The organism is Chromobacterium sp. ASV23, from assembly GCF_016428945.1.
Taxonomy (GTDB): domain Bacteria; phylum Pseudomonadota; class Gammaproteobacteria; order Burkholderiales; family Chromobacteriaceae; genus Chromobacterium; species Chromobacterium sinusclupearum.
The window spans coordinates 57,312-112,397 of the sequence record NZ_JAELTR010000001.1 but is presented as its reverse complement, the minus strand read 5'-3'; the positions used below and the strand labels follow the sequence as shown (position 1 = coordinate 112,397).

The 55,086-nt window shown below is 62.5% G+C and carries 59 protein-coding genes, 1 tRNA gene and 1 other RNA gene (2 of these 61 running past the window's edge); 30 read left to right on the top strand and 31 right to left on the bottom strand.

Going from position 1 to position 55,086, the window contains the following annotated elements:
• The 4 genes from JHD59_RS00550 to JHD59_RS00535 form a co-directional block, all read right to left on the bottom strand.
• A protein-coding gene (locus tag JHD59_RS00550) for an ABC transporter permease (RefSeq protein ID WP_103320562.1) crosses the window boundary here: on the bottom strand, positions 1–829 show its 5' portion. Its footprint begins 137 nt before the window's first position; 829 of the gene's 966 nt are visible here — the first part of the coding sequence; it begins with the start codon at positions 827–829; its stop codon lies off the left edge, out of view.
• 1 nt (position 830) lies between these two features.
• Positions 831–1,922, bottom strand: coding sequence for an ABC transporter permease (locus tag JHD59_RS00545; protein WP_233163818.1), 1,092 nt, complete (start codon positions 1,920–1,922; stop codon positions 831–833).
• Positions 1,919–3,448, bottom strand: coding sequence for an ABC transporter ATP-binding protein (locus JHD59_RS00540; RefSeq protein ID WP_103320561.1), 1,530 nt, complete (start codon positions 3,446–3,448; stop codon positions 1,919–1,921). The genes JHD59_RS00545 and JHD59_RS00540 overlap by 4 nt, the downstream gene beginning before the upstream one ends.
• 118 nt (positions 3,449–3,566) lie before the next feature.
• The gene (locus JHD59_RS00535) at positions 3,567–4,571 is read right to left on the bottom strand and encodes a BMP family protein (protein ID WP_199152738.1); all 1,005 of its coding nucleotides are present in this window, start codon (positions 4,569–4,571) and stop codon (positions 3,567–3,569) included.
• Between the two features lie 465 nt (positions 4,572–5,036).
• On the opposite strand from JHD59_RS00535, the gene JHD59_RS00530 reads away from it, so the two are divergent.
• The 3 genes from JHD59_RS00530 (at position 5,037) to JHD59_RS00520 (ending at position 7,602) form a co-directional block, all read left to right on the top strand.
• Positions 5,037–5,786 carry a tRNA pseudouridine(65) synthase TruC gene (locus tag JHD59_RS00530; protein WP_199152737.1) on the top strand — a complete coding sequence of 250 codons (750 nt, stop codon included), beginning with the start codon at positions 5,037–5,039 and terminating at the stop codon, positions 5,784–5,786.
• 13 nt (positions 5,787–5,799) lie between these two features.
• A complete protein-coding gene (locus JHD59_RS00525; RefSeq protein WP_199152736.1) occupies positions 5,800–6,648 on the top strand; it encodes a 23S rRNA (adenine(2030)-N(6))-methyltransferase RlmJ in 849 nt (282 codons plus the stop codon).
• 195 nt (positions 6,649–6,843) lie between these two features.
• On the top strand, positions 6,844–7,602 hold the full coding sequence (locus JHD59_RS00520) for a thymidine kinase (RefSeq protein ID WP_233163817.1): 759 nt from the start codon (positions 6,844–6,846) through the stop codon (positions 7,600–7,602).
• Between the two features lie 48 nt (positions 7,603–7,650).
• Here JHD59_RS00520 and JHD59_RS00515 read toward each other — a convergent pair whose 3' ends face one another.
• Positions 7,651–8,019 (bottom strand): VOC family protein, encoded by a 369-nt coding sequence (locus JHD59_RS00515; protein ID WP_071110557.1) that lies wholly within the window; start codon positions 8,017–8,019, stop codon positions 7,651–7,653.
• Positions 8,020–8,223: 204 nt separating this feature from the next.
• On the opposite strand from JHD59_RS00515, the gene JHD59_RS00510 reads away from it, so the two are divergent.
• Genes JHD59_RS00510 through JHD59_RS00490 form a run of 5 tightly spaced genes read left to right on the top strand, consistent with a single transcriptional unit; the run spans position 8,224 to position 10,877 of the window.
• Positions 8,224–8,655: a GNAT family N-acetyltransferase gene (locus JHD59_RS00510; protein ID WP_199152735.1), complete on the top strand. Its 432-nt coding sequence runs from the start codon at positions 8,224–8,226 to the stop codon at positions 8,653–8,655.
• Positions 8,656–8,696: 41 nt separating this feature from the next.
• Positions 8,697–9,233, top strand: a complete 537-nt coding sequence (locus JHD59_RS00505) for a GNAT family N-acetyltransferase (RefSeq protein ID WP_199152734.1) — start codon at positions 8,697–8,699, stop codon at positions 9,231–9,233.
• Positions 9,234–9,659, top strand: coding sequence for a GNAT family N-acetyltransferase (locus tag JHD59_RS00500; RefSeq protein ID WP_199152733.1), 426 nt, complete (start codon positions 9,234–9,236; stop codon positions 9,657–9,659).
• Positions 9,652–10,203, top strand: a complete 552-nt coding sequence (locus tag JHD59_RS00495; protein ID WP_199152732.1) for a GrpB family protein — start codon at positions 9,652–9,654, stop codon at positions 10,201–10,203. Before JHD59_RS00500 ends, JHD59_RS00495 begins: the two co-directional genes overlap by 8 nt.
• 29 nt (positions 10,204–10,232) lie before the next feature.
• A complete protein-coding gene (locus JHD59_RS00490; protein ID WP_233163816.1) occupies positions 10,233–10,877 on the top strand; it encodes a DJ-1/PfpI family protein in 645 nt (214 codons plus the stop codon).
• 94 nt (positions 10,878–10,971) lie between these two features.
• On the opposite strand, the gene JHD59_RS00485 is transcribed toward JHD59_RS00490, so the two are convergent.
• Genes JHD59_RS00485 through JHD59_RS00475 form a run of 3 tightly spaced genes read right to left on the bottom strand, consistent with a single transcriptional unit; the run spans position 10,972 to position 12,683 of the window.
• A complete protein-coding gene (locus tag JHD59_RS00485; protein WP_106076755.1) occupies positions 10,972–11,664 on the bottom strand; it encodes a YafY family protein in 693 nt (230 codons plus the stop codon).
• Positions 11,665–11,667: 3 nt separating this feature from the next.
• Entirely contained in the window at positions 11,668–12,459 is a 792-nt protein-coding gene (gene map, locus JHD59_RS00480; RefSeq protein WP_103320553.1) for a type I methionyl aminopeptidase, read from the bottom strand.
• Positions 12,456–12,683 (bottom strand): ParD-like family protein, encoded by a 228-nt coding sequence (locus JHD59_RS00475; RefSeq protein ID WP_103320552.1) that lies wholly within the window; start codon positions 12,681–12,683, stop codon positions 12,456–12,458. The genes map and JHD59_RS00475 overlap by 4 nt, the downstream gene beginning before the upstream one ends.
• Before the next feature lie 303 nt (positions 12,684–12,986).
• On the opposite strand from JHD59_RS00475, the gene JHD59_RS00470 reads away from it, so the two are divergent.
• From JHD59_RS00470 to JHD59_RS00430, 9 genes are all read left to right on the top strand, one after another.
• A complete protein-coding gene (locus JHD59_RS00470; RefSeq protein ID WP_199152731.1) occupies positions 12,987–13,913 on the top strand; it encodes an MBL fold metallo-hydrolase in 927 nt (308 codons plus the stop codon).
• A 32-nt stretch (positions 13,914–13,945) separates the two neighbouring features.
• Entirely contained in the window at positions 13,946–14,242 is a 297-nt protein-coding gene (locus tag JHD59_RS00465; RefSeq protein WP_199152730.1) for a hypothetical protein, read from the top strand.
• The gene (locus JHD59_RS00460; RefSeq protein WP_199152729.1) at positions 14,230–15,069 is read left to right on the top strand and encodes a DUF692 domain-containing protein; all 840 of its coding nucleotides are present in this window, start codon (positions 14,230–14,232) and stop codon (positions 15,067–15,069) included. Before JHD59_RS00465 ends, JHD59_RS00460 begins: the two co-directional genes overlap by 13 nt.
• 16 nt (positions 15,070–15,085) lie before the next feature.
• On the top strand, positions 15,086–15,799 hold the full coding sequence (locus JHD59_RS00455; RefSeq protein WP_199152728.1) for a putative DNA-binding domain-containing protein: 714 nt from the start codon (positions 15,086–15,088) through the stop codon (positions 15,797–15,799).
• A 2-nt stretch (positions 15,800–15,801) separates the two neighbouring features.
• Positions 15,802–16,386: a DoxX family protein gene (locus tag JHD59_RS00450; RefSeq protein WP_199152727.1), complete on the top strand. Its 585-nt coding sequence runs from the start codon at positions 15,802–15,804 to the stop codon at positions 16,384–16,386.
• A gap of 130 nt (positions 16,387–16,516) precedes the next feature.
• Complete coding sequence (locus JHD59_RS00445) at positions 16,517–17,869, top strand: cytochrome ubiquinol oxidase subunit I (RefSeq protein ID WP_199152726.1); 1,353 nt, start codon at positions 16,517–16,519, stop codon at positions 17,867–17,869.
• On the top strand, positions 17,860–18,873 hold the full coding sequence (locus JHD59_RS00440; protein WP_199152725.1) for a cytochrome d ubiquinol oxidase subunit II: 1,014 nt from the start codon (positions 17,860–17,862) through the stop codon (positions 18,871–18,873). The genes JHD59_RS00445 and JHD59_RS00440 overlap by 10 nt, the downstream gene beginning before the upstream one ends.
• Positions 18,874–19,014: 141 nt before the next feature.
• Positions 19,015–19,611, top strand: a complete 597-nt coding sequence (locus tag JHD59_RS00435) for a LexA family transcriptional regulator (RefSeq protein WP_103320545.1) — start codon at positions 19,015–19,017, stop codon at positions 19,609–19,611.
• Between the two features lie 217 nt (positions 19,612–19,828).
• Entirely contained in the window at positions 19,829–19,975 is a 147-nt protein-coding gene (locus tag JHD59_RS00430; RefSeq protein ID WP_169829033.1) for a hypothetical protein, read from the top strand.
• A 68-nt stretch (positions 19,976–20,043) separates the two neighbouring features.
• On the opposite strand, the gene JHD59_RS00425 is transcribed toward JHD59_RS00430, so the two are convergent.
• Together JHD59_RS00425 and JHD59_RS00420 are read right to left on the bottom strand one after the other, a co-directional pair.
• Positions 20,044–21,576, bottom strand: a complete 1,533-nt coding sequence (locus JHD59_RS00425; protein ID WP_199152724.1) for a mechanosensitive ion channel family protein — start codon at positions 21,574–21,576, stop codon at positions 20,044–20,046.
• A 206-nt stretch (positions 21,577–21,782) separates the two neighbouring features.
• Positions 21,783–22,730 carry a tRNA-dihydrouridine synthase gene (locus JHD59_RS00420; RefSeq protein ID WP_199152723.1) on the bottom strand — a complete coding sequence of 316 codons (948 nt, stop codon included), beginning with the start codon at positions 22,728–22,730 and terminating at the stop codon, positions 21,783–21,785.
• Positions 22,731–22,800: 70 nt separating this feature from the next.
• Here JHD59_RS00420 and JHD59_RS00415 point away from each other — a divergent pair, with 70 nt between their 5' ends.
• The 9 genes from JHD59_RS00415 (at position 22,801) to JHD59_RS00375 (ending at position 30,810) form a co-directional block, all read left to right on the top strand.
• Positions 22,801–23,256 (top strand): N-acetyltransferase, encoded by a 456-nt coding sequence (locus tag JHD59_RS00415; protein ID WP_103320542.1) that lies wholly within the window; start codon positions 22,801–22,803, stop codon positions 23,254–23,256.
• Positions 23,257–23,314: 58 nt separating this feature from the next.
• Positions 23,315–23,530, top strand: a complete 216-nt coding sequence (locus tag JHD59_RS00410; RefSeq protein ID WP_103320541.1) for a DUF1653 domain-containing protein — start codon at positions 23,315–23,317, stop codon at positions 23,528–23,530.
• A 7-nt stretch (positions 23,531–23,537) separates the two neighbouring features.
• A complete protein-coding gene (locus tag JHD59_RS00405) occupies positions 23,538–24,470 on the top strand; it encodes a histone deacetylase (protein WP_199152722.1) in 933 nt (310 codons plus the stop codon).
• A 10-nt stretch (positions 24,471–24,480) separates the two neighbouring features.
• A complete protein-coding gene (gene msrA, locus JHD59_RS00400; RefSeq protein WP_199152721.1) occupies positions 24,481–25,014 on the top strand; it encodes a peptide-methionine (S)-S-oxide reductase MsrA in 534 nt (177 codons plus the stop codon).
• A gap of 89 nt (positions 25,015–25,103) precedes the next feature.
• On the top strand, positions 25,104–27,374 hold the full coding sequence (locus JHD59_RS00395) for an ATP-binding protein (protein WP_199152720.1): 2,271 nt from the start codon (positions 25,104–25,106) through the stop codon (positions 27,372–27,374).
• Entirely contained in the window at positions 27,374–28,042 is a 669-nt protein-coding gene (locus JHD59_RS00390) for a response regulator transcription factor (RefSeq protein WP_103320537.1), read from the top strand. The genes JHD59_RS00395 and JHD59_RS00390 overlap by 1 nt, the downstream gene beginning before the upstream one ends.
• A gap of 9 nt (positions 28,043–28,051) precedes the next feature.
• Complete coding sequence (locus JHD59_RS00385) at positions 28,052–28,927, top strand: NAD kinase (protein ID WP_103320536.1); 876 nt, start codon at positions 28,052–28,054, stop codon at positions 28,925–28,927.
• A 17-nt stretch (positions 28,928–28,944) separates the two neighbouring features.
• Positions 28,945–30,615, top strand: a complete 1,671-nt coding sequence (recN, locus tag JHD59_RS00380; RefSeq protein WP_199152719.1) for a DNA repair protein RecN — start codon at positions 28,945–28,947, stop codon at positions 30,613–30,615.
• A 107-nt stretch (positions 30,616–30,722) separates the two neighbouring features.
• Positions 30,723–30,810, top strand: a tRNA-Ser gene (locus JHD59_RS00375).
• Positions 30,811–30,955: 145 nt separating this feature from the next.
• Here JHD59_RS00375 and JHD59_RS00370 read toward each other — a convergent pair.
• The 5 genes from JHD59_RS00370 to JHD59_RS00350 form a co-directional block, all read right to left on the bottom strand.
• Positions 30,956–31,249: a type I restriction-modification enzyme R subunit C-terminal domain-containing protein gene (locus tag JHD59_RS00370; RefSeq protein WP_199152718.1), complete on the bottom strand. Its 294-nt coding sequence runs from the start codon at positions 31,247–31,249 to the stop codon at positions 30,956–30,958.
• Positions 31,250–31,349: 100 nt separating this feature from the next.
• Positions 31,350–32,687 carry a DUF6538 domain-containing protein gene (locus JHD59_RS00365; protein ID WP_233163815.1) on the bottom strand — a complete coding sequence of 446 codons (1,338 nt, stop codon included), beginning with the start codon at positions 32,685–32,687 and terminating at the stop codon, positions 31,350–31,352.
• Positions 32,688–32,759: 72 nt separating this feature from the next.
• Positions 32,760–33,124: a transfer-messenger RNA gene (ssrA, locus tag JHD59_RS00360) on the bottom strand.
• Between the two features lie 69 nt (positions 33,125–33,193).
• Positions 33,194–33,811: a GTP cyclohydrolase II gene (gene ribA / locus JHD59_RS00355; RefSeq protein ID WP_199152716.1), complete on the bottom strand. Its 618-nt coding sequence runs from the start codon at positions 33,809–33,811 to the stop codon at positions 33,194–33,196.
• A gap of 60 nt (positions 33,812–33,871) precedes the next feature.
• A complete protein-coding gene (locus JHD59_RS00350) occupies positions 33,872–34,594 on the bottom strand; it encodes a GAF domain-containing protein (RefSeq protein WP_071110535.1) in 723 nt (240 codons plus the stop codon).
• Between the two features lie 107 nt (positions 34,595–34,701).
• Between JHD59_RS00350 and JHD59_RS00345 the strand changes: the two genes are divergently transcribed.
• On the top strand, positions 34,702–35,775 hold the full coding sequence (locus JHD59_RS00345; RefSeq protein WP_199152715.1) for a hypothetical protein: 1,074 nt from the start codon (positions 34,702–34,704) through the stop codon (positions 35,773–35,775).
• A 52-nt stretch (positions 35,776–35,827) separates the two neighbouring features.
• Here JHD59_RS00345 and JHD59_RS00340 read toward each other — a convergent pair whose 3' ends face one another.
• From JHD59_RS00340 to JHD59_RS00330, 3 genes are all read right to left on the bottom strand, one after another.
• Positions 35,828–36,037 (bottom strand): hypothetical protein, encoded by a 210-nt coding sequence (locus tag JHD59_RS00340; RefSeq protein ID WP_199152714.1) that lies wholly within the window; start codon positions 36,035–36,037, stop codon positions 35,828–35,830.
• 130 nt (positions 36,038–36,167) lie between these two features.
• Positions 36,168–38,780 (bottom strand): M9 family metallopeptidase N-terminal domain-containing protein, encoded by a 2,613-nt coding sequence (locus JHD59_RS00335; RefSeq protein ID WP_199152713.1) that lies wholly within the window; start codon positions 38,778–38,780, stop codon positions 36,168–36,170.
• 183 nt (positions 38,781–38,963) lie between these two features.
• Positions 38,964–39,161 carry a hypothetical protein gene (locus JHD59_RS00330; protein ID WP_103320507.1) on the bottom strand — a complete coding sequence of 66 codons (198 nt, stop codon included), beginning with the start codon at positions 39,159–39,161 and terminating at the stop codon, positions 38,964–38,966.
• Here JHD59_RS00330 and JHD59_RS00325 point away from each other — a divergent pair.
• Entirely contained in the window at positions 39,160–40,191 is a 1,032-nt protein-coding gene (locus JHD59_RS00325) for an acyltransferase (RefSeq protein ID WP_103320505.1), read from the top strand. The two genes, JHD59_RS00330 and JHD59_RS00325, sit on opposite strands and share 2 nt — an antisense overlap.
• A 60-nt stretch (positions 40,192–40,251) precedes the next feature.
• On the opposite strand, the gene hslO is transcribed toward JHD59_RS00325, so the two are convergent.
• The 3 genes from hslO to JHD59_RS00310 form a co-directional block, all read right to left on the bottom strand.
• A complete protein-coding gene (gene hslO, locus JHD59_RS00320; RefSeq protein WP_199152712.1) occupies positions 40,252–41,136 on the bottom strand; it encodes an Hsp33 family molecular chaperone HslO in 885 nt (294 codons plus the stop codon).
• Positions 41,133–41,723 carry an MFS transporter gene (locus JHD59_RS00315; protein ID WP_103320638.1) on the bottom strand — a complete coding sequence of 197 codons (591 nt, stop codon included), beginning with the start codon at positions 41,721–41,723 and terminating at the stop codon, positions 41,133–41,135. The genes hslO and JHD59_RS00315 overlap by 4 nt, the downstream gene beginning before the upstream one ends.
• 138 nt (positions 41,724–41,861) lie before the next feature.
• Positions 41,862–42,635 (bottom strand): ABC transporter substrate-binding protein, encoded by a 774-nt coding sequence (locus tag JHD59_RS00310; protein ID WP_103320500.1) that lies wholly within the window; start codon positions 42,633–42,635, stop codon positions 41,862–41,864.
• A 244-nt stretch (positions 42,636–42,879) separates the two neighbouring features.
• Between JHD59_RS00310 and JHD59_RS00305 the strand changes: the two genes are divergently transcribed.
• Positions 42,880–43,146: a hypothetical protein gene (locus JHD59_RS00305; RefSeq protein WP_199152711.1), complete on the top strand. Its 267-nt coding sequence runs from the start codon at positions 42,880–42,882 to the stop codon at positions 43,144–43,146.
• A 112-nt stretch (positions 43,147–43,258) separates the two neighbouring features.
• Here the strand turns inward: JHD59_RS00305 and JHD59_RS00300 are convergent, their stop codons facing one another.
• Positions 43,259–44,632, bottom strand: coding sequence for an MATE family efflux transporter (locus JHD59_RS00300; RefSeq protein ID WP_199152710.1), 1,374 nt, complete (start codon positions 44,630–44,632; stop codon positions 43,259–43,261).
• Positions 44,633–44,739: 107 nt separating this feature from the next.
• Here JHD59_RS00300 and JHD59_RS00295 point away from each other — a divergent pair, with 107 nt between their 5' ends.
• Entirely contained in the window at positions 44,740–45,396 is a 657-nt protein-coding gene (locus JHD59_RS00295) for a TetR family transcriptional regulator (protein ID WP_199152709.1), read from the top strand.
• On the opposite strand, the gene JHD59_RS00290 is transcribed toward JHD59_RS00295, so the two are convergent.
• The 9 genes from JHD59_RS00290 to moaA all read right to left on the bottom strand — a co-directional run.
• On the bottom strand, positions 45,350–46,441 hold the full coding sequence (locus tag JHD59_RS00290) for an ABC transporter permease (protein WP_199152708.1): 1,092 nt from the start codon (positions 46,439–46,441) through the stop codon (positions 45,350–45,352). The two genes, JHD59_RS00295 and JHD59_RS00290, sit on opposite strands and share 47 nt — an antisense overlap.
• A gap of 4 nt (positions 46,442–46,445) precedes the next feature.
• On the bottom strand, positions 46,446–47,558 hold the full coding sequence (locus JHD59_RS00285; protein ID WP_199152707.1) for an ABC transporter permease: 1,113 nt from the start codon (positions 47,556–47,558) through the stop codon (positions 46,446–46,448).
• The gene (locus JHD59_RS00280; RefSeq protein ID WP_233163813.1) at positions 47,555–49,273 is read right to left on the bottom strand and encodes an ATP-binding cassette domain-containing protein; all 1,719 of its coding nucleotides are present in this window, start codon (positions 49,271–49,273) and stop codon (positions 47,555–47,557) included. The genes JHD59_RS00285 and JHD59_RS00280 overlap by 4 nt, the downstream gene beginning before the upstream one ends.
• Positions 49,270–50,253 carry a secretion protein HlyD gene (hlyD, locus tag JHD59_RS00275; protein WP_199152706.1) on the bottom strand — a complete coding sequence of 328 codons (984 nt, stop codon included), beginning with the start codon at positions 50,251–50,253 and terminating at the stop codon, positions 49,270–49,272. The genes JHD59_RS00280 and hlyD overlap by 4 nt, the downstream gene beginning before the upstream one ends.
• Positions 50,254–50,255: 2 nt before the next feature.
• On the bottom strand, positions 50,256–50,900 hold the full coding sequence (locus JHD59_RS00270; protein ID WP_199152705.1) for a TetR/AcrR family transcriptional regulator: 645 nt from the start codon (positions 50,898–50,900) through the stop codon (positions 50,256–50,258).
• A gap of 91 nt (positions 50,901–50,991) precedes the next feature.
• Entirely contained in the window at positions 50,992–51,492 is a 501-nt protein-coding gene (locus tag JHD59_RS00265; RefSeq protein WP_071110524.1) for a metal-dependent hydrolase, read from the bottom strand.
• Positions 51,493–51,806: 314 nt separating this feature from the next.
• Positions 51,807–53,441, bottom strand: a complete 1,635-nt coding sequence (locus JHD59_RS00260; protein WP_103320481.1) for a methyl-accepting chemotaxis protein — start codon at positions 53,439–53,441, stop codon at positions 51,807–51,809.
• 194 nt (positions 53,442–53,635) lie between these two features.
• The gene (locus tag JHD59_RS00255) at positions 53,636–54,223 is read right to left on the bottom strand and encodes a HupE/UreJ family protein (protein ID WP_199152704.1); all 588 of its coding nucleotides are present in this window, start codon (positions 54,221–54,223) and stop codon (positions 53,636–53,638) included.
• Between the two features lie 36 nt (positions 54,224–54,259).
• On the bottom strand, positions 54,260–55,086 hold the 3' portion of the coding sequence (gene moaA, locus JHD59_RS00250) for a GTP 3',8-cyclase MoaA (RefSeq protein WP_199152703.1). It continues 160 nt past the right edge of the window; 827 of the gene's 987 nt are visible here — the last part of the coding sequence; its start codon lies off the right edge, out of view; the stop codon is at positions 54,260–54,262.

Sequence of the window (55,086 nt, the reverse complement as noted above, 5' to 3'; positions counted from 1 at the left end):
GCGCCACGCCTTCCAGACGGATCTGGATCGCGTCGGCGAAGGCGAACAGCAGGCAGCCGATCACCGCCGGCACCGGACGCCACTTGCCGAAAATCAGCGCCGCCAGCGCCAGGAAGCCCTTGCCGGCGGTCATTTCCTTGATGAAGCTGCCAGTCTGGTACACCGACAGATAGGTGCCGGCCATGCCGCACAGCACGCCGCCCCAGAGCAAGGCGGTGTAGCGCACCTTGGCCACAGAGATGCCCGCGGTATCGGCGGCATGGGGGTTCTCGCCCACCGCGCGCAGACGCAGGCCGAAGCGAGTCTTGTACAGCACCCAGGCCACCAGCGGAATCACTATGAACACGGTGATGTAAACCAGGATGGAATGGCCGGACAGCAGCTTGCTGTAGACCAGGCCCAGCACCGGCACGTCGCGCAGGGCATCGGCGAACGGCAGCACAATCTCGTGAAAGCGGGCGTCCTCCGGCAGCTGCGGCGAGTTGCCGCCCTGCTGGAACCAGGCCAGGCCCAGCACCGGCGTGATGCCGGAGGCCACGGTGTTGATGGCCATGCCGGAGATCAGCTGGTTGCCGTTATAGGTGACGGAAACGAAGGCATGCACCATGGCCATCGACACCGCGGCCATGATGCCGGCCAGCAGGCCCAGCCACGGACTATGGGTGAGGTAGGCCGCGGCGGCGGAAGCGAAGGCCGCCACCAGCATCTTGCCTTCCAGGCTGATGTCCACCACACCGGAGCGCTCGGAGAACATGCCGGCCAGCGCGGCCAGCACCAGCGGCGTGGCCACGCGCACGGTGGAATCGAGAAGACTGAAGAACATTTCCATATTACTTGTCCTTGCGCTTGAACAGGCCGGCGATGAACGGCTCGAACAGGTTTTCCAGCGCGCCGCAGAACAGGATGATCAGGCCCTGGATGAACAGGATCATTTCGCGCGTGATCAGCGGCTTTTCAAACGACAGATCGGAACCACCCTGGGTCAGCGCGCCGAACAACAGAGCGGACAGCACGATGCCCACCGGGTGGTTGCGTCCCATCAGCGCCACGGCGATGCCGACGAAGCCGACGCCGTTGGTGAACAGCACGTTCATGCGGTGCGAGGAGCCCAACAGATCATTGACCGAAGCCAGGCCGGACAAAGCGCCGGACACGCACATGGCGATGATGATGACGGCGCTGACGCTGATGCCGGCGTAACGCGCGGCGTGGTCGTTGGTGCCGACCGTGCGCAGCGTGAAGCCCCAGCGGCTGTGCCATACGATCAGGTAGAACAGCACGCAGGCCAGCAAGGCGAACACGAAACTCAGGTTCAGCGGCGAGTTCGGCATGCCCGGAATCAGCAGATGCATCTGCGGAATCCAGCCGGTTTCCGAGAACATGCGGGTAGTCGGGTTTTGCGAGCCGGCTTCGATCAACTGGTGGCTGATCAGGTACAACATCAGCGAGTAGGCGATGAAGTTGAACATGATCGTGGTCACCACGATATGGCTGCCGCGCTTGGCCTGCAGGTAGGCCGGGATATAGGCCCAGGCCGCGCCGAAGCCCATCGCCGCCAATACCGCCAGCGGGATCAGCACATAGGACGGCAGCGTGTGGTCAAACCCCAGCATCACCAGCGTGACGCCGAGGCCGGCCAGATAGGCCTGGCCTTCGCCGCCGATATTGAACAGCCCGGCATGGAAGGCCGTGGCCACCGCCAGGCCGGCGAAGATATAGCTGGTGGTGTAGAACAGCGTGTAGCCTATGCCCTCGCCGTAGCCGAAAGCGCCGTTGACCAGCAGCTTCAGGCATTCCCACGGATTCTCGCCGATCATCCAGGTGACGAAGCCCGTCACCAGCAAGGCCGCCAGCAGGTTCAGCACCGGCAGCACGGTAAGCTGCGCCCAGCGCGGCAAAGTGGAAGGTTGTCCGAATTTCAATGTTTGTGCCCTCCCATCAGCAGGCCGAGGGAAATAGTGTCGGCGTCCTTGGCCGCCACTTCGCCGGTGATCTGGCCGCCGGCCATCACCAGGATGCGGTCTGCCAGCGCCAGGATTTCTTCCAGTTCCACCGACACCAGCAAGATGGCCTTGCCTTCGTCGCGCAGCTCAACCAGCCGCTTATGGATGAATTCGATCGCGCCGATATCGACACCGCGCGTCGGCTGGCCGATCAACAGCAAGTCAGGATTGGCGTGGATCTCGCGCGCCAACACCACCTTCTGCTGATTGCCGCCGGACAAGAGGCCCACCCGCAACAGCGGATTGCCCGGGCGGATATCGAACTGGGAGATGAAGTCGCGCGTGCGCTCCACCAGTTTCTTGCGCGAATACAGGAAACCGCTGCGCAGCGATTTGTCGTTCTGGTAGCCCAGAATGGCGTTTTCAAATGTGGAGAACGCCTTGACCAAGCCTTCGCGCGAACGGTCTTCCGGAATATGGCCGATGCCGCGCTCGCGGTAGACGGCTGCGCGCGGCTTGCGCTTGCACGGCAGCTTCAGCAGGTCCTCGCCCTTGTAGGCGATGCTGCCCGCGGTCGGCGCTTGCATGCCGGCCAGCACTTCCAGCAGTTCGGACTGGCCGTTGCCGGACACGCCGGCGATGCCGACGATCTCGCCGGCCTTGACCTGGAAGTTCAGGTTGTCCAGCAGCTTGACCTGGCGCTCGTCGGTCAGGCACAGGCCCTTGACGTCCAGCACCACGGCGCCGGGCGCGCGCTCGGCCTTGTCCACTTTCAGCGACACCTTGCGGCCCACCATCAGGTCGGCCAGCTTTTCCTTGTCCACATCGCAGGTGCGCACATTACCCACCACCGTGCCGGCGCGCATCACACTGACGTTGTCGGTGCTGTCCATCACTTCGCGCAGCTTGTGGGTGATCAGGATCACCGTCTTGCCCTGCGCTTTCAGCGAACGCAGGATGTGGAACAGATGGTCGGCCTCCTGCGGCGTCAGCACGGCAGTCGGCTCGTCCAGGATCAGTACGTCGGCGCCGCGATACAGCGCCTTGAGGATTTCCACCCGCTGCTGCAGACCAACGCCCAGTTCCCCAACCAGCGCGTCCGGATCCACTTCCAGCGAGTAGTTCTTGTTCAGTTCCTTCAAATGCTCGCGGGCCTGGTCCATCCCGCCCTTGAGCAAGCGGCCGCCTTCAGCGCCCAGCACGATGTTTTCCAGCACAGTGAAGGTATCCACCAGCATGAAGTGCTGATGCACCATGCCTATCCCCAGACGGATCGCTTCCTGGCTGTTACGGATGCGCACATCCTGGCCATTGACGCGGATGGAACCGCTGTCGGCCTGATAATAGCCGTACAGAATGCTCATCAACGTGGACTTGCCGGCGCCGTTCTCGCCGATGATGCCGTGAATGCTGCCCTTGGGCACGCTCATCGTCACATCACGGTTGGCCTGGACGGCGCCAAAGCTCTTGTTGATGCCTGTCAGCTCAATGGCAAACTCGGTCATGCTTTGTTTGTTCCCGATCTTCGTTTATATCCCCATCGCCGGCGCCAACAGCAAACAGCCGCGATGAACGAGTCACCGCGGCTGCGCCCCCGACCGGTCGGGGAGAGGGCTGCTCCGCTTATTGCACCGGGCAGCTATTGTTGGCGCGGTAATCCACTACCTTGATCTTGCCGCTGATGATTTCAGCCTTGGCCTCAGCGATCTTCTTTTCCATCTCAGGCGTGACTTGCGGGCGGTTGTACTTGTCCAGCGCCCAATCCACTGCCTGGTCCTTCAGGCCCAGCACCTTCACGCCGGACTTCCAGGAGCCATCCTTGGCTTCCTTGAAAGTGTTGTAGACGGCTACGTCCACTTTTTTCACCATCGAAGTCAGGACCGAGCCCGGGAACAGATAGTTCTGGTTGCTATCCACGCCGATGGAGTACTTGCCGGCGTTCTTGGCGGCCTGCAGCACGCCCATGCCGGTGCCGCCGGCGGCGACGAAGATCACGTCGGCGCCGCGGTCAAACTGGCTCTTGGCCAGCTCGGTGCCGCGAGCCGGATCGTTGAAGGCTTGCGGCGTGGTGCCGGTCATGTTCTGCAGCACGGTGACGTTCTTGTTGGCGTACTTGGCGCCCTGGGCATAGCCGCAACCGAAGGCGCGGATCATCGGGATGTCCATGCCGCCGATGTAACCCACCTTGCCGGTCTTGGACTTCAGCGCGGCGGCCATGCCCACCAGGAAGGAACCTTCCTGCTCCTTGAACACGATGCTCTGCACGTTCGGGCCCTTGGCCACGGCGTCGATCAGGGTGAACTTGACCTTGGGGAATTCCTTGGCCACGGTTTCCACGGCCTGGGCGAAGTTGAAGCCCACGGCGACGACGATGTCGGTATCGCGGCTGGCCATCTTGCGCAGCAGCTGTTCCTTCTGCGCGTCGGAAGAAATCTGACCGTCGCGGTAGTTGACCTTGAAGTCCTTCTTGAAACGCTCGGCGCCGTTGTAAGCGGCTTCGCTGAAGCTCTTGTCAAACTTGCCGGCCTGATCGTAGATCACGGCGGGGGTGAAGTCCTTGGCGCAAGCGGCGGCGGACAGAACCGCGGCAGCCACTGCGAAGCTGATTCGTTTCAGTTGGATGGTCATCTCTATAACTCTTGGCTTGAGTTGGTCAACGCGCGCATGGCCCCATGCAGGCGCGGCGAGTGCAACAGTGACTGGACTTGAATGGTGACAGCTGAAATTGCAGACGGCATGTAACCTGCCAACTACAACCTCAGCTGTGCCGAAGCGGCCTGAACCGCTCCTTGCGCAATGCAAAAACCGGCTGCAGACACCACTTTGTCGTTCTTCTGAGCGCGGCGAATTGTAATGACCGTTAACCGGGCTGTAAACATTTTCCTCTCGACTTTGAAATACCGTGTCGCAAACATTTCTCTACGTAAAGAATCCTGATTTGGCGCAAGCCGCGTCAAATCAGGATTTATTCCAAAGTCATGGCTTCTCATATTGATTTTTCATGCTCAAATTGATTCAACACAAAGCAATTCGTCTATATCCAAAGCACCGTGCAAGCCCTAAAATCGCCGCCTGGACAAAACCGTCATTTCCATGCTGCCAATACTGTATCGAGACGATCTGCTGATCGCCATCCACAAGCCGGCCAATCTGCTGGTGCATCGCACCGTGCTGGACCGCCACGAAACCCGCTTCGCCGTTCAACTGCTGCGCGACCAGATAGGCCAGCGCGTCTATCCGGTGCACCGGCTGGACAAGGGCACCTCCGGCGTCCTGCTGTTCGCGCTGGACAAGGACGCCGGCCGCGAGCTGTCGTGGCAGTTCGAGCGCCAGCAGGTGCAGAAGCGCTATCTCGCCGTGGTGCGCGGCCACCCCGACGCCGAAGGGCTGATCGACTACCCATTGAGCCGCCGGCCGGACGATCTGGAATGGATAGGCGAAAAGGTGGAAACCGCGCCGCAAGCGGCGCAAACCCGCTACCGCACGCTAGCCACAGTGGAACTGCCCATCATGGTGGAACGCTACCCCAGCAGCCGCTACGCCTTGCTGGAGCTGGAGCCGCTGACCGGCCGCCGCCATCAGCTGCGCCGCCATCTGAAGCATATCGCCCACCCCATCATCGGCGACTCCACCTACGGCAAAGGCCGCCACAACCGCATGTTCGCCGACGAGCTGGATTGCCGCCGCATGCTGCTGGCCTGCCTGGAAATGGAGCTGGCCCACCCCGTCAGCGGCGCGCCGCTGCGCATCGCCTGCCCGCTGGAGTCAGCCTTCTCCGCGCTGATCGAGCGCCTGGGCTGGAGCGCCGCCGCCCAGGCCGCCGGCATTGAATTAACCATCTGAAAGAACAAGACAAATGCTCAGCTACCGCCACGCCTTCCACGCCGGCAACCACGCCGACGTGCTCAAGCACCTGATCGAGATCGAACTGCTGAATTACCTGGGCCAGAAGGACAAGCCCTACTGGTATATCGACACCCACGCCGGCGCCGGCGCCTACTCTCTGACCGAGGGTTACGCCACCAAGAACGCCGAGTTCGAAACCGGCATCGCCCGCCTGTGGCAGCGCGACGACCTGCCCGAAGCCGTGCGCAACTACGTGGAAGTGGTCAAGCGGATGAACCCCGACGGCGAGCTGAAGTTCTACCCCGGCTCGCCTTGGTGCGCGGCCGACGTGATGCCGGAGAGCGACAAGCTGCGCCTGTTCGAGCTGCACCCCAGCGACGCCCAGATCCTGCAGGAGAACTTCGCCGGCAGCGGCCGCCGGGTGCAGATCCAGCAAGCCAACGGCTTTGACGGCATCAAGGCCGTCCTGCCGCCGCCGCCGCGCCGCGCGCTGGTGCTGATCGACCCGCCGTACGAAGACAAACGCGATTATCAAAATGTGGAAACCGCGCTCAAGGAAGGGCTGAAACGCTTCGCCACCGGCGTCTACGCCGTGTGGTATCCCTGCCTGCAGCGCGTGGAAATGAAGGAAATGCTGCCGGCGCTGAAAAAGCTGCCGGCCAAGAACTGGCTGCGCGCCGAATTGCATGTGCAAGCCCCGTCGGCCGACGGCTTCGGCATGCACGGCAGCGGCATGTTCATCCTCAACGCGCCGTGGACGCTGCCGCAAACCTTGAACGAAGTGCTGCCTTACCTGGTGCAACACCTGGGCCAGGACGCCAAGGCTAAATTTGTGCTGGAAACCGGCGGCGATCTATAAAAACCGCTAGCCAACCCCAAACGCGCCAAGGGCGCGTTTTTTCATGAGCAGAATCTTCAGTTAAAGTTTCTTTAAATGAAACAAAACTACATGACAAAAAGCTACGCATATGCATAATGCCGTTTGCATTGCAATGAAAATCCCTACCGCCCTATTCGCAAAATTACGTCAAATCGGTCGACTCATGACCTGGTCATGACACTATCTGCCAGCGCCAGCCCACTTCGCTTCTCTCACCCCTACGAATCGTTTCATCATTCGCCAGCCCCGCACTCCAATACCGCGCCCAATATCGGCATGAACACGCCCGCTCAGATCGCCAGCATCGTCTCGGACCTCACAAGCACGGCGCGTCATGGTATGCTGCGCGCCCCGGCACTCGCACTCCCGACCATCAGCATGGCCAAACTGTTTTTTCGATACGCCGCGATGAATAGCGGCAAAAGCACGCAGCTGCTGCAGATCGCCAACAACTACGAAACCATGGGCAAAGCGGTGACGCTGTACACTAGCGCCATCGATGACCGCTACGGCGTGGGCATGGTTACCTCGCGGCTGAATATCCAGCGCGAGGCCAACACCTTCGACGCCGGATTCGACTTCCTGGCGCAGGACTATGGCGACACGGCCTGCATCCTGGTGGACGAAGCGCAGTTCATGACGCCTGAGCAGGCGCAGCAACTGCACCGCTTGGCCCACACCCGCCACATTCCGGTGATCTGCTTTGGACTGCGCACCGACTTCCGCGGCCACCCTTTCCCCGGCTCCGCCTGGCTGTTGTCGCTGGCGGAAGACGTGGAAGAGATCAAGACCATCTGCCAATGCGGCCGCAAGGCGACGATGCACATCCGTATCGATGGCCAAGGCCATCGGGTAAAAGAAGGCCCGCAAGTGGAAATCGGCGATGAGGCGCGCTACCGCGCCGTATGCGGCCAATGCTTCCATCGCGATTGACCCGCCCGCGCGGCAGCCTCGCCTCGGGCCGGCCATGCCGGCCCGTTTTCACTCCGCCACGACGTAAGCCCGCAGCCGATGCCCATCCGGGTCCAAGGCCACAAAAGTGCGGCCGAAGTCCATATCGGTCATAGGCTGCAAAATGGGCAAACCCAAGGCTTGCCAACGCGCCAGCCCCGCATCCAGCGCGGCGACATCCTCGAACTGAACAATCAATTCCCCGCCGCCGCCCAAGACCTCGGCGCCCGGCTCCACCGTATGGCGCGACCACAAGCCCAAACGCATGCCGGATGCAAACTTGAACATCGCAAAGGTGGGCGACTCCTCAATCGGCTGCAGATCAAACAACTGCGAATAGAAACGGGCGCTGCGCGCCGGCTGGTCCACATACAGGATCACAAAATTGGGGTGTTGCATGGCGATTCTCCTTGGCTGAGCACCGGTCTCGTCCCGGCATGGCTTCATGCTAAGCCATGGCACTGTCAAATTTTGTCAGTAGTGCGTACAATTTAAATATGACAATATACTTTCACTTCTGACACTTTCCGCAGCTCACCAACCATGCCAAACCTATCTGTTGATTTCCTTCCGTCCAGCCCATGCGACTCACCGCCAACCCAATTGGCATCCGGAACAGCGCCAGATATCACCATCCGCCACGCAGATGAAAGCGACCAGGCCCACATCGCTGGCTTTGACGAAATGGGCGGCAACCGCCAACAAGAAATCGCCAGTGGCTGCTGCCTGGTGGCGGAACAACATGATCAAGTCGTGGCCTATGCCAGCTATCAGCCCGCCGGACTGCTGGGCCAGCCGCTGCTGACCTATCTTTGCGTCGCGCCCGCCATGCGCGGACAAGGCATAGCCAAGCAACTGGTGGAAACGATACAGGGGCAGGCCAGAGGGCGCATGCTGCTTTCCTCCACCGAAGACTGGTGCCTCGCCAGCCAGAAAATCTTCACGGGCTTGGGCTGGCGCAAGATCGGCGAGCTGGCCGGCGTCAACAAGGACGGTTCGACTGAATACTTCTACGCCGTCGATTTAAACCACTAGGGAGAATGGCGTGTCCGCACCAATCAACAGGAGAAACCATCATGTTATTTGCTGAAATGCCGGTTCTCGACCACTCACAAGCCATCCTCCGCCCGCTGCGTCAGGACGATATCGAACCCTGGTTCGACTATCTGACGCAGGAAGCTGTCTACCAGCACACCAGCTGGAATGTGCAGTCGCCTGCCGAGCTGGAGCACTACGCCAGGCAAACAGAGCATTTCACCGATAGCAGCGCCCTGCGGTTCGCCATCGCCGACCGTGACAGCGACCGCCTGCTCGGCACCGCCGGCTTCCATACCGTCACGCCCGTCAATGCCAGCGCGGAATTGGCGTATGATCTCTCCCCCGCCGCCTGGGGACGGGGCCTGGCCGCTGCAGCCTGCGCCAGTTTGCTGCGATGGGGACACCGCCACGTCGGCCTCGTCCGCATCCAGGCCACGGTATTGCCAGCCAACCAACGCTCCATCCAGGTGCTGGAGCGCAATGGCTTCGAGCGCGAAGGGCTGCTGCGCAGCTATCGCAAGGTGCGCGGCCTATCGCGCGACTTCTGGATGTACAGCCATATACAGGAGAAATAGATGATCCAACTGGCCGCGAAAGACCAGGAAATAGAACGCTGCTTCGCCGTGATGCGCCAGTTGCGGCCGCATCTGCAGGCGGAAGACTTTGTCGCTGTCGTGCGCGCGCAGATGGCGGAGGGCTACCAGCTGGCTTATCTGCTGAATGGCGATGCCGTAGCCTGTGTGGCGGGCTTCCGCATCCAGCGTACGCTGGTGGCCGGCAAAAGCCTGTACGTTGACGACCTGGCCACCGACGACGGCGCGCGCTCCCATGGCCACGGCGCGGCGATGATGGTCTGGCTGCGCCAGCTGGCCAAGGATCAGGGCTGCAGCGAAATCCATCTGGACTCCGGCGTGCAGCGCCACCGCGCCCATCGTTTCTATCTGAACCGCAGGATGGACATAGTGGCCTTCCACTTCTCGGAAAGCCTGCGACATGATTGAGATCGTGCCGCATCAACCCCGCTGGGCCGCGGAGTTCCAAACCATCGCCAGCCAACTTCGCGCCGCGCTGGGCGAGCTGGCGCTGCGCATCGACCATATCGGCTCCACTGCCGTGCCCGGCCTGGCGGCAAAAGACGTGATCGACGCGCAGATCACGGTGGCGGAATTGGACGAAAACATGGCCAACCGCCTGAGCGCAGCCGGCTTTGAGCGCAAGCCGTTCAACCGCGACCATCTGCCGCCAGGCAGCGACGACGCGCCGGAGCAATGGTCAAAATTCTTTTTCCGCGAACCCGCGGGCCAACGCCGCGCCCATATCCATGTGCGCCGCGCCGGCAGCGCCAACCAGCGCTACGCCCTGCTGTTCCGCGACTACCTGCGCGCGCAGCCGGCCATGGCGGCCGCCTATGGGGAACTGAAGCGCAGGCTGGCAAACAGCCTGGCGGACTGGGAAACCTATCCCGACGTCAAGGATCCCGCGGTGGACTTGATCTACCTGGCGGCGGAACAATGGGCAGAGCGAAGCGGCTGGCGGCAGGGCTAACACGGCTACTGACAGAAACTGACCGCGCCATGGATTACATTCCGGACACCCGCAAGGCCAGCACAGCCCCGGGCCATCCAAAACTTGACAAGGACAATTCTGTGACGCGCGCCATCACCATCCTCACCGAGCACTTTTCCGACTGGGAAACAGCCCTGATCAACTCCTCGCTGCGCTTTTATTATGGCTGCGAGGTGCGCTTTGCCACACCCGGCGGCACGCCCGTCACCTCCTCCGGCGGGCTGATGGTAACCCCGCATCTGGCCATTGAGTCCATTCAACTCGATGAGCTAGACCTGCTCATCGTATGCGGCGGCACCATCTGGCAAACCGATCAAGCGCCGGACCTGACTGCCTTGCTTGCCGCCGCCCATGCCCAAAACATTGTGGTTGCCGGCATTTGCGACGGCACCCGCGTGCTTGCGCAAGCCGGCGTGTTGGACAAGGTCCGCCACACTTCGAACTCCGCGGACAACTTGTCTGCGCTTGCGTACGCGGGCGCCGCTTACTATCAGGATGTGCCTTACGCAGTTGCCGACCAAGGCGTGGTCACGGCTCCCGGCACCGCGCCGGTGAGTTTCATGGCTGAAATTCTCAATACGCTGGGCTTCGGCGGCGCCGACCTGGATGCCTACCTGGCCATGCACGCCGCCGAGCATCGCAAGCCGGCTTAAAAGCCGCCAACCGCCCCCTGATCCTAGGTTGCGCCTCCTTGTCGCGCGCCTTGGCTCAGGGTCTCTGCGTGGGCCGCGCTAGGTTGACATGTCGTCAAACCGCATCGGCGGCTATTCCCAAGCGCTGCCGCCATTCTCTTAACAAGGCCTGGCGGCGGCGCGGGTAGCGTTCATTCAGGCTTTCGCACTGTTGAATCCGGTCGCAGCGGAAATGGCGGAAGTCCTGCCGCAGCTCGCACCATGCCGCCAGCACCTGCACTTTTTCAAAGAAGCCGACGGCGAATGGCCACACGATCCGTTGGCTATCGTCTCCCTTGATGTCGCGATAACACAAAGCCAGCTTGCGCTGCTGGCGAATGGCGTCGCGCAACGCGGCCATGTCCACGGCCATCAGCGGCCCCTCCACCGGCACGACCAGCAAGGTCTCATCCTCCAGCCGCCGCCGCAGATCGTCCGGCAGCACCGCCGCCACCTTGGCCAGCGCATTGCCGGCGGCGTTGGCCAGACGCGGATCGCCCCGCTTTTCCACCCAGCGCATGCCCAGCACCAGCGCCTCGATCTCTTCCTCGGCAAACATCAGCGGCGGCAGCAGGAAGCCCGGCCGCAACTGGTAGCCCATGCCCGGCTCGCCGGCGATATCCGCACCCTGCAGCTGCAGGCTGGCGATATCGCGATAGACGGTACGCACGCTGACGCCGAGCTGGTCGGCCAGCGCCTGCGCGGTTACCGGCAGGCGATAGCGCCGCAGCAGCTGCAGCAAGTCCAACAGTCGTTCGGAACGCGCCATGGCTCAGCTTATCGCAGGGTAACCGTTGGTTCCGTCCGGCCATGGCGTCAACACCTCATAGCCATGATCGGTAACCGCCACCATATGCTCCCACTGGGCGGACCACGAGCCATCCTGCGTCACCACCGTCCAGCCGTCGCCCAGCTGGCGAGTGGACGCCTGGCCGGCGTTGATCATCGGCTCGATGGTGAACACCATGCCTGGCTTCAGTTTCATGCCGATGCCCGGACGGCCGTAATGCAGCACCTCCGGTTCCTCGTGATACACCTTGCCGATGCCGTGGCCGCAATATTCGCGCACCACGCTGAAGCCGGCGCCCTCGGTCAGGGTCTGGATGGCGTGTCCGATGTCGCCGAGCGAAGCGCCCGGGCGCACCGCGCGGATGCCGGCGCGCATCGCGTCATAGCAGGTCTCCACCAGACGCTTCGCTTCCGGACTGGGCGTGCCGACATAGAACATCCGGCTGCTGTCGCCATGCCAGCCGTTCTTGATCACCGCCACGTCGATATTGATGATGTCGCCGTCGCGCAAAATCTGCTTGGGCGATGGAATGCCATGGCACACCACCTGGTTGACCGAGGCGCAGATGGTCTTGGGATAGCCGTAGTAGCCCACATTGGCCGGTTTGGCGCGCTGCACCTTAACGATGTGCTCATGGCAACGCGCATCCAGCTCCTCAGTGCTGACGCCGGGCTTCACATGCTCGCCTATCATGGCCAACAGCTCCGCCACCAGCTTGCCCGCCTCGCGCGCCTTGGCCACCTCGGCTGGGGACTTGATCACCACACGGCTCATCGCGCCACCTCCTCGCCCTGCCGCGGCAGGTCCAGCCCGGCGCCGCCTTGGCTGGCGCGCAGCAACAGCTGGCAGATCTCGCTGTAGCGCAAATCCGGATGCAGCTCCGCCAGCATGCCGATGCGCAGCCAGTGCTCGGCCTGGGAATTGATGGAGCGGCTCAGCGCCTCGCTGGCGGTACGCAGATTGTCATGCATCTGCTCGGAAATTTTGACGATGCCCATGGCTCGCCTCCAGTAAGCAAACAATATATGAAACGTATATTAATAATCGCATGACGCCCTGACAAGCGCGGATACCGATGGGCTATGGGTCAAAATATTAGAAATACTACTTATTTATATTAAATATATAAATTATATCAATACATGATCAATGATAAGCTTTGACCATCATCAAGGCGCAATCGTCAGCATCATCGGCAAAAGTGCAGCAAATTCAGCTTAAATCAAGGAAAAATGTACTTTGAAGCGTACTTGCTACCTCACGCCCCATTCTGACGCCGCGCCCAGCCAAGGAGTACGAAAATGAAAATCCGCATGCTCGTTGCGTCGCTCAGCCTGGCCTGCGCGGCCGCCGCGGCGGCCGCCAGCCCAACCCAATGTGAAAACAAGCGTTACACGCTACAGCTGTTGGGGTCTGGCGGCCCCATTTCCGACGATGACAGAGCCTCATCCGCCTCGCTGATCTGGTGGAAGAACAAGCCGGTGGCGCTGATCGATGCCGGCGGCGGAGCCTACCTCCGCTTTGGCCAATCCGGCGCCCGGCTTGAGGATGTCAGCTTCATCGGCCTGACCCATTTCCACACCGACCATGTCACCGACCTGCCGGCCTTGCTGAAGGGCAGCTATTTTTTCCGCGCGCCGCACCAGATTGATATCGCGGGCCCAACCGGCGGCGCGGGCTTCCCCAGTCTGAGCGGTTTCATGCATGCCCAGTTCAATGCCAAAAACGGCGCCTACGCCTACCTGTCCGGAATCTATTCCGGCAACGGAGACATTCCGCTGAAAGTGAAACTCGCCGATGTGGATTACCACAAGGCAATGCCCACCAAGGTATACGACAAAGACGGCATCACCATCAGCGCGCTTGGCATTCCTCACGGCAAGGTGCCGGCGCTCGCGTATCGCATCGATACGCCCGACGGCCGCATCGTGATCTCCGCCGATCAGAACGGCAGCAATCCCAACTTCCTCGAATTCGCCAAAAACGCTGACATCCTGGTGATGCCGCTGGCCATCGATGAACAGGCCGATCCGGCCTCGGCTTTCCTGCACGCCAAACCGTCCGCCATCGGCCGCATCGCCGCAGCGGTAAAACCCAAACAGCTGGTGCTGAACCACTTCATGGGCAAGAGCCTGCGGGTGAAGGATCAATCCATCCGGATCATTCGGAAACTCTACTCCGGCCCGATATACGCCAGCCGCGACCTGTCGTGCTTCCCAGTGCGCTGACTTCCAAAAACCTGAATTCCGTGAGGCCCAATATGAAAAACCAGATCATTCTTTCCATTACCATGACATCGCTGATCGGCCTGAACGCCGAGCCTGTGCTGGCCGAGCCTTCTCAGCCCGCAAAAACGGTGCAAAGCGAAAGCGGCAACGGCGGCAAATGCGCCAGCGGCAAATGCGGCACGGTGAAAATGTACGAGAAGGCCGACATCCAGCACGACCCGCAAGACCAGCTGGTACGCGCCCGCGATGGCAAATGCGGCAAGACCGGACAAGGCATACAACCTGTTCCGCCCCGCTGCAAGATGGTGGAGGGGGTATGCGGTCAATAAGCCCCACAGCCATCGGCGTCGGGCTGCGCGCAGAGCACGCGCAATGGCTGGCCGATCAAGATCCGCAGCCTGGCATCGACTTTCTGGAACTGACGGTGGAAAACTGGCTGGACGTCGGCGGCCGCAAACGCGAGCAGCTTGAGCGGCTATCGGGGAAGTACCCGCTGGTCGCCCATGGCCTCAGCCTGTCGATAGGCGACACGCTGCCGCTGGATACGGACTTCCTGGCGCGGGTGAAGCGCTTTCTCGATCGTTACCGGATAGACATCTACAGCGACCACCTGAGCTACTCCCGCGACCGGCAGGGCTATTTGTACGATCTGCTGCCCATACCGCGCTGCGAGGACATGGCGGACCGCATCGCGGCCAAGATCAAACAGGCGCAGGACATTCTGCAGCGGCCGCTGGTGCTGGAAAACATCAGCTACTACCACTGCCATGCCGGGCAAATGGACGAGGCCGGCTTCATCCAACGCGTCCTCGAGCAAAGCGGCTGCCAGATGCTGCTGGACATCAATAATGTCTACGTCAACGCCGCCAATCATGGCTACGACCCGCAAGGCTTTATCGCCAGCCTGCCGTCGCCGGCCATCCGCTACTTCCATATCGCCGGCCACTGGCGCAGCAACGATGGCGTGCTGATCGATACCCACGGCGCAGCGGTATGCGGCGAGGTGCTTGAACTGGCGCGACAGACCGTAGCCCTGCACGGCCCGCGGCCACTGGTGCTGGAACGGGACAACCACATTCCCGGCTGGCCTGAGCTGCGAGACGAAGCGATCGGGCTGCGCAAACGGATAGGCCAGCCGGCGCCCCAGGCCGCCTGAGCAGAAAGGATATGTCATGAACGCCCATTCAACGCTGGAGGCGGGCCGGCGCTTCAACCGACTGCTGCGCGCTCCCCAAACCGATGCCGGCGAGCTCACGCCGGCCATCAAGCTGTACCGGGATTTCCTGCGCAGCAATATCGAGGAGGTGGTGAAGCACGTATTTCCGCTGTACGTCAGCCAAGTCGACTCCTCCACCCTGCGCCGGCAGGTAGATGGCTTTCTGGCTCACCACTCGGCCAGCGCGCCGGAATTCCACCACATCGCCACCGAGTTTCTGGTTTTCATGCAACCCACTGCGCCCGCCGCGCTGCGGCAGTGCCTGGAGTACGAGTGGGTGCTGCTGAAAACGGAGATCGACCCAGCCGTGGTCGAGCCGCCAAGCGGGGAGCCGCTCGACGATGCCGTCCTGTCGCTCAATCCCACGCTGACCTGCATCGAGCTGGATCTGAAGGCGGCGGGCCTGTCAGGCGCATTCGCCATTTTCCGCGACGCCCGCCACCAGGTGCGCCAAAAACCTTTGAACCGTTTCGACCGCCATGTGCTAGCCGGGCTGGAGACGCCGCGCGGCTACGCGTCGCTGAAAGCCGCCTGCGCGATGGCGGACGCGGCGCCGCTGCGCCAATGGCTGCTTGACACCATCGCGACCGGACTGGTCCAGACACGCCAGCCGAGCATGGCATCCATGAACGGAAGCCCGCGCCGCCCGGCCACGACACAAGGAGTATGAAAATGATTGCCAAAATAATGAACGGATTCGACCGGGCGGTTGCCGCCTGCCAACGATATGACTTCATCGCCCTGCTGGGCATCCGCCTCTACCTGCTGCCGGTGATCTATGTCGGCGCCCATTCGAAGGTTGTCGGGTTCAGCGCGGCGGTCGCCTGGTTCGGCGCGCCGGCCAGCGAGGGCGGCCTTGGCCTGCCGTTTCCGGTGGCGTTTGCCTTCCTGGCGGCGGCTACCGAGGTATTGGGGCTGCTGTGCATCGCGCTAGGCTTGTTCACCCGCGTCATGGCCATCCCGATGATGGTACTGATGAGCGCCGCCAGTGCCATGGTGCACTTGCCGCGCGGCTGGCTGGCCATCGCCGACAAAAGCATGGAATCCAGCCAGCGCTTGGCCGGATTTCTGTCCTGGCTGGCCGAGAACTTCCCAGGCCGATACAACTACATCACCGAACTGGGCGACCCGGTGATCCTGAATAACGGCATCGAGTTCGCCGCCACCTACTTCATCATGCTGCTGGTGCTGTTCTTCTACGGCGGCGGGCGCTACATCAGCGCCGACTACTGGCTGCGCAGGCGCTTCGCCAAGTAAGCGCCCCGGCGCCTCCAACCATAAATCGCAACACGATGGCCGGAACCGCTCACCGCGGCGGGTCCGGCCATTTTTGCGTCCGCGCGCATGGGACTTCACCTCATGACGCCGACGCGCCCCGGGAGAACCCATGAACGGATTCGATGCGCTGACACTGGCGCGCCTGCAATTCGGCGCCAATATCAGCTTCCATATTCTCTTTCCCAGCATCAATGTCGCGCTGGGCTGGCTGCTGCTGTTCTTCAAGCTGCGCTATACCCAAACCGGCCGTCAGGGCTGGATGGACGCCTACGCCTTCTGGATCAAGGTATTCGCGCTGTCGTTCGCGCTGGGCGTGGTGAGCGGCGCCACCATGAGCTTCCAGTTTGGCACCAACTGGCCTGGTTTCATGCGCGTGGTCGGCAATGTCGCCGGACCCTTGCTGTCCTACGAGATCCTCACCGCCTTCTTTCTGGAAGCCACGTTTCTCGGTGTGATGCTGTTCGGACGCTCGCGGCTGTCCGAACGAGCCCATACCCTAGCCACCCTGTTGGTGGCGTTCGGCAATACGCTGTCCACGTTCTGGATTCTGACGCTGAACTCCTGGATGCAGACGCCGGCGGGTTTCAAGATGGTCAATGGCCATGCCGTGGTGACCAGCTGGTTCGATGTGATCTTCAACCCCTCTGCGCCATACCGCTTCGCGCACATGCTCATCGCGTCCGGCCTCACCGCAGCGTTCCTGCTGGCTGGCCTGTCGGCCTATCGCCGGCTGAACGGCGACGCCAGCGAAGGCAACCGGCTGGCGCTGAAAACCGGCGTCTACGCCGCCGCCCTGCTGATTCCGCTGCAGTTTGTGGCGGGAGACTTGCACGGCCTGAAAACCCGCGAAGTGCAACCGGCCAAACTGGCGGCGATGGAGGGCGTCTGGCGCACCGAGCGATCCGCCCCGCTGCTGGTCTTCGCCCTGCCTAACGAAGACACGCACAGCAACGACCATGCGCTGGGCATTCCCGGCCTGGCCAGCTTGATCCTCACCCACGAGACCACAGGCGAAATCAAGGGGATTAACGAGTTTGCCCGGCATCCGCCGGTGGCAAAAGTGTTCTGGAGCTTCCGCGCCATGGTGGGCGTCGGCGCACTGATGCTGCTCACGTCCTGGCTGGCCGCCTGGCAGTTGAGAAAGCGCGGCACGCTGTCGAGTGTAACGCTTCGCATATTGACTCTGATGACCTTCTCCGGCTGGATCGCCACCCTGGCCGGCTGGTATGTCTCCGAAATCGGCCGCCAACCCTGGCTGGTCAATGGGGTGCTCACCACAGCAGAAGCCGCCGGCGGCGCCACGCCGGCCATGCTGACATCCAGCCTGACCATGTATCTGGCGCTGTATGCCGCGCTGGTGGCTGCCTACGTGGCAGCCTTGTTTCACATGGCCAAGAAGGCGGCCTGTCCGGCAGGCTCGCCGCGGCTCCAAGAAAAACAGGAGAAGTTCGCATGCCGCTAGATTACTGGCTTCCCATCACCTTCGCCGGCCTGCTGGCCCTGGTGATGATCATTTACGTCATCCTGGACGGCTACGACCTGGGCATAGGCTTGCTCCTGCCCAGCGTGGAGCGCGCCGACAAAAACCGCATGATCGCCACCATCGGCCCCTTCTGGGATGCCAACGAAACGTGGCTTGTACTGGGCATCGGCCTGCTGCTATCGGCCTTCCCCGCGGCGAACTCATTGGTGTCTTACGAGCTGTATCAGCCGCTGGCCCTGATGCTGGGCGGGCTGATCGTTCGCGGCGTCGCCTTCGACTTCCGGGCCAAGGCGCCCGATGGACATAAAGCCTGGTGGGATGCCGCCTTCTTCGCCGGCTCCTTGATGGCATCAGCCATGCAGGGCCTGATGCTGGGCCGCTACTTGACCGGCTTCGCCAACGGCTGGGCCGCCTGGGCCTTTGCCTGGCTCTGCGCCGCCGGCTTATGCGCCGGATACGCCCTGCTGGGCGCCTGCTGGCTGATACTGAAAACAAGCGGCCCATTGCAGGCGCGCGCCTACGGCTGGGCCAGACGCGCGCTGCTGGCAACCAGTCTGGCGGCCGCGCTGGTATCGATTGCCACCCCGTTAACCAGCCCGTCCATCGCCGCCAAATGGTTTGTCCTGCCGCATTTCCTGCTGCTGATTCCGCTGCCGCTGGCGGCCAGCCTGTTATCCGCCCTGCTGTGGTGGCTGCTGCCGAAACTGGCCAAGCGCCAAGCACGCGACGACGACCGCTATTGCTGGACGCCGTTTGCGTTATGCGTAGCCATCGTGCTGCTAGCGTCCTGGGGCTTGGCCTACAGCATCTTCCCCGACATCGTGATTGAACATCTATCGATCTGGCAGGCCGCGAGCGATGCCGAAACGCTATGGGCGATACTGGTGGTCGCCATCGTCGTGCTGCCGGCGATAGCCGCCTACACCGCCTTCGTCTACCGCATCTTCCATGGCAAGGCGACGGACGAACTGAGCTACCATTAGCCCAAACCCAGTCACCCAACATGCGGACTGTGGCCTGAACCCCACAGCCGCATGCCTGATTTTCCAGGCTTTCCCTTCCTGCAAGCCAGCATGTCGGACGCGATCCTTGCAATTCCATTTGATATTGTACAAAATCAAATCATGGAAACCGACAAACCCAATCAGCACGGGGGCAAACGCTCAGGCGCCGGCCGCAAGTCCGCCTTCGGCGGCGACAAAACCGTCGCCGTCCGCGTGCCGGAGCCGCTGCGCGGCATTCTGCAGCAATGGCTGGAAGATTATCGCAGCTGGCGCACCGTCAACAGCGAACAAGCCTTCGACTTCCGCACCCTGGGCGCGCAGTTGAGCGAGCTGTCGCTGCCGCTGTTCGCCGGCAGCGTGCCGGCCGGCTCGCCGGTGGCGGCGGACGACATGAAGGAAGCCGACATCGACCTGAACACGCATCTGGTGAGCCGCCCGGGCGACACCTTCATGGTGCGAGTCAAGGGCGATTCGATGCAGGGCGCCGGCATCCATGATGGCGACCTGCTGCTGGTGGAGCGCGTCAGCGAACCGCGCAACGGCAAAGTGGTGGTGGCCGCGCTCAATGGCGAACTCACTGTAAAGCGGCTGGAGCGCAGCCCGAATGGCCTGCGGCTGCTGCCGGAAAATCCGGCCTATCAGCCGATAACCGTGCCGGAAGACGCATCGTTTCATATCTGGGGCGTGGTGACCAATGTCATCCACAAAGTCGACTAATCGTCGCCAATCACGCCTCGCAGCGCATGCCAGCCAAGAATGCGCAACCCAGGATCAGGGCGTGCGAAGAGCGGCTAACAAAAATCAGTTTCACAGCTGAGGCAAGTCGGCGCAACTCAGCATCAGGATTTTTGTTAGCGGCTCGAAGCCGCGCCAAGCAGCAAGCATATGTACAGCTCGTTGTTTTGTCAGCTCAAGCAAAAACAGGAGATCTTCCATGGGAAAGCACAGCGATCACATCAAGATGAAGTTCAACGACTGGAAGCGTCTGCCGCGCCCTTATCGCGCCATGATAGAAGGCCAACCCCAGGTGCTGACCAGCCGCACCGGCCGCCATGTGTTTGTGCCGGTGCAGTTTGTCTGAACATCGCCAGGCCGGAAGTCCTGGCGAATGACAAGGCGCGGCTCAGGAATGGCAGGCGGAAGGACGAGTCAATGCTTGTTCAGCCCGAAGAAATTGCGGATGCGCTCCACCAGTTCGCCGCCATGCGGCACCCCCTCGGTCTCGTCCAATAGGGCTTCCGGCATTTTCCTGCGTCGCTCCTCCAGCCGTTCCGCCAGAATCGACGAAATCGTCTCGGCCAATTCCTTGCGCGAGACCAGGATGGCCTGAAACGCCTCCTTGTCCAGCCTCAGGCACTCTACATTGGAACGGGCGATCACCGTGCCGCTGCGCGACTCGCCGGTCATCAAGCCCATCTCGCCAAAGAAGCTGCCGGCTTTCAACACATCCACCAGCTTGCGCCGGCCATCGGGCAACGTCACCCACACCTCCACCTCGCCGGACAGCATGATGTACAGCCAGTGCGCCACCGCCCCCTGATGCATGATGATATCGCCGGTGACAAACGGCGTGAATTTCAAGCGGTCGGCCAGGATCACCATCTCTTCATCGTTCAGGCCCGACAGCAACTCCACCTTGCGCAGCGCCAGCACCCGCTCCTCCAGGTGGCGCTTCATCCGCGCTTCGATGTACTTCTCGTTTTCCTTGATCGTCAGCACGTTATAGAACGGCGAGGCCATTCGCAGATTATGCCGGCGCAGGGCCGCGTCGATGTGGGTGCGCACGATGGAGTCGGTATAGTCGTCCGCCGACAGATCGGTCAGCCAATAGCGCACCGCATAGCGGCTGAAGCCGTTTTCAAAGCCCATCAGGATGCAATTCGGCTCCGGCGACTCCGCCACGCCCGGCAGCTGGGCCTCGCGCAAGGAATGCTCCACCACGCTGATGATCTGCGTCGGCAGCGTCTCCCAATTGATATTGAACCAGACCCAGCGCCGCCACTGCCTGGCGGCGCCATGGCGCTTGCCGAGGATGGAAAAGTGGTTCTTCACCAGCACGCTGTTGGGAATCACCACGGTTTCCCAGTTGCGCGTTTCCAGAATGGTGGCGCGCCAATTGATTTCGACCACCCGCCCGATCAGATCGCCAGCCTTGACCCAATCGCCGATATCGACGGAGTTGTCAAACTGCAAGGTCAGTCCGGCCAGGAGATTGCCCAGCGTATCCTGCATGGAAAAGGCCAGCACCGCGGTGATGACGGCCGACGTGGTGACGATGTGGCTTAGATCCAGCCCGGCCAGGCGCAATAACACCAAGCCCCAACCGACATAGCCTATGGTCACGACGATGTCTTCGAGAATCCGCGACGGATGCAATCTGAGGATAGGAATCAGCAGGCGGAACAGCAGCATGGCCCATACGCGGATCAGCGCCAGCCCCACCACCACGACCGCCGTCTGGCGCAGCACTTGGCCGACGACGCCTGCTGGATTGAAGTTGATCAGCAACAGGCAAAACAGCGCGATTCCCATGGAGCGCGCGACGCGTGTGCGGCTATCGTGGCGCAAGGCATAGAGCAGCGCGGCGAACAAGGCCGTCACGCCGACAAACAAGGCCAGCGATCCATGCCAGGCAATGGACATCAGGCTTTCCAGCCAGCCGACCGCAGGGAGGGATTCCATGTATTTTCCGTCACGACTTTTCTTTTATTAATAGTTCATGACAGAGTACAAAAAAAATCCCTCCCGTTTTAAGGGAGGGTGCAAGGTATCGGGGAAGTGTAAGTTCCGCAGCCAGGCGGCCAGCAGAATTTACAACGTTGCGCTTATACCAAAGCACAACGCCATTTGATGTTATCAACAACATCCCGCTGGCGATATGAGTATATCTACTTACCCAATTTTGCCTTTAGAATATCCTCAATCTTTTCAGCCTCTTGCTCGCGCCGCACGTGCTCAAACAGCTCCGCCGCCTCCGGCCAGCTGCGCTTAAGCAAGCCGAGCCACTGCTTCAGCCGCGCCGCCGGATAACGGTTCTCTGCGGACTTCTGCCAACATTGGCAGAAAAAGTCCTCCACCCATGGCAGCATATCCGCCCAGGCCATAGGCTGCGCCGGCCCGCCGGCGATGATGCGCGCCGCCAGATCCGGACAGGCCACCAGGCCACGGCCTATCATCACCGTGCCGCAGCCGCTTTCCGCGCGGATCGCCCGATAGTCGTCCAAGGTCCAGACCTCGCCATTGGCGATCACCGGAATCGTCAGCGCCTCGCGGATGCGGGCAATCCAATCCCAATGCGCCGGCGGCTTGTAGCCCTCCACCTTGGTGCGGCCATGCACCGTCAATTCGTCGGCGCCGGCGCTGGCAATAGCCTGCGCGCACTCCAGCGCCCGGCTCTTGTCCTCGTAGCCCAGCCGCATCTTGGCGGTGACGGGGATGTCGGCCGGCACCGCGCGCCGGGTGGCGGCGACGATCTGATGCAGCAGTTCCGGCTCATTCAGCAACACCGCGCCGCCACGGTGACGGTTGACAGTCGGCGCGGGACAGCCGAAATTCAAATCAACCCCCGGCGCGCCCAGCGCGGCGGCCTTGGCGCCGTTTTCAGCCAGACAGGCAGGATCGGACCCCAGCAGTTGCACGCGAACCGGCACGCCGGCACGGGTCTTGCCGCCATGGGCCAGCTCCGGCGCCAGCCGCATGAAAGTGCGTGTGGGCAGCAGCACGGAAGTGACGCGGACGAATTCTGTGACGCACAAATCGATGCCGCCAATGCGGGTCAGCACATCGCGCATCACATCGTCGACCAGACCCTCCATGGGGGCGAGGACCAGCTTCATTGTCTAACCTGCTGAGAAAAAGGGCGTTATTGTAACCCAACACCAACACAAACATCAGGGAGATTGACCGATGCCCGCCTCCATCGCCATTGCCACTCCGGAATCCGTCTCGGACTGGTTGCCGCTGTTCACGGCCTATCTGGGCTTTTACCGCGTCAGCCACCCGGCTGAAGCCTGCCAGGACTATCTAAGCGAAAGACTGCGCCGCCGCCAGGCCGTGGCCTTCATCGCCAGCGAAAACGAACGGCCGCAGGGCTTTGCCTTGTTGTACACCGGCTTTTCCTCGCTGACGCTGAAACCCTGCTGGGTGCTGCACGACCTTTACGTCGCGCAAGAGGCGCGCGGCAGCGGCATCGGCGAGCTGCTGATCCAGCGCTGTCAACAGTACGCCCGTGACCTGGGCGGCGGCGAGATCATGCTGCAGACCGCGCACGACAATCAAACGGCGCAACAACTGTACGAACGCACCGGCTTTACCCTGGACCGGGATTTCCGGGTCTACTACTGGAACAGCGAGCATCCTTGACGCTGCCGCCCGGCTTGCGGCATCCTCGGCCCCCGTTCTACCCAACCAGGAGGCCAGCATGCCCGCTCCCGGCATCTATCAACATTTCCGCAATCGCCAGCTCTATCAGGTACTGGACGTCGCCATGCACACGGAAACCAATGAACCTATCGTGATGTACCGCGCGCTGTACGGCGAATACGGCCTGTGGGCGCGGCCGGCTGCGATGTTCACCGAAACGGTGGAGCACGAAGGCCGCGTTGTGCCGCGCTTTGCCTTGATCCAGCCTCTCTGAGCGCACGATGCGCCTCTACCGCACCGACCAGTTTCCGCTGCCGCTGCCGGCAGGCCACCGCTTCCCGGCGGAAAAATACCGGCTGCTGGCCGACAAGGTGGCGGCCTTCGCCGCGCCATGGATGGAGCCGGCGCCGGCCGCCACGCGGCAGGAACTGGCCCAAGCCCATGATCCGCACTACATAGAGGCCATGCTGAGCGGCACGCTCGATCCCAGGCTGCAACGTGAGATCGGCCTGCCGTGGTCGCCGGAGCTGGTCGAGCGCAGTCTGCGCTCGGTCGGCGCCACCATCGCCGCCAGCCGCTGCGCCCTGCTTGAGGGATGCGGCGTCAACTTGGCGGGCGGCACCCACCACGCCTCCCGCGCCAAGGGCAGCGGCTTCTGCGTATTCAACGACGTCGCCGTCGCCGCCATGCTGATGCTGAGCGAGGCGCGCGCGCGCCGCGTGCTGGTAGTGGATCTCGATGTGCATCAGGGCAACGGCACCGCGGCCATGACCGCGGACGAACCCCGCATCTACACCTTTTCCATGCACGGCGCGCGCAATTTCCCGTTCCGCCGCGAGGCCAGCACGCTGGACATCGACCTGCCGGACAATACGGACGACGCCGCCTATCTGGCCGCGCTGGCACAGGCCCTGCCGCAGGTGTTCGAGGCCTCCCGGCCCGATCTGGTGTTCTACCTGGCCGGCGCCGACCCCTACCACGGCGACCGGTTAGGCCGACTGGGCTTATCAAAGCAGGGCTTGGCGGAACGCGACCGCATGGTGCTGGATGCCTGCCGCCGCCATGATGCCGCGCTGGCCCTGACCATGGCCGGCGGCTACGCGGTTCCGATAGAAGACACCGTGACAATCCAGACGGAAACCGTCAGACTGGCCTGTGCCGCCTTTGGCGACGCAGAACTGCGCGGCGCGGCATCTCGAATCAATGGAAGCTGAAGGAGAAAACATGGAAAAAGCGGTTTTGGGCGGCGGCTGCTTCTGGTGCCTGGAAGCGGCTTTCGCGCCGCTGCGCGGCGTCGCCAACGTGGTATCCGGCTATTGCGGCGGCCAGGGTGCGAACCCCAGCTACAAACAGGTTTGCGGCGGCGCCACCGGTCATGTGGAAGTAGTGAGCGTCACCTTCGACCCGGCGGTCATCGATTACGCCACCCTGTTGCAAGTATTCTTCGCCGTGCATGACCCAACCACGCTGAACCGCCAGGGACACGACGTCGGCAGCCAGTACGCCTCGGTGATTTTCTGCCAGAACGACGCGCAGCGCGCCGTCGCAGTGGAAACCATGCGCCAGCTGGAGCAGGACGGCGTATTCGACGCGCCCATCGTCACCCGGCTGGAAGGCTCGGCCATATTCTACCCCGCAGAAGACTATCATCAGAATTACTATGCGCAAAACCAGCAGCAAAACTATTGCCAGCTGGTGATTTCGCCAAAACTGAGCAAGATTCGGCGAAAATTCTCGCATTTATTGCAAAACAGCTAGGCGCGATACCGGGCGGGGCCGGTATAATGGCGCGCGCTCAACCGCATTGACATTCCGCCCACATACTTGCCCCCACCGAAGCCAGAAGCATGCCAGACGTTGAAGTGCCCCGCTCCTCTGCCCTCTGCGCGCTGTCTACTCATCTGCAACTGCTGCGAGACGCCTCAGGCCGCAGCAAATGGCTGAGCGCCCTATGCTGGCTGCTGGCCTTCGGCATGCTGTTTGGCCACACCCTGCTGCAGGATATCCGGCAACAGCGCCAGGCATTCCACGAGACCGCCAGCCTGCTGCGGCAAAGCGCCGATCGCGCCTTGCGCGACAGCCTGCGCCTGCAGAACCAAGCGCAGGAGATCGCCGCCGCCGCGCCGCAGAATAGCCAGTCCCAAATCCGCGAACTGGCCCAGGCGGCTGCGCCAAACCAGCCGCAACTGTACTTCATCGGCTATCAGCCGCTGATCAGCCAGCCAGAACGCAAGCGCTTCGAACAACAACAGGCCCGCGCGCTGGGCAAGCCTTATCGCATACAGGACTACCTGCACGACCAGAACAACAGCTGGCGCAACCCGGCAGCCTGGCGCGAGGCGCCCGCCCGCCCCCGCTACCTGCCGCTGAGCATGGCGGAACCGGGGCTGGCCTCCCCGGACTGGCGCGAAATGGGCTTGGACCTGCTGGACGACAGCGTGCTGAGCGCCTCGATCCACCAAGCGCTGGGCCACATGCAAGCCATCTCCCCCACGCTGCGGCTCTACAATGGCGAACCCGGCGTTGCGCTATTTCAAACCGTATACCGCGTCGAGCCGCCCTCGCCGGTGCCCATGGTGCGGATAGAGCAGTCGGCCGGCGTGGTCATGCAGATTATTTATTTGAAACCGCTGCTGGCCTTGCCGGACGCCGCCGCCCAACGCTACACCGTGCAATTGCTGCGGCGCGATGGCGAAACGTCCGCTGCGCTGCCCTTGGCGCGGGAACGCCTGGCAAACGGCCTGGCCGAATGGCTCCCCACGCTGCAACGCCAGGACAGCCTGCCCGGCCTGCCATATGACCTGCTGCTGAGCCGGCAGCTGTGCTTTGAGCGCGCCACATTAGGCGAAGCCGCGCTATGCGGCTTGTTCGCCCTGCTGCCGGCCTATCTGCTGTGGCTGGCGCTGGCGCTGCTGGAACAGCAACGCCGCGCCCGCGAACGCAGCCAGGACGATATCTACCGCGAACGCGAATACGCCAGCGTCGCCTTGCGCAGCATCGGCGACGCCGTCATCAGCATCGACACCCAGCAAATCATCCAGTACCTGAACCCGGCGGCGGAAATGCTGCTGGGCCTGCCCGCCGCCCAGGCGCTGCAGCGGCGTCTGCAGCAGGTTGCGCCGCTGCATTACGAGTTCTCGCGCCAGCCGGTGCGCGACCCCGTGGAACAAGCCGTAGCCACGCTGCAAGTGGTATACCTGGCGCAAAACTGCTACCTGAAGCGGCGCGGCGGCGAAAAGCTGCTGGTAGAAGGTTCAGTGTCGCCGCTGCTCGGCCGCAACGGCCAGTTGATCGGCACCGTGCTGACCTTCCGCGACACGGCGCCGATCCGGCGCCGCATGCTGGCCGCGCTCGAGGCAAGCGAGACCCGCCTGCGCCAGCATGAGATGGAACTCGCCCGCGTTGCGCGCATCAACACCATGGGCGAAATGGCCTCGGGCATCGCCCACGAGATCAACCAACCGCTGTCGGCCATCATGAGCTATTGCCAGGCCGCGCTGAGCCTGCTGGATGACGACGAAACCGATATGGCCATGCTGCGCCGCGCCCTTACCTCGTCGGTCAACCAGGCCGACCGCGCCGGCCGCATCATCCACCGCCTGCGCGAATTCGTCACCCGCAAAAACCAGCAGCTGGTGCCGTTGCAGCTCAATCAGGCCGTGCACAATGCGCTATCGCTGCTGGATTACGAACTGCATGATCACGACATCCATATCGAGCAAAACTTCGCACATGAGTTGCCGTTGGTATACGCTGACACTATCCAGCTTGAACAAGTGGTGCTGAATTTGGCCCGCAATGCGGTAGAAGCCATGGAGCAGACCCGCCCCTGGGGACGGTTGAGCATCACCACCCGCAAACAGGGAGACCGGGTGCAGCTGATCATAGGCGACAATGGCTGCGGCATTCCCCCGGACACGCTGGACCGGATCTTCGACCCGTTTTTCAGCACCAAGCCAAACGGCATGGGCCTGGGTCTGGCCATCTGCCAGACAGCGATCGAAGCCTTTGGCGGCAAGCTGATCGCCGGCAACAAACCCGGCTCGGGAGCGGAGTTCATCATCGACCTGCCATGCGCCGCAAGCTGCGTGGCGGCACCATCCGGAGTAGAAGCCTGATGCAAAATACCACCCCTACCGTTTTCATCGTCGACGACGATCCCGCCGTGCTGGATTCGCTCGCCATGCTGATCACCGCGCAGGGCATGCGCACTGTCAGCTATCCCAATGCGATGGAATTCCTCGATGCGTACCAAGGCAACCAGATTTGCTGCCTGGTGCTGGACATCCGCATGCCGCAGATCACCGGCCTGGCGCTGCAGGAACAGTTGATCGAGCGCGACATCAACATCCCCATCGTCTTCATCACCGGCCATGGCGACATCGAACAATGCCGGCGCGCCTTCCAGACCGGCGCCATCGACTTCCTGACCAAGCCGATAGACCAGAACCGGCTGATCTCCAGCCTGCGCCGCGGCATCCGCATCAGCATCCAGCAGCACCAGCAGGAAGAGGAAACCCAGGAGGTCATGAGCCAGCTGGCCCGCATCAGCGGCCGCGAGCGCGAAGTGCTGGAGCTGGTGGCGGATGGCCTGTCCAGCAAGGAAATCGCGCGCGAACTGGACCTGTCGCCGCGCACCATCGAGGTTCACCGCGCCAACCTGTTCAGCAAGCTTGGCGTCGATTCCCTGGCCGACTTGGTGCGTTTCTACCTCAAGGCGCTGGAGGCCACCGGCAAAAAACGCAGCGACGACGTTTTTTTCAACGAACCGCCGCCAAACCAGTAAAATCGTCGCATGCAAAGACTGTTCAAACACATTTGTCTAGTAGCGCGCCACAGCAAGCCCGGCATCACGCCCGCATTGCTGCAGCTGGCTGATCACTTGGCTGCCGGCGGCGCCACGGTGCTGATCGACAAGGACAGCATCGCCGCGGACGAGGCCGGCGGCCACGCGCTGATCGACCGCAACGACATGGGCAAGCTGGCCGATCTGTGCATCGTGCTGGGCGGCGACGGCACCATGCTGTCCATCGCCCGCCTATTGGCGCCGTACCGCGTGCCGCTGGTCGGCATCAACCAGGGCCGGCTGGGCTTCATGACCGACATCCCGCTGCACGAGATGCTGGATTCGATAGACGCCATCCTGCTCGGCAAATTCGTGCCGGAAGACCGCATCCTGCTGCAAGCCGCAGTCATCCGCGAGGACGCCGAGGTCGCCAGCGCGCTGGCTTTCAACGACGTGGTGTTCAGCCGCGGCGCGGTGGGGTCGATGATCGAATTCGAAGTGTTCATCGACAACCAATTCGTCTACAGCCAGCGTTCGGACGGCCTGATCGTATCCACCCCCACCGGCTCCACCGCCTACTCGCTGGCGTCCGGCGGCCCCATCCTGCACCCCACGCTGCAGGCCATCGCCCTGGTGCCGATCTGCCCGCAATCGCTGTCCAATCGGCCGATTGCCGTCAACGACTCCTGCGAGGTGGAATTCATGCTCACCCGCGGGCTGGACGCGCGCGTGCACTTCGACGGCCAGCTGCACTGCGACCTGATGGAAATGGACCGAGTGCTGATCCGCCGCTACCGCAATCCGCTGCGCATCCTGCACCCCGAGGGCTACAACTACTACGACATGCTGCGCCACAAGCTGCACTGGGGCGAACGGCTGATCTAACCGGCACACCACACACCATGCTTCTCTCGCTGACCGTAAAAGACTTCGTCATCGTCGACAGCATCGCGCTGGACTTCACCCCCGGCTTCACCGTGCTCACCGGCGAAACCGGGGCCGGCAAGTCCATCATGCTGGATGCGCTGGGCCTGTTGCTGGGCGACCGCGCCGAAGGCGCCCAAGTGCGCGAAGGCGCCGAGCGCGCCGAAATCACCGCTGAATTCTCCATCGCCCAACGGCCGGAAGTGGACGCCTGGCTGGCGGAAAACGAGCTGGCCGGCGACGAAGGCATACTGCTGCTGCGCCGGCTGATCGACCGCAACGGCCGCTCCAAGAGCTTCGTCAACGGCCAGGCCGCCACCCTGGCCCAGTTGAAACAGCTGGGCGAATTCCTGGTGGACATCCACGGCCAGCACGCGCATCAGTCGCTGATGAAGAGCGAAACCCAGCGCCAGCTGCTGGACGCCTACGCCGGCTCCACCGCCTTGGCGCGCGATGTGCACAAGGCCTGGCAAGAATGGCAGGCCGCGCGCCAGGCCCGGCAGGACGCCGAACGGCTGTCGCGCGAATCGGAAGTGGAGCGCGAACGCCTGACCTGGCAGATCGGCGAGCTGAGCGAACTCAATCTGCAACCGGACGAGTGGGTGGTGCTGAGCCAAAGCCACACCCGGCTCGCCAACTCTGCCGAACTGGTGCAAAGCGCCCTGCAGGCGGTGGACGTTCTGTCTGAGAACGACGATAGCTGCCTGAGCCAACTGGCGCATGTGCAGAACCGCCTGTCCAAGCTGTCGAATCTGGACCCTAGGCTGGCCGACACGCTGTCCCTGCTGGATTCGGTAGACGCCGAACTGCGCGAAGTGGTGTACAGCCTGCGCGACTACGCCAGCGACATCGATCAGGACCCAAGCCAGCTGGTTGAAATGGAACGCCGACTGGACCTGTTGATGAGCACCGCCCGCAAGTACCGCGTGCAGCCGGCCGACTTGGCCGACAAACTGGCGGACTGGCAGCAGCAACTGGCCGCGCTGGAAGCCAGCGTGGACGTGGAAGCGCTGAGCGTGGCCGAATCCGCCAGCCTGGCGCGCTATCGCACGCTGGCCGAGGCGCTGTCCGGCAAGCGCCGCCAAGCCGCCAGCGAGCTGTCCGAACGCATCTCCGGCGAAATGCAAAAGCTGGCCATGGGCGGCGCCCGCTTCGCCATCGAACTGTCCGCCCTGGCCGAGCCCGGCGCGCACGGCATGGAGTCCATCGAATACCTGGTGGCGGCCAATGCCGGCACCAGCCTGCGCCCCCTGGCTAAGGTGGCCTCCGGCGGCGAGCTGTCTCGGATCAGCCTGGCGATGCAGGTGGTGATCAGCCAGGTGGCCAGCGTGCCCACGCTGATCTTCGACGAAGTGGACGTCGGCATCGGCGGCCGCGTGGCGGAGGTCATCGGCCACATGCTGCGCGATCTGGGCCAACGCTACCAAGTGCTGTGCATCACCCACCTGCCCCAGGTGGCCTCCTGCGGCAAGAACCATTGGCAGGTCAGCAAGCGCGAGCACAAAGGCCAGGTGCTCAGCCGCATCGCGCCGCTGGACGCCGAGCAGCGCGTGCTGGAAATCGCCCGCATGCTGGGCGGCGCCGAACTGACCCAAACCACGCGCGAACACGCGGCGGAAATGCTGGCAGCCAACGCGGCTGCCCTCTAGCCAAGCGCGGCGATTCCAGTTAGAATTGCCGCCTCTTACCGATTCCGCAACTAGGCAAAGCGAGTTTCATGCCATGGTTTTGGACAAATCGGCGGATTTGATATTTTGGAGGTTTGGGTGAGTGGTTTAAACCAGCAGTCTTGAAAACTGCCGACGGGCAACCGTCCGTGGGTTCGAATCCCACAGCCTCCGCCAATACAAAAGGCCCGGACATCTCGTCCGGGCCTTTGCCATTCCCTCTACGACGGCAAGCACGCCACCATCCAATTAACTACACACAAAAATTTCCCCTGCAATCTTGCTTGTGTGTGTATACATTCAGGCGGATTGACTGCGACATCTACCCCGCCGCCTTCTGCTTGATGTCGCCCAGCACGGCGATGGTGCGCTGGACCGTCGCTGCCGGGAAAATCGCCATTGGCCCGGTCGCGCTCACGTTGGTAAACGGTGACTCGAACAAACGGCTCGGCTCCATCACGCCGTTTTCGGTCAGCTCGCGGACTATCAGTTGGATGAACTCAATCTGGCTGGCCGTGGCGGTGGAAGAAGATGCCTTGAGAAACTCGTCAAAGGCCTGGTTGCGGCGCAGCCGCAGCAAGGACAAATACTGTCGATTTGACTGGCTTTGTTGCATAACTAATTTTTGTGCCACTGCACGGCAAAAAAGTTAGAGAAAATTGCTGACTTATGTGTGAAATTTTCCACCAAAAATCTCTCGCATTTTGGCATGATTTTTAGTTATGCAACAAAGCCCCATCCACCTGAACAATATCTTTATATCGAAGCGATGCCAGCTCATTGACACGCGCACCTGTGTAATAAGCCAGCACGGGCATCCAGTACATGAACGGCTTTGGCGTTTGATCACGCTTTCTAGGATCAACACACTTATGGTCGGAAATCGCCTTAAACAAGCGCTGCACATCCTCTAGCGTGAAAGGCTGCCTTGCACTGCTCGCCAACCCCTTTTCTTCACGCCCCAACCCCTCTGCGAGATTTCGCAGTATCAAACCATTCTGAGCCGCCCATTTGCAGACTGTGGAAAGCCTGTCAGTGTGTTTGTTTCTGGTCCTGATACTCAGCACATCCTTGCTGTCCAGCTTCTTGCCTTCAACGGCCATTTCAAGCGGCGTATAGCCCGGATATCGCTTTGTGCCATTGCTTGGGTAGGTATCTAGTAGTTCAGCCACCTTCAAGAAATCCTGCCGCGTCAGCGCACTTGCAGGGACATTCTCAGGCAACCATCCCGTTAATGTCCTATAGATTGCTGCATTCTCCAACTCGGTCTTGTCCGTCCATTTCCCTTTGAGCTTCTGTTCTTTGCTGTACATCTCGACCAGTTCAGCGAATGTCGGACCATCAGCAGCTACAGCATCAACATGCCCTTTTACAGCCCCTCCAAGCCCCTTTGACGGTCCGCTTGCACCCTCGGCAGACACAAGACTAGCTATACCCGAAAGCCCCTCAGACAGCCTTAAAAGCGGCTTGCTGTCATGCTTATCAATCTTTGCGGCAGCAGCATCAAGCAGCTCTAAACCGGCTTCCAGCTTCATGAAATCCCCTGGCGTCCCTGAGCCTTCTGATATCAGGGTTTTCAAGTCCTGTTTGCGCAGCATGATCAGCTCAGAAACATCGCCTGACGACAGCCCCAAATCTTCCCGCAAGACTTCCTTTGCTTCATTTCGAAGCCATTGGATGATTTCTTGAGGCGTGGAAGGTATCTCATCCAATACCGCCTTCAGGTCCACAAGCTCAAGCTGCGCCCGGCTCTCTCCTGCTTCAAAGACCAACTGGCTGAACTGCTCATCGCTCATACGCATCCGTACAGAAACTCCTGTCATCTTAGGTAGTAATCGGTAGCTTATTTTACGTGATAGCCCCTTGGCTGTCCGTTTGTCGCCTGTGCGCAGGCTGAAATTGATCTCTCCCAAGCCGGGAACAACTTGCCGGAAATAGTAGGTGGAGCGTCGAAGGTAGATATGAGAGGCGAACTCATCAGGCCCATATCGATAGTTGGAACCAATGAATTCTGAATTTTGGATAGAAAAAGCCCCTACAGGTCTTTGGTGCACTTTGGTACACTCTGGACATGTAAGGGCTTGATTCACTGAGGAAATGCTATCACTCAATGAGTTATGACATGTTGGTGGAGGCGGCGGGAATCGAACCCGCGTCCGGAAATCCTCTACAGTGAGTTCTACATACTTAGTCGTGTCATTTGGATTTAACCGCTGCCACGCCGACGGACAGGCTGGACTTTGGCGAGTTACCTATTGTTTCGCACTGTGCCAAGTAACCCGGCACAGCACTAGCAGATGTAGAGTGACACTACAGGGTTTTGACGCCCCCGGCCCATCTGCGAACCGTTGTAGTGTCTAGCCGGCCGTTAGGCTGCTAGAGCGTAAGTTTCGTCGTTTGCGACTATATAAATTCAGCGTTTTACGGGGTGACTGAAATCCCGGTATGCCCTCATCTGCTTCGCAACCCCCGTCGAAACCAGGTCGCCCCCAGATAGGAATGCTTATTATATTACAACTATCATCGCTTGGCGAGCCTTCGCATGGCTCGCCCATCCACCTTACTTGAACAGCATATGCCCCAACTTGGCGGCCTTGGTGTCCAGGTAACGGTCGTTATACGGATTGCGCCCCACCTGCAAGGGCACGTGCTCCACCACGCTGATGCCGGCCGCCTGCAAGGTGGCCAGCTTGCGCGGATTGTTGGTCATCACCCTGACGCTGCCTATGCCCAGATGTTCCAGCATATGGCGGGCGATGCGGAAGTCGCGCATGTCGGCCGGGAAACCCAGCTGTTCGTTGGCTTCCACAGTATCCGCGCCGCCGTCCTGCAGCTTGTAGGCGCGGATCTTGTTGATCAGGCCGATGCCGCGGCCTTCCTGGCGCAGGTACAGCAACGCGCCGCGCCCGGCCTTGCTGATGGCCTCCATCGCCGCTTCGAGCTGGAAGCCGCAATCGCAGCGCAGGGAGAACAGCGCGTCGCCGGTCAGGCATTCGGAATGCAGCCGCGCCAGCACCGGCTGGCCATCCGCCACCTCGCCCAGCGTCAACGCCACATGCTCCTGGCCGCTTTCCTCCTCGAAACCATGCATGGTGAACTCGCCCCATGGCGTGGGCAGCTGGCAGCTGGCGATATAACGGATGACTGGCTCAGGAACGGACTGCTGATGCGACGACATGACTTCTCCAACACTGAGGGGCGCAACGGAAAAAGGCCGGCAAGGCGGCCTGAATGGACTTTAGTTGGGGAGCGATTCCTCATTTTCAAGCGGCGGCAGCTTGACCAGCAGCTGCGGCAGCACCACGGCCAGCGCGGCCAGCCATACCAAGCGCTCCGGCGTGAAGTGGCCGGTCTGGAAGGATTCGGCGTCGATGATGCCCAGCACATTGTCGTCGCTGCCCAGCACCGGCAGGCAGACTTCGCTCTTCACCTTGGGGTCGCACTCGTAGTAGCCGCCGCCTTCGGCGCGCCACTGCGCCACATCGTCCACCAATACAGCCCAGCCGGTCAGGCCGACGCGGCTGTTGTTGCTGTGCTCGGCAAATGCTTCGGTCAGCGGAAATTCCGCCCGGCTTTCCAGCCCTTGATAAGCCAGCTTGACCAGCACGGCGTTGTTGCCGGCGCCAATCTTGCGGTAGATGCCCAGCCAGTCGGCGCCTATCTTGTTGTTGACCGAATCCAGCAGCGCATGCAGATTGACCAGCGCGGCGGTCGTGTCGGCGGTTTCCGCGCCCAAGATCACGCGCAGGTCGTAAGGCGTTTCATCCAACTCGTCGATCAGCGAGCAGCTGCCGCCCTCGCCCAGCTTGGGCACCTGATAGCGATACAGATCGCGGCGCGGCGCCGGCTTGTTAACGGCAATCACCGCCTGCAACGTCATCACCGCGATCTGCAGTTCCGTGACATCGAGTTTCAGGGCTTGTTCGCGCAGATAGTCGGTCAACTGGCTTGCGGGTATCATCAAGGGCGCTCCTGTGCTGCGGCGCGTCGTGCAACGCGCTTGAATTGCGAAACGCAACAGGATAACAAACCCGACCACGCTTCGCCATTTCGCCACTTTATATCGTAATGACCGCCATTCATACCCGCCAACCCGCGCTCATCATCAAAGCCGGCCGCTGCGCCCGGCAATTACTGCAAGACGGCCTGCGGCCGGATCAAGTTGCCATCCTGCCCGGCGCGGCCGGCGGCCCCAAAGCGGTGGGCATGACCGGGCTGGATCAGGCGGTGTTCCGCTGGCTGGAACAGGCGCCGCGCGAGCGCGATCTGGTGGGCGCATCGATCGGCGGCTGGCGCTTTGCCTGCGCCATGCAGCCAGACCCGGCAGCCGCGCTGGCTCGGCTGGCACAGCGCTACACCGAGGAAAGCTACCATCCAGGCGTCACCACAGCCCAGATCACCGCGCAAACCCGGCAGATGCTGCGGGATATCCTGGGCGAGGGCGGAATGGAGAACATCCTGAGCCATCCCCGCTACCGGCTCAGCCTGCTGCTGGTGCAATCGCACGGGCTGGCCAATCGCGAGGACAAGGCCGCGCTGTTGGCCGGGCTGGCCATGGCGGCGGCGTTGAACGCGCTGTCCCGCCCATTGATCCGTCACAGTTTCCACCGGGTGATCTGTCATGACGCGCGCAGCAGCCTGCGCTTCCAGCCGCAAGACGCCATCCCCACCCGCCTGCATGCCTTGCATGCGGACAATCTGGAAGCGGCTCTGATGGGCACGGTAGCCATCCCCGGCATCCTGCATGGCGTCCAGCTGCCGGACGCGCCGCAAGCCATCTACCGCGACGGCGGGCTGACCGATTACCACATCGACTTCCCCTTCGCCCACGGCGACGAGATCGCGCTGTATCCGCACTTCACCGACCGCATCGTGCCGGGCTGGTTCGACAAGACCTTGCCTTGGCGCAAACCCAGCGCGGCCAACCACGCCAACACCGTGCTGCTGGCGCCATCGCGGCAATACCTGGCTGCCCTGCCCGGCCGCAGGCTGCCGGATCGCAAGGATTTTCGCCGCTATTTGGGCCGGGACGAGTTGCGTCGCCAACACTGGCGCGCCGCCACCGCGGAGAGCCAACGCCTGGGCGACGCGTTTCTGGAGTGGCTGGAGAAGCCGGCCACCATTACGGTTCAACCTTTGTAAACAAGGAACAGCCGGGCATGCCCGGCTGCTCTGACCAAACCGCCTACGTCCTTCATTTCCGCCGCGTTTGCCGCCAGTCGCGCCACCGATGGCCAACCATGCCGCTTAGCCATTGCAGCGTATAAGCCAAGATAGCGCCCACGCCAATGGCGCGCACACACAAATGTCTATCATGCTCGGTCTGCACCTCTCCGCTCAGTGCATATATCCACAAGACCAGCACCACAATGTCAACCCCGCGCAGGCGGCTCCAGAATTTCATTCCCATTTCTCCTTGCTGTTCTCATCTCCGCATAACGCATATGCGCGCTCTGGGAGTGACAAAAGATTATGGTAGGCGGCAAAAAAGCCGGGCGAACCCGGCTTTGACTGATCTCAGGAACGAGCCGGCGTCAGCCCGCTTGCGCCCAGCACTGATCCTCCGGCACATTGCGCGGCGTGGCATTCAGCTCCACCACCACATCGCGGGACTGCGCGCCCTTGCTGACACGCACCGTCATCTTGTCGCCCACGCCGGGTTGATCGGCATCGCGGCGGTAGTTGAAGGCGCCCCACTCCGCCACCTGGGCGCGGCCCAATTGCGGGCCTTGCACCATCTGATAGCGCTCTACCCCGCCCACGCCCTGCAGCTGGCCGCGCAGGCAGCGCACCGGGCTGCCATAACTGGTCTTGGCCAATCCCAGCTCCCCCGGCTGCGGCTTGACGTCGCCCGCCGGACCCAGCGGCCCTTCGCAACGCAAAGCGGCGGTCTTGCGCTTGAAGTCGTAGTCGGTGGCGGCGCAATTGGCGGCAAGCAGATTATTCAGGCCGCCGGTTTTCACCAGGCTCTGCAAGGCGCCGTCCAGCACGCGGTCCAGCTCCTGCCGCGCCTGGGTGGTATTGGCCGCGCTAAGCGGCAGCGACCCCGTGCACTCGAAACGGCGCAGCGCGCTATCCTTGCCGTCCGCCCATACCTGGCAGCCTACCGGCAGCGAGCGGCGCATCGCCGCCTCTACGGCGGCGGCGTCGCCGGTTTGCCATTTATCGGCAGCCAACCAGTCAACGCCTTCCGTGGTGGAGGTATTGCCCAGTGGCCCGGCCTGAGCCAACTTCACTTGCTGGTCGACATAGCTGCGGAAACCGGACACCAAGGCGGCATCGCCGCCCATGTCGCGCACCAGCGCGTCGAAGCGCTTGACGTCGTCCGCGCGCAAGGCCGACAGGATGTCGGCGATTTTGCCCGGCTGCTGCTGGTTCAGATAATAAAACCACAGCGCGGAATGGCTGTAGAAATCCCAGCCGTCGCTGTAGCTGGAGCGCATGATGCGGGACGGCTCCAGGAAGCTGCCCGGCCAACCGCCCGCCACCACATCCACCACATGGCCGCGCACCTTGATGCCGTCGCGCGAGGTGCTCCAGGCCATGAACTCGGCAAAGCCTTCGTCGTACCACGGCATGCGGCGATCGTCGCGGTAGAACTCTGACGTGCCCCACATGCCGGGCTGGATGAAGCGGCCGGACAGATAATGCACATACTCGTGGCGCACCAGCTCCTCCAACGTCAGATAGCTTTCCTTCGGCACTTCGCGCTGGAAGGTGTAGAAGGTGCCGTCTTTTTCGATGTAGATGCCGCCGTTATCGGTGGACAGATCGTTCAGCAGACCCTGGAAGCGCTGGTAGTCGGTCTTGGTGCCGTAGATCACCATGCGCAGCTTGGCGTTGCCGTCATCTGGGACCGGATTGCTGGTGCCGGCCACGCGGAACAGCTGGGTCTGCACCTGTTTCATGGCGTAATACAGCGGCTCGACATCAGCCAGACTCAGCGGCGTTTCGAATACCAGATTGCCGTTATCGAAGCTCCAGCGATTGGGGAACAGATGCGCGCGCAGCTCCTGCTCGGCCTGGCAGATGCCATAGCGCTCGCAAGGCGTCTTGCCCATCTTCTTCAAGGCATACACGGCCTCGGCCCAGGCCGCGCCGTACTTCTCCCCCTTCAGATGCTGCGCCACCGCCGTCTCCGCTTGCGGCGCGGTGCGCGGATACTGCATGAAGCGGCCGGTTTCGCGCAGCGTGTTCAGGAACATCTGCTCGTCGGCAAAGGCCGATTGGCCGGCGCGGGTCAGCCCTGCCAGGCTGGCCACCAGGCCATCCAGCTGCCCCTGCTCCACCTTCTGCGCAAAGTCCGGCTGGTAGTGCATATTGAACAGCAGGGTCTGCATCGGGTGCAGCGCGAAACGGGCCCAATTGTCCTTGACTGCTGCGTTGTAACGGCCGAAGAAACGGCCCAGCAACGGCAGCGCATAATCGGCCTTGCGCACCGAGTCGGCCAGGATCATGGTTTCCGCCACGCTCTGCCGCGCGTCCCGCTCGCGATACCAGCTATCGGCATCGCCGCTGCCATCCAGCGCCTTGACATTCCACAGCGCGGCATTGGCCGCCATCGCTTCCACCACCTGCATTACCGGCTGATCCACCGCCGGGCCGTAATCGCCCACCTCCTGGGCATGGCTGTATTGCAGGAAATAGCCGGCCTTCAGGAACACCGCCAGCGGCCACAAACCATTGGCGTTTTGGCCGCCCCAATTGGCCGCGCGCGTTCGCGCTTCGGCCGCCGCCAGCTTCATATTGGCCGGCGATACCGCGCGGTAGCTCAGCGCGTCCGCCTGGAACAAGCGGTTGACGCAAGTGCCGTCCACGCTGGCCACATAGCGCACCAAGTCCTGGCCGGACAGCTGGCCGAACTTGGCTTCATCGCAGTTGGCATACTGCGGCGCAAGCAGCTTGCCGCGGGCCGCCGCCCGCGCCGACTGGCCTTGCGGACCTTGAACCCGTGCGGGCGGCTGGGCGCTGCCCTCCGCCGGCGCTGCCGGCGGCAAGCCATGCGGATAGTCCGGCTTTTCCGACAAGGCGGGAGAGTGCGAGGAGTAGCGCGCAGCGGGCTGATTGGCCTGCGGCGCCGGCTGACTGGAAGACCGCTGCTGGCCGCCGTCGGTGGCCACGCAAGCGGATAAGGCGATTGCGATCACGGAAAGCCCCCAGGCCCGATACCGGCGGGGAGATAGATTTGTTTTCATTGACTCATCCATTTTGATGAAATGACGAAAGGCTATTGCAATTCGCCGGACGAATCATAATGGATGAGATCGATATTGAATATTGTGTTTAAGGCCAGGTATTAATCTTAAACAATTAAATAAAAGCGGTAATTTTCACGAATGGCGGATTTTCCGCAATAATCCGCTCATCCGCCGGGTCTTTTCTCTGGAGTTGATATTGCGCAAGCTTGCCGGCGCTGACTGCTCAATGGTGGAACTCCGGATTCTTTCAATCAGTCCATTTGGGATGCTGTCGCCTTGCGCGACTGCCTTGAGCCGCCTTCGCCAACCCATTTCAGCCATCGCCTCCATGAGAATATCCAGCCTCGATTGCACCCGCGTCATCGCCATCGCCGCCATCATGGCCTTGCATGTCGCGCCGTTCGCCAGTCCGTTCAATCCCGCCCCCTGGGCCGCCGCGCCCTATGCCTGGATTGCCGATTTCATCAATCAGGCCGGCCGTTTCGCGGTGCCGTTCTTCTTTCTGTGCGCCGGCTATTTCGTGCAACCCAAGCTTTCGGCCGAAACCCTGGCGCCGGCCTTGCGTTATTGCCGCCCCATTTTGCTGCTGTGGGTGCTATGGAGCCTGATCTACGCCTTTTTGCCGATGGATCTGCCCGCCGTTCTGGACAAGGGTTACGTCCAGGGCATGCAAGGCCAATGGGGCATGCTGCTGGCTCATCCTCTGGATCTGCTGCTGGTGGGCGGCATGCTGCATCTGTGGTTTCTGCCAGCCTTGATGCTGGCGGTGCTGATGATTGCCGGCGCGCATCGGCTGCGATGGGAAAACGGACTCCTGCCGCTGGCTATCGCGCTGTACCTGATCGGCCTGGCCGGCGGCTCCTACGCCAAGCTGCTGGACATCCAGTGGGATTTCAACACCCGCAACGGTCCATTCTTCGCGCTGCCGCTTGTGCTGGCTGGCGTCCTGCTCCGGCAAACCGGCCGCCGGCTGGGCGACAAGGCGGCAATCGGCCTGATGCTGGGCGGCATGCTGTTGTACCTTGTCGAGCTGTGGGGGCTGAACCGCTACGCGCAGAGCGGCTTCCGCGGCCACGATTTCCTGCTGGGTTCTCTGCCTTGGGCGCTGGGCCTGTTCTGGTTGCTGTTGAACCACCCGCAATGGGGGCGCGATTCCTGGCTGGAAAAACAGGCGCCCAATGTCCTGGGCATCTACTGCCTGCACATGTATTTCGTGGCGGTGATGCTGATCGGCACTCCGGGCGTGGTTTCCATCGCCTGGGAAGCCGCCAAGCTGCCGCTGCTATTGATCCTGGTGGCGGTCAGCATGTGGACGCTGTCCCGCGCACCAGCGCTCAAGGTGCTGGTCCGCAAAGCCTGACGCGGACAAAGAATGCAAAAAAAGCCGCTTTACGCGGCTTTTTGCGGTGGACGGCTGAGATCAGTGACGCGCTTCGCGCACTGCCGCCACCACGTCGTAATCAAACAGCTGGTTGATGTCGTCTTCGTCGAACACGTAATGCTGGTTGCAGTAATCGCAGACGATTTCCACGCTGCCCTGCTCCACCATCACTTCGCCGACTTCCTGGCCGCCCAGCATGGTCAGCATATTGCTGACGCGCTCGCGCGAGCAATTGCAGCTGAAACTGACGCCTTCCTGCTCGAACACGCGCACCTCTTCCTCATGGAACAGGCGGTGCAGGATGTCCTCGGCGCCCAGGCCGAGCAGTTCATCCGCCTTCAACGTGCGGCCCAGCGTCTGGATGCGGTTCCAGCCTTCGGCTTCGCCGTGGCCTTCCGGCAGGCGCTGCAACAGCATGCCGGCGGCGGTGCTGTCGTTGCTGGCCAATACCAGGGCGGTGTCCAGCTGCTCGGAACGCAGCATGTAGTTTTCCAGCATCTGGCCGACGGAGTCGCCCTCCAGCGCCACAATGCCTTGCCAGGTCTGGTTCTTGTCCAGGCGCGGCTCCAGCGTCAGCACAAATTTGCCGCCCTCGCCCAGGAGTTCGCTCAGCGGCTTATTCGCGAGCTCGCCGTCCCATTTGGCCGTGGCGCGCACGGTGCGATCGTTGTTGCACTCCACCACCGCCAGCTTCAGCGCGCCGGTGCCGTGGATTTGCAGAATCAGCGTGCCATCGAATTTCAGATTGGCGGCCATCAGCACCGAGGCGGCCATCATCTCGCCCAGCACGGTTTTCAAAACCGGCGGATAGGCGCGGCGGCTCAGCACCTGCTGCCAGGCGCCGTCCAGCCTCACCAGCGCGCCGCGGACCGGCGCGCCGTCAAACAGGAATCGTTGCAGTTTGTCGTGTTGGTTCATGCTCATGCTTCCTTGGCCGCGGCGGCGGCCAGTTCAACGGTATAGACGGTCATCGGCAGCGAGGAGCTGACGTCGAATTCGCAGCCGGCGCGCACGCCGATCTCGGCGATTTCCTTGGCCGTCAGGTCCTGGTCGTACACCGCGTACATCGCCCCCATGGCGAACTTGCGGCCGGAGCCTATCGCCCAGACGCGGGAGAACTCATAGATCTCGCGCATCGGATAGACGCCGAAAATGCCGTGCCGATTGGCGATCACCACCATCATCTGGCTGGATTCGTACGGATCTTCCTCGTCCTCTTCCGGCCGCAGATAGAAGGCGTCCTTCAATTTGGGATGCAGCTTGCGGAAGGTTTCAAAAATGCCTTGGCGGCTGCTCAGATCCTTCTTTTTCAGATCGGCCAGCGCGCCTTTCAGCACCAGATCGTGCGCGGCGGAACCGGACACCGCCAGATAGCTGTCGCCATGCTGGAAGATCTTGTCATGGAAACAATCGTACGGCGCCAGCAGTTTCTGGTCGTCGCCGAAAGTCGTCTGGCTGTCTGCGGCAATAGCGATCTGATTGCCCTTGCGTACGGCCACGATGGTTGTCATGCGGCTTACCTTGCTCTTGTTGCGGGCCATTCGGCCCCATCCGCTGACAGATAGGGGCGATTTGCGGTTTTTCCAGCCCGTGGCGAGCGCCAAAACCGCCAAATATACCACAGCGCCGCCTCCCGCTCCATGCCGCGCTCAGGGCTCTACGCCAACGCGCTCCACCTGCATTGGCGCGGCCGCGCCTGGCAGCCAGCGCTGATAAAGCTTGCGGAAGCTGCCGTCGCGCTTGAGATCGCGCAGCGTCTGCTCCCAAGCCAGAATGGTGGCGCGGTCGGTGCCGCGGGAAAAAGCCAGGTAGAGATCAATCTTCTCCAAAGGCTGCAGCAGCTCGATTTCCTGCACCGGCAGCCCGGCCTTGCGCATTACGTTGTCAACCACGCTGTCGCCCTCCGACCACATCGACACGCGACTGGCGTGCAACAGCAACGCGGACTGCACCGGGTCGGTGCTCTCCACGATATTCTTGAATCCATGCTGCTTGGCCACCGCCAGGAAAATGCTGCTGCGAAAAGCCGTCACCGGCTGCACCTGCAGCTTGTCTCCCAGGCGTCGCAGCGCCTCCGCCTCTCCCTTGCGACAATAGAGATTGATCTCCGACGCCGCCACCGGGCCAACCATGGTCATCAATTTTTCCCGCTCGGCCGTGCGGCCCAGCACAAACAGCAGCACATTGGGGCGATTCAGCAGAAAATTGTAGGCGCGCGCCCACGGCAGCAATTTCACCGGCTGGTCCTGATGCAGGCGATGCTGAATCTGGTTGACCAGATCCACCGCCATCCCCTTCACCTCGCCGCCGTCTTCAAAACTGATGGGCGGCCACTCATCGGTATAAATGGACAAAGGCTCCAAGGCGAGGGCGGGCGCCATCGCCCACAACAGGGCCAGGCCTGACAAGAGACGAATCAGCATGAAACGCTCATCCTTAATACGGGTTTTTCTCAGCATAATCGCCAGACACCCGTTCCGCCTCCTTCGAACTAACACGAATCAAAACTCCCGGCTAAGCCGCTGTTAAATCAGCACTTTTGTACAGGAATAGCGGTTCTTACTTATAAACAAGCGGCCTACAGACGGATATCATGCAATGGCAAAGTTCAGCCCGCCAATGCCTACAGGGCCAGGCGGAGACCCCCTTTTCGTAAAGGTGAGTGCCATGCTTGACAGCAAACTGGAACTGGATGAACCACTGGAATGCATTCTGCAACGTCCCTTGACCGGCTTTGAGAAACAACAACTCAAAGCCAAGCAGCAAATGCCCAGCAATGAGGCTTTTGAGGGCGATGAGGATGCCGCTGAAACCCACCCCATGCGCCGACGCCTGAAGGACATGGCGATAATGCAGGTGGTGCATGTTGACTATCCGCCGCATGAGAGCCGCAAAACGCTGATTGAGATTCCAATCGGCGCCAAAACCGCCTGAATCCGAAGCGCCAATCGAAAAGGCCCCATCTAGTAGATGGGGCCTTTGGTTTGCTGCCATATGCGGCAAGTCCATCAAGCCGCACAGGATTGCCGCCGATAAGCCAGCAGGCTTACGCTCCGGCCGGCATCCGCTGGCCTGCGGGCAGCAAACGGCGCAACTCGCGCCACATGATCGCCATGACCAGCACGCCCAACAGCAGGTTGACCAAGGGCATCGCCAGCCAGACGCCGTCCAGGCCCATCAGCAAGGGCAGCAGGCCCAGCGACGGCAGCAACAGAATGGTCTTGCTTATCGTGATGCCCAAGGCCAGCCGCGTCATCGCCATCGCCTGCAGGGCGGTGCATCCCACCACCACCAGACCATCCAGCGGCATGGCCAGCAGATGCAATTGCAGCGCGCGGCTGCCCGCTTCGATCAGTTCGGCGCTGCCATCGCTATACCAGCCGGCGATGGCGGCCGGAAAAGCCTGCACCGCGGCCAGCGCAGCCAGGCCAATCGCCATGCACACTTTCAAACCATGCAGCAAGGCGGCGCGAACGCGCTCCGGCTGCCCGGCGCCTGTGGCATGGCCAAGCAAAGGCTGCATGCCCACCGCCAGGCCGTGAATCACCAGCACAAACAGGGACTCGGTATAACCCGCCACCGCATAGGCCGCCACGCTAAGATCATTGCCCCATTGCAGCAGCTGATAATTATGCGCGTACAGCAGCACGGCCAGATTCAGCTCCATCAACAGGCTAGGCGCGCCCAGCGCAATCACGGGCCATAACGCCTGCCAGTCCGGAACCAACGCGCTCAGGCGCAGGCGCAATCCCGCATGGCGGGTGAAGAAATAGCCCAAGCCCAGGGCCAGCACCACGCCTTCGGCGATCAAGGTGCCGATAGCCGCGCCTGCCAGCCCCATCGCCATCAGGCCGACAAACACGTAATCCAGCAAAATGTTCAGCAAGGCGCCCAGCGTGGTCAATACCGTGGCCAGGCCAGGCCGGCCATCATTGCGCACCAGATAGGTGACGAGCATCTGCCCCATGGTCAGCACTGCGCCGCTGAGCATCCACCACAGATACGGATAAGCCTGCTCTCTCACATCTGCCTGCCCATCCGCGCGCAGCCATCCCAACAGCACATCGATATTGGGTAGGCCAAATAGCGGAATCAGCGCGCCAAACAGCGCCAGCAGCAGCAAGGCGGCCAGCAGCGCGCCGCGCGCGCCTGCCATATCGCCCGCCCCTTGGCGGATCGCGATGCGCGTGGCCACGCCCATGCTGATCATCGCGCCCAGACCCACCTGCAGCATCACCATCGGATAGACCAGATTGATCGCGGCCAGGCCATGGCTGCCGACATAGTGTCCGACAAACACGCCATCGATCACGGCGTACAGTCCGGTCACCAGCATGCCGGCAACGGAGGGGATGGCATAGCGCCAGAACAGTTTGGAGACGGGCAGCGTATCTAGATCGCGGGTATGCACGTTCGACATAACAGACAAAAAAGGTTGAGAAAACGCGATTTTATCATTTAATCAATCATGCGTGATTAATTATTTTCCGGCACAATGTCCTGCACAAAGAAAACAATGGAAACGATATGGCGCGCAAAACCAAGGAAGACTCTCAAAAAACCCGGGACGCGATCCTGGACGGCGCGGAGCGGGTGTTTCTGGCCAAAGGCATCGCCAATGCCACGATGGCGGAAATCGCAGACGCCGCCGGCGTATCGCGCGGCGCGGTGTACGGCCATTACGACAACAAGCTGCAGGTATGCCAGGCCATGATAGACCGCGCCTTCGCGCTGGACGCGCTGCGCTTTCCCGCCCAGCGCGACTCCGCCTGCGACACGCTGCTGGCCGCCGGCTGCTACTACCTGGCGCAGTTTCTGGAGCCGGGCTCGCCGCAGCGAGTCAGCCAGATTCTCTACCTGAAGTGCGAGCAAATTGAAGAGAACCGCAGCGTGCTGCGGCGGCGCGAGATGGCGGACCGGCTCACCATGCACTACACGCGGCGGCAACTGCGCCGCGCCATCGCCCAGGGCGAACTGCCCGCGGCGCTGGATGTGGGACTGACCGCGGAGTATCTGGTTTATCTGTTCACCGGCTTATATGAGTTGCTGGAAAACGGCCCGACCACGCTGCCGCGCTGCGAACGCATCCTGCGCGGCGCGCTGGAAGGACTGCCGCACGCCGCCAGCCTCAGAGCGCCTATTCCACATGACGGCGGAAGCACCACAACGCCAGGCTCAGTGTGACCAGCGCGATCAGCCATAGCGGCAGCAGCCAAGGCCAGGCGTCGGCAAAGCCGTACCCCTTCAAGAATGCCCCTTTGAGAATGGGAATGAAGTAGCTGAGGGGGTTGATCCGCGCCAGCCATTGCAGCGCTTCGGGCATGTTTTCGATCGGCGAGACATAGCCGGACAGGATGACCGCCGGCACCATGAACGAGAACACGCCCAGAAAAGCCTGCTGCTGGGTGCGGGACAGGGAAGAGATGAACAGGCCGACGCCGGCCAGCGCCAGGCCATAGCTTGCCATGCTGAGCAGCAGCAAGGCCACCGAGCCGTCGAACGGCACGCGGTACACCCATACCGCCGCCAGCGCGATCAAACCGCCTTGCAGCAGCGCCACCAGAATGCCGGGCACCGCCTTGCCAGCCATGATGTAGGCCGGCGTCAGCGGCGATACCAATAGCTGGTCGAAGGTGCCCTCCTCGCGCTCGCGCGCCACCGACAGGGCGGTCACGATCAAGCAGCCTATGGTGGTGATGATGGCCACCAGACTGGGCAGCACATGCCATTGATATTCCAGATTGGGATTGTAGAGATTGCGCACCGCCACCTGCGGCATGGGACCGTCGCGCTCGGCCTGATAGGCTGCCACGACTTGGCCAATATAAGCGCTGGCGATCTGCCCGCTGTTGGAGCGCCGTCCATCGACGATCACCTGCAGCGGCGCGCTCCGCCCAGACGCCAGGGCACGAGAGAAATCCTGCGGAAACACCACCGCCAGCAGCGCGCACTGCCGGTCTATGCAATCGCGCAGCTCAGGCAGGCTATGCACCGGCACCACATGATCGAAGGTGGCGCTGACGGCCAGCCGCTTCACCAACTCCTGCGATGCCGCGCCGGCATCCTGGTTGTATACCGCCAGGCTGGCATGCTTGACCTCCAGCGTGGCGGCAAACGGAAACACCACCAGCTGCAATAGCACCGGCACCACCAGCAACAGCCGTCCCTGGCGATTGCCCATGATGGTCTGCAATTCCTTGACGATCAGCCACAGCAAGCGTTGCCACATGGTATCAATCCAGAGTTCGTCTAGTCTTGCGCACGGTCTGCCCCAGCCAGAACGCGCCCAGCGCGATCAGGCTGGCGGCGTTGAACCACAGCAGCGACGGGATCACGCCGGCCTGGAACAGCGTCTGCAACGTGCTGGCGAAATAGCGCGCGGGCAGGATGCGGGTCAGCCACTGCAAGGGCAGCGGCATGCTGGAAATCTCGAACACAAAGCCGGACAACATCAGCGCCGGCAAATAGCCGGCGGTCAGCGCCGCCTGCGCCGCGTCAAACTGGGTGCGCATCACCGTGGACAGGAACAATCCCATCCCCAGCGCATTGGCCAGGAACAAGGAGGACATCAGCCACAGCAGCCACAGCGGCCCGCGGAACGGCACCTGCATGACAAACACCGCCACCAACAGGCACAACAGCATGGCGGCGATGCCCAGCACGTAATACGGCAAGATCTTGGACAATAACAGCTCGGCCCGGCTGACCGGCGTGGACAGCAGCGCCTCCATGGTGCCGCGTTCCCATTCGCGCGCCACCACCAGCGACGACAACAGCGCGCCGACAATGGTCATGACGATGGCGATGGTGCCGGGCACCAGAAAGTTGGGACTCTCCGCGCTGGGGTTGAACCAGACGCGCTGCTCAACCTCGATGGCCGGCGGCGGCGCCTGCCCATGCTCGTCCGCTTCCGCCTGCTGCCACTGCAGCCAGGCGCCCTGCGCATAAGCGGCGACGAAATTGGCGGTATTGGGCTCGGCGCCGTCCGTCAGCAGCTGTATCGTGCCGCTGCGCCGCTGCCAATTGCGCGAAAAATCGTTGGCGATGATCACCGCGCCGCGTATCTTGCCGTGGGCCAGCATTTCATCGAGCTCCGCGCGCGACTTGACCGGCTTCACCTCGAACGACGGCGTGGCATGGAAAGTAGCCGCCAGACTTTGCGCGGCGGCGCCGCCATCCTGGCTCAGCAGGCCCAGGCGGATATGGGCCGAATCCAGATTCACCGCGTAACCCAGGATGAACAGCAAGGCCACCGGCAGGATGAAGGCGATCAGGATGCTGCTCGGATCGCGCACGATCTGGAAGCTCTCCTTGCGGCACAAGGCCCATAGTCTGCGCCAGTTCATCGATCCGCCTCCTCCACCAACTGGATGAACGCATCTTCCATCGTCGGATTGGGCCTGGCCGAACTGGCGACGCTGGCCTTCAGCGCATCCGGCGTATCCAGCGCCAGCAGCTTGCCGCGATACACCAGGGCGATGCGGTCGCAATACTCCGCCTCGTCCATGAAGTGGGTGGTCACCAGCACGGTGACGCCCTTCTCCGCCAGGCCGTTGATATGCGTCCAGAATTCGCGCCGCGTCACCGGGTCCACGCCTGAGGTCGGCTCGTCGAGAAACAACAAGGGCGGCTCATGCATCACCGCGCAGGCCAGCGCCAGCCGCTGCTTGAAACCCAAGGGCAGCGTGGCGGCCACCTCGTCCATATACGGCCCCAGGCCGAACACCTGCTCCATTTGCCCGACTTTCTCCTTCTGCGCCTTGCCGGACAAGCCATAGACGCCGGAGAAGAACATCAGATTGCGCCGCACCGTCAACTGGGCATACAGCGAAAACTTCTGCGCCATATAGCCCAGCTGCTGCCGCGCGGCGGTCGGGCTGGTTTTCAAATCCAGCCCCATCACCAGCGCCTGCCCGGCGCTGGGTTTGAGCAGGCCGCACTCCATCTTGAAGGTGGTGGACTTGCCGGCGCCATTCGGCCCCAGCAGGCCGAATACCTCGCCGCGCCGCACGGCGAAGCTGACATCATCCGTGGCGTAGAAATCGCCAAAACGCTTGGTCAGCCCCCGCGCCTCGATCACGGACTCCTCATGATGGACGGGCACTGGCGGCATCACCTCGGCCAGCACCGAATCGCCGCCCGGTCCGCCGCCCAGCAGGCTGATGAAAGCATCTTCCAGCCGCGGCGGCGCGGGCTGCAGCGCGGCGTCCGGACCGGCATCGGCCAGTCGCAAATCCGGCCAGCGTTTTTCATCGCGCAGCAACAGGCGCAAACCGCTGCCCTGTATCGTGCCGTCCATCAGCTCAGGCTGGCGCAACAGGCGCTGCAGCAGCTGGCGGCGGCTGCCGGCGATGCAGGACAAGCGAAGGCAGCGCCCGGCCAGCGGCCGCGTCAGCTCGGCCGGCGGGCCGCCGGCGCGGATGCGGCCTTGGTCCATCAGATAGACCACGTCGCAAGCCTCCGCCTCGTCCAGATACGCGGTGCTCAACAGTATGGTGATGCCTTCGGCCGACAGCGCGCGGATCAGCTTCCATAGTTCGCGGCGCGAGATCGGATCCACGCCGACGCCCGGCTCGTCCAGCAGCAGCACCCTGGGCTTGCCCAGCAGCGAGCAGGCCAGGCCCAGCTTCTGCTTCATGCCGCCGGACAGCTTGCCGGCGTAGCGACCGGTGAATGGCGCCAGGTCGGTCAACGCCAGCAGGCGCTGGAATTCCCCGCCCTTGTCCTGGACGCCCACCTCGCGCAATTCGGCGTACAAGTCCAGGTTTTCCTGCACCGTCAGGTCTTCGTACAAGCCGAATTTCTGCGGCATATAACCGATGTTGCGCCGCAAGGCATCGGCGTCGGCTTGCGGGTCAAGCCCCGCTATCCGGGCCGACCCGCCGCTGGGCGACAGCAAACCGGCCAGCATGCGCAAGAGCGTGGTCTTGCCCGCGCCGTCCGGCCCCACCAGCCCGGCGATGCAGCCCGCAGGAATCTCCAGATCCACCTCCGCCACCGCGTCCATGCTGGCGCCGGGGAAGCGCTTGGCCAGCTTTTCGGCGCGGATGGCGGCGCTCATGACTCCAGCCTCACCGTCACGGGCATGCCCTGGTTCAGGCCGGCGTCGGCGTCGCTCACCACCACGCGGATGCGATAGACCAAGGCCGTGCGCAAATCGACGGTTTCAACCGACTTGGGGGTGAACTCGGCGGTCGGCGAAACAAAGCCGACCACACCGTGATAGCGCTTGTCCGGGTGGCTGTCGCTGGCAATCGTCACCTTGGTGCCTGAAGAAAAACGGCCCAGCTGGCTTTCCGTTACATAGGCGCGCACCCACACCGGCTGGCGCAGCGACAGATTGAACGCCGGCGCGCCTGCCTGCACCAGGCTGCCGACCTCCACCGCCCGCGTCAGAATGATGCCGGCGCTGGGCGATTGCAGATTGGCGTCCCGCAAGGCCAGCCGGGCGGCGGCCAGATCGGCGCGCGCCTGTTTCAGCTGGGCGTCGGACTCGGCGATTTCCTCCGGCCGATAACCGTTTGCCAGCAGCTTCCACTGCTGCTGAGCCGCATCGCGCTGGGCCAGCGCCTGATCGCGCTGCGAGCGGGCGGTTTCCAGTTGCTGTTGGCTGCTCGCGCCATCCGGCGTCAGCCGGTTTTGCCGCCGATATTCGCTTTCCGCCTGGACCAGCGCCGCCTTGGCCGCCTCCAGCTTGGCCCGCGCCTGTTCGATGTCCTCGCTGCGGTTGCCCTTGTGGATCAGCGCGTTGCGCGCCGCCAGGGCCGCCTCGTTGGCGATGGCCGCGTTCAGGCTGTTGCGCAGCGGTTCTGCATCCAAGCGGGCCAGCATCTGCCCCGGCTGCACTTGGTCGCCCTCGTCCACCAGCACGCTGGCCAGACGGCCGGACACCCGGAACGACAACGTCACGTCGCGGATATCCACATTGCCGTACAGAGTGGACTGGCGCGCCGCCTCCGCCGCGCGTTGGTAGAGATAGTAGGCGGTTCCGCCCGCCGCCAGCAGCAATAAGACCAAGGCCGCAATCCAACGCTTGCGCATGGTTACTCTCCCATTTTGGTAATGCCGGCCAGCGCCCAGGCCAGGCGTTGCCGCGCCGCCGGAATATCCGCCATCCAGCGCTGGAGCTGCCTCGCCTGCTGCGGCAGCCAATCGCTGGCGGCCAGCGGCCCCCGCGCCAACAGCAAGGGCAGCCCGATGGCCGAGACCAAATAGCACAGCAGTTGCGGCGGCGGCGCGTCTACCAGGCGCCCCTGGCGCTGGGCCCGAGCCAGCAATACCAGCAGCAAACGCATATGGCGCGACGGCAGCCGCAGCAAAAACGCTTGCGCCGCCGGCTCGCCGGCCAGAGCGTCCGCCGCCAGATGGCTGGCGAAACCGGCATGTTCCGCCGCCAGCTGCAGCAGCTGTTCGATGACTTCCCGCAAGCGCGCCAGCGCATCGCCCGGCTGCCGCAGACGGGCCGCCTGGCGCAACTGCCGGTAGATAGGCGCGTACCACAGCTCAACCAGTTCGGTGACAAAGCGTTCGCGGTTGCCGAAGTGATAAACGAAGCTGCCTGGATTCACTCCAGCGGCGGCGGCCACCTCGCGCACCACCAGGCCGCGCAGGCCTGTGCGCCGCACCATGTCCAGCCCTTGGCTCAGCAGGCGCTGCCGGGTATCGCCGGATTTTTTCGAGGCATCCATGGCTGATTTATACGACTGTATAAATCAGTCCGCAATCGAATCTACTCAATATGCTTAGAAAAATCGACACCATCTGCGCAGACGCAACAACTCAGAAGGTTTTGCTCATCAGAAAGCCGGCGCCAAACCACAGGCCAACCGTCATCAGCGGTTCGGCCATCTTGGGGCCCAGCAACATCAGCGGCGCGCGGAAACGCACCCGCACCGGCCACAATAGCGGAATGCCCGCCGGAGTCAGCCAGTCCCCTACCAGATGCGAGGCGTAACCGACGCACAGGCCCAGCACCAGAGGCATGGCGTGACCCAGCCGGACACCCCACTCGTGCAGGCAGGCCGCGCTGGCGTAGAACACGCCCGCCACGGCCAGCAGGCTGTGGGTGATGCCGCGATGGCCAAACAGATAGGCCACCGGGCGGGAGAGGAAGGGAATGCGCCGGCCCAGCCAGCTCTTGGGATGATCGATATCCGGCAGCAGCGAACCCGCCAGGCCGCCGGCCAGCAGCAATGCCGCCATCAGCGGCGGCGCATGCAAGACCAGCGCGGCGGCCACCGCGCAGAACGCGCCAAACGCGACATGCGTGGCCACCATCATGCGGCTACCCAGCCGCTTTCTTTCATTGCCATTTCCATACTGCCCCTGCGGCATGTTGACATCACTTGCTACCGACCGCACATGCCGCCATCGCATCACCTGGCCCATCGCCTTGCGCGACGAGCGGGCGCCATGCTACTGCCGTCCGGCTGCAGATGCAAAAAAACTTGCCGAATACCCTTTTAAAAACCTCATCCTATGCAAATGGCTTCGATGGCGGCAGCTGACAAGCGTCACGCCAGCTTCGAAAAAACAAAAACCGGATGGCTGACACCACCCGGCTTGATTGGACTGCGCTGCAGAATTTGGACGCGCTACACCTGGAATTGCGCAACAGACGAACGCAGGCTGCCCGTCACCTCCTCGATGCGCAAAATGCTTTCCGAGGCCTGGGTGGCCGCCACGGCGTTGCCGGACGCCACCTGGGCGATCTTCTCCACATGCCGCGCGATGTCCTGGCTGGCCGTGCCCTGCTCCTGCAGCGCGTGCGAGATGTCGTTGACCACCTGCACCACCTGGCTGGCGCTGCCGTGTATGCGCTGGATCAGCTCGCCGCCCTGCTCCGCCAGTTCCAGCCCGGTGCGGACCCGCGCCACCGTCTCGCTCATATTCTGCCGCGACAGGTCGGAACTGGCCTGAATTTCGCTGATCATCTCCGCGGTTTGTTCCGTGGCCTTGGCCGTGCGCTCGGACAGCTTGCGCACCTCGTCCGCCACCACCGCGAAGCCGCGGCCGGTCTCGCCAGCCCGCGCCGCCTCGATAGCGGCGTTCAGCGCCAGCAGATTGGTCTGATCGGCGATGTCCTTGATCACCTGCATGATGCTGGAAATGGTGGACGTCTTGCTGGCCAGCTCGGCGATGGCGGCTTCCGTCATGTCCACGGTCTCGCTGATGCCCTGCATCTCCGCCACGGCCTTGGCGATCACCTCGCTGCCGGAGGCGGACAGCTGGCCGGAACCCTGCGACACGGTGCGCGCGTCCACCGCATGCTGGGCGATGTGGTTGATGCTGACGGTCAGCTGCTCCACCGACGCCGCCATGGCCGCCGCGCCCTCGCTCTGTCCCTGCGAATTGTCCGCCACCATGCGGGCGCCGCCCACCACGTCGGCGTTCAGGCGGCCCAGCTCATCGGCGTCGCGCATGATCTCGCCGACCAGCCGCCGCAGCTGCCCCTGCATCTCGCGGATATTCGACAGCAAACTGTCGCGATCGCCCTCCGCCAGCGTGATCTCGCGGTCCAGCTTGCCGGCGGCGATCTCGCGCACGATGGCGGCGGCTTCGGACGGCTCCGCGCCGAGTTCGCGCATCACGCTGCGATACACCCACCAGCCCAGCGACAGGCTCACTACCATAAACAGCAAGACCTGCCCGCCCACGCTCAAGAGCTGGCTCAACAGCACCGCGTTGACATCATCCAGATACAAACCGGTGCCGATGATCCAGCCCCAGCGCGGCGTGGCCTGGAAGTAAGCCATTTTCGGCTGCGGCTGGGCCGCGCCGGGCTTGGCCCACACATACTGGACATAGCCCTTGCTGCCGCCGTCCCGCAAAGCCTGCTCGAACAGCGCGCCGATATCGGCCCCGGCCCCGTCCTTGACGCCGTGCATATTGCGGCCTACCAGCTTGGGATTCATGCCATGGGCCAGCCATTTCAGGTCCTTGTCCAGCGCGAAGAAATACTCGTTGCCGTCAAACCGCAGGCGCGTCAGCTCCTGCAGCGCCAGGCGCTGCGCCTCCGCCTCGGGCACCAGGCCTGCGGCCGCTTGCGCCTCATGCCGCGCCACCAGACTGTTCACGGTCTCCACCTGGCTGCGCAGCAAATCGCGCCGATCAGACAGCATTTGCTGGCGCAACGCGTTCATCAGCAAAGCGCCCAGGATGCACACCAGCACGATGGCGCCTATGGTCTGCAGCAACAAGCGTCTTTTCAGGGAAATGGTTCTCGCCATTGCTCCGTCCGGTTTGTAAGAAAAACAGAACAATAACCCAGTCAATTATTCAATTTCAATATTTACTGCCGATTTCTTGATTATTGTCATTTACCTTTTGCAGACCACGCCCGCCTCTTTGCCTCAACGCGGCAAATGAAATGCCGCCCGCCTTCATGGCGGACGGCATGATGGCATGCCTCAATCGCCTCGAACTACAGCACCCCGGCCAGATACCCCGCCCCCAGCAAGGCGATGCCGCCGCCCAGCACTCGGGCGTACCAGGCGCTGCGCTCCTTGAAGAACGCGCCTATGGCCATGCCGGCGATGTGCAGGATCATGGTGCCCAGCGCCATGCCGCTCAGCGCGGCCACGGCTTGGGCCGCCGGCAGCTCGCTGCCGTGGGCGATGCCATGAAACAGCGCGAACAGCCCCACTACGGCGAGCCCCCAGGGCAAGGCCAGCCGCACGCGGGCGCATACCAAGAGGCCCAGCACCAGCAAGGAAGCCGCGATCATCGGCTCCACCACCGGCACGGCCGCGCCGGTAAAGCCGATCAGCCCGCCCACCAGCAACAGCCCGGCGAAGGCAAACGGCATCGCCCATACCTGGCGCGTGGCCAGCACGCTCCAGATGCCCACCGCCAGCATGGCGGCGAAGTGGTCCAGCCCGGTGAACGGGTGGACAAAACCCATGAAGAAGGCCGTGCCGTGGTGGATGCCGGCATCGTTGCCGATGTGCGCCAGCGCCAGGCCCGGCAGCAAGGCCATCAGGGGGAGCGATATCCAGATGCGTGTTTTCATTTTCGTTTCCTCAGGTCAGTCAATTTCATTGTTCGCTCAGCCGCCGGTGTGCGACATGAAGCGCAGCACCCGACTGGGCGCGGCTTCAAAATCATGGCCCCAGGGCTTGCGCGCCACCGCCCGCCGGATGGCGGATGACAGCGCCTCGTCGCCGGCGCCGCCGCGCAACAGCGGCCGCAATTCCAGCTTATGCTCCTGGCCCAGACATAGATAAAGCGTGCCGTCCACCGTCAGCCGCACGCGGTTGCAGGTGGCGCAGAAGTGCTGGGACAGCGGCGTGATGAAACCCACCTGCCCGCGCCCGTCGGCGGTTTGCCAGTAGCGGGCGGGGCCGCCGCCCAGCTCGGCGGCGCAGGGTTGCAGCTTGAATCGCCGCGCCAAGCGCGCTCTCACCGTGTCCAGCGGCAGATAGGCGGCGGCGCGGCCGGCCTCGCCCATGGGCATGGCTTCGATCAGGCGCAGAATGAAGCCATGCTCGAAACAAAACGCCGCCATGGATTCGATCTCCCCGTCGTTGACGCCGCGCAGCGCCACCATATTCAGCTTGATCGGGGCCAGTCCGGCCGCCTTGGCCGCCATCAGGCCGGCCAGCGTGGCGTCCAGGCTGTCGCGGCCGCACAGCTCGCTGACGCATTCGCGCCGCAGCGAATCCAGGCTGACGTTGACGCGGGCCAGGCCGGCCGCCTTCAGCGCCGCGGCATGCCGGGCCAAGCGCGTGGCATTGGTGGATAGCGACAAGTCGCGCACGCCGTGCGCGGCGGCCAAGTCCGCCACCAGATCGACGATGCCGGCGCGCAGCAGCGGCTCGCCGCCGGTCAGCCGCACCCGGCCCACGCCCATGGCGGCGAACAGGCTCACGACGC

What these genes read in the sequence shown, in the direction of transcription:
- JHD59_RS00540 (WP_103320561.1), bottom strand. Translation starts at nt 3,448, where the DNA reads ATGACCGAGTTTGCCATTGAGCTGACAGGCATCAACAAGAGCTTTGGC.
- JHD59_RS00535 (WP_199152738.1), bottom strand. Translation starts at nt 4,571, where the DNA reads ATGACCATCCAACTGAAACGAATCAGCTTCGCAGTGGCTGCCGCGGTT.
- JHD59_RS00530 (WP_199152737.1), top strand. Translation starts at nt 5,037, where the DNA reads ATGCTGCCAATACTGTATCGAGACGATCTGCTGATCGCCATCCACAAG.
- JHD59_RS00525 (WP_199152736.1), top strand. Translation starts at nt 5,800, where the DNA reads ATGCTCAGCTACCGCCACGCCTTCCACGCCGGCAACCACGCCGACGTG.
- JHD59_RS00520 (WP_233163817.1), top strand. Translation starts at nt 6,844, where the DNA reads ATGACACTATCTGCCAGCGCCAGCCCACTTCGCTTCTCTCACCCCTAC.
- JHD59_RS00515 (WP_071110557.1), bottom strand. Translation starts at nt 8,019, where the DNA reads ATGCAACACCCCAATTTTGTGATCCTGTATGTGGACCAGCCGGCGCGC.
- JHD59_RS00505 (WP_199152734.1), top strand. Translation starts at nt 8,697, where the DNA reads ATGTTATTTGCTGAAATGCCGGTTCTCGACCACTCACAAGCCATCCTC.
- JHD59_RS00500 (WP_199152733.1), top strand. Translation starts at nt 9,234, where the DNA reads ATGATCCAACTGGCCGCGAAAGACCAGGAAATAGAACGCTGCTTCGCC.
- JHD59_RS00495 (WP_199152732.1), top strand. Translation starts at nt 9,652, where the DNA reads ATGATTGAGATCGTGCCGCATCAACCCCGCTGGGCCGCGGAGTTCCAA.
- JHD59_RS00490 (WP_233163816.1), top strand. Translation starts at nt 10,233, where the DNA reads ATGGATTACATTCCGGACACCCGCAAGGCCAGCACAGCCCCGGGCCAT.
- JHD59_RS00485 (WP_106076755.1), bottom strand. Translation starts at nt 11,664, where the DNA reads ATGGCGCGTTCCGAACGACTGTTGGACTTGCTGCAGCTGCTGCGGCGC.
- map (WP_103320553.1), bottom strand. Translation starts at nt 12,459, where the DNA reads ATGAGCCGTGTGGTGATCAAGTCCCCAGCCGAGGTGGCCAAGGCGCGC.
- JHD59_RS00475 (WP_103320552.1), bottom strand. Translation starts at nt 12,683, where the DNA reads ATGGGCATCGTCAAAATTTCCGAGCAGATGCATGACAATCTGCGTACC.
- JHD59_RS00470 (WP_199152731.1), top strand. Translation starts at nt 12,987, where the DNA reads ATGAAAATCCGCATGCTCGTTGCGTCGCTCAGCCTGGCCTGCGCGGCC.
- JHD59_RS00465 (WP_199152730.1), top strand. Translation starts at nt 13,946, where the DNA reads ATGAAAAACCAGATCATTCTTTCCATTACCATGACATCGCTGATCGGC.
- JHD59_RS00460 (WP_199152729.1), top strand. Translation starts at nt 14,230, where the DNA reads ATGCGGTCAATAAGCCCCACAGCCATCGGCGTCGGGCTGCGCGCAGAG.
- JHD59_RS00455 (WP_199152728.1), top strand. Translation starts at nt 15,086, where the DNA reads ATGAACGCCCATTCAACGCTGGAGGCGGGCCGGCGCTTCAACCGACTG.
- JHD59_RS00450 (WP_199152727.1), top strand. Translation starts at nt 15,802, where the DNA reads ATGATTGCCAAAATAATGAACGGATTCGACCGGGCGGTTGCCGCCTGC.
- JHD59_RS00445 (WP_199152726.1), top strand. Translation starts at nt 16,517, where the DNA reads ATGAACGGATTCGATGCGCTGACACTGGCGCGCCTGCAATTCGGCGCC.
- JHD59_RS00440 (WP_199152725.1), top strand. Translation starts at nt 17,860, where the DNA reads ATGCCGCTAGATTACTGGCTTCCCATCACCTTCGCCGGCCTGCTGGCC.
- JHD59_RS00435 (WP_103320545.1), top strand. Translation starts at nt 19,015, where the DNA reads ATGGAAACCGACAAACCCAATCAGCACGGGGGCAAACGCTCAGGCGCC.
- JHD59_RS00430 (WP_169829033.1), top strand. Translation starts at nt 19,829, where the DNA reads ATGGGAAAGCACAGCGATCACATCAAGATGAAGTTCAACGACTGGAAG.
- JHD59_RS00425 (WP_199152724.1), bottom strand. Translation starts at nt 21,576, where the DNA reads ATGGAATCCCTCCCTGCGGTCGGCTGGCTGGAAAGCCTGATGTCCATT.
- JHD59_RS00420 (WP_199152723.1), bottom strand. Translation starts at nt 22,730, where the DNA reads ATGAAGCTGGTCCTCGCCCCCATGGAGGGTCTGGTCGACGATGTGATG.
- JHD59_RS00415 (WP_103320542.1), top strand. Translation starts at nt 22,801, where the DNA reads ATGCCCGCCTCCATCGCCATTGCCACTCCGGAATCCGTCTCGGACTGG.
- JHD59_RS00410 (WP_103320541.1), top strand. Translation starts at nt 23,315, where the DNA reads ATGCCCGCTCCCGGCATCTATCAACATTTCCGCAATCGCCAGCTCTAT.
- JHD59_RS00405 (WP_199152722.1), top strand. Translation starts at nt 23,538, where the DNA reads ATGCGCCTCTACCGCACCGACCAGTTTCCGCTGCCGCTGCCGGCAGGC.
- msrA (WP_199152721.1), top strand. Translation starts at nt 24,481, where the DNA reads ATGGAAAAAGCGGTTTTGGGCGGCGGCTGCTTCTGGTGCCTGGAAGCG.
- JHD59_RS00395 (WP_199152720.1), top strand. Translation starts at nt 25,104, where the DNA reads ATGCCAGACGTTGAAGTGCCCCGCTCCTCTGCCCTCTGCGCGCTGTCT.
- JHD59_RS00390 (WP_103320537.1), top strand. Translation starts at nt 27,374, where the DNA reads ATGCAAAATACCACCCCTACCGTTTTCATCGTCGACGACGATCCCGCC.
- JHD59_RS00385 (WP_103320536.1), top strand. Translation starts at nt 28,052, where the DNA reads ATGCAAAGACTGTTCAAACACATTTGTCTAGTAGCGCGCCACAGCAAG.
- recN (WP_199152719.1), top strand. Translation starts at nt 28,945, where the DNA reads ATGCTTCTCTCGCTGACCGTAAAAGACTTCGTCATCGTCGACAGCATC.
- JHD59_RS00370 (WP_199152718.1), bottom strand. Translation starts at nt 31,249, where the DNA reads ATGCAACAAAGCCAGTCAAATCGACAGTATTTGTCCTTGCTGCGGCTG.
- ribA (WP_199152716.1), bottom strand. Translation starts at nt 33,811, where the DNA reads ATGTCGTCGCATCAGCAGTCCGTTCCTGAGCCAGTCATCCGTTATATC.
- JHD59_RS00350 (WP_071110535.1), bottom strand. Translation starts at nt 34,594, where the DNA reads ATGATACCCGCAAGCCAGTTGACCGACTATCTGCGCGAACAAGCCCTG.
- JHD59_RS00345 (WP_199152715.1), top strand. Translation starts at nt 34,702, where the DNA reads ATGACCGCCATTCATACCCGCCAACCCGCGCTCATCATCAAAGCCGGC.
- JHD59_RS00340 (WP_199152714.1), bottom strand. Translation starts at nt 36,037, where the DNA reads ATGAAATTCTGGAGCCGCCTGCGCGGGGTTGACATTGTGGTGCTGGTC.
- JHD59_RS00325 (WP_103320505.1), top strand. Translation starts at nt 39,160, where the DNA reads ATGAGAATATCCAGCCTCGATTGCACCCGCGTCATCGCCATCGCCGCC.
- JHD59_RS00330 (WP_103320507.1), bottom strand. Translation starts at nt 39,161, where the DNA reads ATGGAGGCGATGGCTGAAATGGGTTGGCGAAGGCGGCTCAAGGCAGTC.
- hslO (WP_199152712.1), bottom strand. Translation starts at nt 41,136, where the DNA reads ATGAGCATGAACCAACACGACAAACTGCAACGATTCCTGTTTGACGGC.
- JHD59_RS00315 (WP_103320638.1), bottom strand. Translation starts at nt 41,723, where the DNA reads ATGACAACCATCGTGGCCGTACGCAAGGGCAATCAGATCGCTATTGCC.
- JHD59_RS00310 (WP_103320500.1), bottom strand. Translation starts at nt 42,635, where the DNA reads ATGCTGATTCGTCTCTTGTCAGGCCTGGCCCTGTTGTGGGCGATGGCG.
- JHD59_RS00305 (WP_199152711.1), top strand. Translation starts at nt 42,880, where the DNA reads ATGCTTGACAGCAAACTGGAACTGGATGAACCACTGGAATGCATTCTG.
- JHD59_RS00300 (WP_199152710.1), bottom strand. Translation starts at nt 44,632, where the DNA reads ATGTCGAACGTGCATACCCGCGATCTAGATACGCTGCCCGTCTCCAAA.
- JHD59_RS00295 (WP_199152709.1), top strand. Translation starts at nt 44,740, where the DNA reads ATGGCGCGCAAAACCAAGGAAGACTCTCAAAAAACCCGGGACGCGATC.
- JHD59_RS00290 (WP_199152708.1), bottom strand. Translation starts at nt 46,441, where the DNA reads ATGTGGCAACGCTTGCTGTGGCTGATCGTCAAGGAATTGCAGACCATC.
- JHD59_RS00285 (WP_199152707.1), bottom strand. Translation starts at nt 47,558, where the DNA reads ATGAACTGGCGCAGACTATGGGCCTTGTGCCGCAAGGAGAGCTTCCAG.
- JHD59_RS00280 (WP_233163813.1), bottom strand. Translation starts at nt 49,273, where the DNA reads ATGAGCGCCGCCATCCGCGCCGAAAAGCTGGCCAAGCGCTTCCCCGGC.
- hlyD (WP_199152706.1), bottom strand. Translation starts at nt 50,253, where the DNA reads ATGCGCAAGCGTTGGATTGCGGCCTTGGTCTTATTGCTGCTGGCGGCG.
- JHD59_RS00270 (WP_199152705.1), bottom strand. Translation starts at nt 50,900, where the DNA reads ATGGATGCCTCGAAAAAATCCGGCGATACCCGGCAGCGCCTGCTGAGC.
- JHD59_RS00265 (WP_071110524.1), bottom strand. Translation starts at nt 51,492, where the DNA reads ATGATGGTGGCCACGCATGTCGCGTTTGGCGCGTTCTGCGCGGTGGCC.
- JHD59_RS00260 (WP_103320481.1), bottom strand. Translation starts at nt 53,441, where the DNA reads ATGGCGAGAACCATTTCCCTGAAAAGACGCTTGTTGCTGCAGACCATA.
- JHD59_RS00255 (WP_199152704.1), bottom strand. Translation starts at nt 54,223, where the DNA reads ATGAAAACACGCATCTGGATATCGCTCCCCCTGATGGCCTTGCTGCCG.